This is a genomic window from Desulfosporosinus lacus DSM 15449 (assembly GCF_900129935.1).
In the GTDB taxonomy this organism is placed as follows: Bacteria; Bacillota; Desulfitobacteriia; order Desulfitobacteriales; family Desulfitobacteriaceae; genus Desulfosporosinus; species Desulfosporosinus lacus.
This window is the reverse complement of the sequence record NZ_FQXJ01000029.1, coordinates 1-47,971: the sequence shown is the minus strand read 5'-3', so window position 1 is coordinate 47,971 and position 47,971 is coordinate 1. Positions and strand designations below refer to the sequence as shown.

Annotated in this window: 50 protein-coding genes, 1 pseudogene and 1 riboswitch; of the genes and pseudogenes, 46 read left to right on the top strand and 5 right to left on the bottom strand. The window is 42.7% G+C overall.

Translation table 11 applies throughout. The features are described from left to right. From BUB11_RS24090 to BUB11_RS24035, 12 genes are all read left to right on the top strand, one after another. A partial coding sequence (locus BUB11_RS24090) for a complex I subunit 4 family protein (RefSeq protein WP_143187664.1) occupies positions 1–930 on the top strand: 930 nt, incomplete at its 5' end. Next, positions 930–2,366, top strand: a complete 1,437-nt coding sequence (locus BUB11_RS24085; RefSeq protein ID WP_073032915.1) for an NADH-quinone oxidoreductase subunit N — start codon at positions 930–932, stop codon at positions 2,364–2,366. The genes BUB11_RS24090 and BUB11_RS24085, both read left to right, overlap by 1 nt. A gap of 447 nt (positions 2,367–2,813) precedes the next feature. Continuing rightward, a complete protein-coding gene (locus tag BUB11_RS24080) occupies positions 2,814–3,170 on the top strand; it encodes a YraN family protein (RefSeq protein WP_073032913.1) in 357 nt (118 codons plus the stop codon). 103 nt (positions 3,171–3,273) lie between these two features. Further along, positions 3,274–3,963 (top strand): response regulator transcription factor, encoded by a 690-nt coding sequence (locus BUB11_RS24075; protein WP_073032911.1) that lies wholly within the window; start codon positions 3,274–3,276, stop codon positions 3,961–3,963. 36 nt (positions 3,964–3,999) lie between these two features. Beyond that, entirely contained in the window at positions 4,000–5,775 is a 1,776-nt protein-coding gene (locus BUB11_RS24070; protein ID WP_242947733.1) for an ATP-binding protein, read from the top strand. Between the two features lie 162 nt (positions 5,776–5,937). Beyond that, positions 5,938–7,446, top strand: a complete 1,509-nt coding sequence (locus BUB11_RS24065) for a YifB family Mg chelatase-like AAA ATPase (protein WP_073032910.1) — start codon at positions 5,938–5,940, stop codon at positions 7,444–7,446. Positions 7,447–7,835: 389 nt separating this feature from the next. Next, the gene (locus BUB11_RS24060; protein ID WP_073032908.1) at positions 7,836–8,024 is read left to right on the top strand and encodes a ferredoxin; all 189 of its coding nucleotides are present in this window, start codon (positions 7,836–7,838) and stop codon (positions 8,022–8,024) included. A gap of 141 nt (positions 8,025–8,165) precedes the next feature. After that, positions 8,166–8,438: a hypothetical protein gene (locus tag BUB11_RS28590; RefSeq protein ID WP_073032906.1), complete on the top strand. Its 273-nt coding sequence runs from the start codon at positions 8,166–8,168 to the stop codon at positions 8,436–8,438. Between the two features lie 199 nt (positions 8,439–8,637). Next, complete coding sequence (locus BUB11_RS28585) at positions 8,638–8,754, top strand: PAS domain S-box protein (RefSeq protein ID WP_242947732.1); 117 nt, start codon at positions 8,638–8,640, stop codon at positions 8,752–8,754. A 111-nt stretch (positions 8,755–8,865) separates the two neighbouring features. Then, positions 8,866–9,168: a hypothetical protein gene (locus BUB11_RS28580; protein ID WP_073032905.1), complete on the top strand. Its 303-nt coding sequence runs from the start codon at positions 8,866–8,868 to the stop codon at positions 9,166–9,168. Positions 9,169–9,380: 212 nt separating this feature from the next. After that, complete coding sequence (locus tag BUB11_RS24040) at positions 9,381–9,806, top strand: hypothetical protein (RefSeq protein ID WP_073032904.1); 426 nt, start codon at positions 9,381–9,383, stop codon at positions 9,804–9,806. A 212-nt stretch (positions 9,807–10,018) separates the two neighbouring features. Continuing rightward, positions 10,019–10,450 carry an Hsp20/alpha crystallin family protein gene (locus tag BUB11_RS24035; RefSeq protein WP_073032903.1) on the top strand — a complete coding sequence of 144 codons (432 nt, stop codon included), beginning with the start codon at positions 10,019–10,021 and terminating at the stop codon, positions 10,448–10,450. Positions 10,451–10,581: 131 nt separating this feature from the next. Here BUB11_RS24035 and BUB11_RS24030 read toward each other — a convergent pair whose 3' ends face one another. Continuing rightward, entirely contained in the window at positions 10,582–10,767 is a 186-nt protein-coding gene (locus tag BUB11_RS24030; protein ID WP_073032902.1) for an alpha/beta-type small acid-soluble spore protein, read from the bottom strand. Positions 10,768–10,983: 216 nt separating this feature from the next. On the opposite strand from BUB11_RS24030, the gene BUB11_RS24025 reads away from it, so the two are divergent. Next, a complete protein-coding gene (locus BUB11_RS24025; RefSeq protein ID WP_073032901.1) occupies positions 10,984–11,814 on the top strand; it encodes a TIM barrel protein in 831 nt (276 codons plus the stop codon). 204 nt (positions 11,815–12,018) lie between these two features. Next, positions 12,019–12,639: a DUF3786 domain-containing protein gene (locus BUB11_RS24020; RefSeq protein WP_073032900.1), complete on the top strand. Its 621-nt coding sequence runs from the start codon at positions 12,019–12,021 to the stop codon at positions 12,637–12,639. Between the two features lie 207 nt (positions 12,640–12,846). Here the strand turns inward: BUB11_RS24020 and BUB11_RS24015 are convergent, their stop codons facing one another. Next, positions 12,847–13,350, bottom strand: coding sequence for a DinB family protein (locus BUB11_RS24015; protein WP_073032899.1), 504 nt, complete (start codon positions 13,348–13,350; stop codon positions 12,847–12,849). A gap of 373 nt (positions 13,351–13,723) precedes the next feature. On the opposite strand from BUB11_RS24015, the gene ku reads away from it, so the two are divergent. The 22 genes from ku to BUB11_RS23905 all read left to right on the top strand — a co-directional run bounded on the left by ku (position 13,724) and on the right by BUB11_RS23905 (position 37,766). Continuing rightward, the gene (gene ku / locus BUB11_RS24010) at positions 13,724–14,725 is read left to right on the top strand and encodes a non-homologous end joining protein Ku (protein WP_073032898.1); all 1,002 of its coding nucleotides are present in this window, start codon (positions 13,724–13,726) and stop codon (positions 14,723–14,725) included. A 494-nt stretch (positions 14,726–15,219) separates the two neighbouring features. Further along, positions 15,220–16,350 carry a DNA-processing protein DprA gene (gene dprA, locus BUB11_RS24005; RefSeq protein ID WP_084110529.1) on the top strand — a complete coding sequence of 377 codons (1,131 nt, stop codon included), beginning with the start codon at positions 15,220–15,222 and terminating at the stop codon, positions 16,348–16,350. Positions 16,351–16,578: 228 nt separating this feature from the next. Beyond that, a complete protein-coding gene (gene topA / locus BUB11_RS24000; RefSeq protein WP_073032896.1) occupies positions 16,579–18,669 on the top strand; it encodes a type I DNA topoisomerase in 2,091 nt (696 codons plus the stop codon). Between the two features lie 40 nt (positions 18,670–18,709). Beyond that, positions 18,710–20,053: a methylenetetrahydrofolate--tRNA-(uracil(54)-C(5))-methyltransferase (FADH(2)-oxidizing) TrmFO gene (gene trmFO, locus BUB11_RS23995; protein WP_073032895.1), complete on the top strand. Its 1,344-nt coding sequence runs from the start codon at positions 18,710–18,712 to the stop codon at positions 20,051–20,053. Next, positions 20,032–20,946 (top strand): tyrosine recombinase XerC, encoded by a 915-nt coding sequence (xerC, locus tag BUB11_RS23990; protein WP_073032893.1) that lies wholly within the window; start codon positions 20,032–20,034, stop codon positions 20,944–20,946. The genes trmFO and xerC overlap by 22 nt, the downstream gene beginning before the upstream one ends. A gap of 86 nt (positions 20,947–21,032) precedes the next feature. Further along, positions 21,033–21,563 carry an ATP-dependent protease subunit HslV gene (gene hslV / locus BUB11_RS23985; protein WP_073032891.1) on the top strand — a complete coding sequence of 177 codons (531 nt, stop codon included), beginning with the start codon at positions 21,033–21,035 and terminating at the stop codon, positions 21,561–21,563. 11 nt (positions 21,564–21,574) lie between these two features. Next, positions 21,575–22,960, top strand: coding sequence for an ATP-dependent protease ATPase subunit HslU (gene hslU, locus BUB11_RS23980; RefSeq protein ID WP_073032889.1), 1,386 nt, complete (start codon positions 21,575–21,577; stop codon positions 22,958–22,960). A gap of 48 nt (positions 22,961–23,008) precedes the next feature. Then, positions 23,009–23,803: a GTP-sensing pleiotropic transcriptional regulator CodY gene (gene codY / locus BUB11_RS23975; protein WP_073032887.1), complete on the top strand. Its 795-nt coding sequence runs from the start codon at positions 23,009–23,011 to the stop codon at positions 23,801–23,803. A 24-nt stretch (positions 23,804–23,827) separates the two neighbouring features. Further along, positions 23,828–24,277: a hypothetical protein gene (locus BUB11_RS23970; RefSeq protein WP_073032886.1), complete on the top strand. Its 450-nt coding sequence runs from the start codon at positions 23,828–23,830 to the stop codon at positions 24,275–24,277. Between the two features lie 175 nt (positions 24,278–24,452). Beyond that, positions 24,453–25,178 carry a 30S ribosomal protein S2 gene (gene rpsB, locus BUB11_RS23965; protein WP_073032885.1) on the top strand — a complete coding sequence of 242 codons (726 nt, stop codon included), beginning with the start codon at positions 24,453–24,455 and terminating at the stop codon, positions 25,176–25,178. Between the two features lie 189 nt (positions 25,179–25,367). Beyond that, entirely contained in the window at positions 25,368–26,021 is a 654-nt protein-coding gene (tsf, locus tag BUB11_RS23960) for a translation elongation factor Ts (RefSeq protein ID WP_073032884.1), read from the top strand. Positions 26,022–26,122: 101 nt separating this feature from the next. Continuing rightward, positions 26,123–26,848 (top strand): UMP kinase, encoded by a 726-nt coding sequence (pyrH, locus tag BUB11_RS23955; protein WP_073032883.1) that lies wholly within the window; start codon positions 26,123–26,125, stop codon positions 26,846–26,848. Further along, positions 26,845–27,402 (top strand): ribosome recycling factor, encoded by a 558-nt coding sequence (frr, locus tag BUB11_RS23950; RefSeq protein WP_073032882.1) that lies wholly within the window; start codon positions 26,845–26,847, stop codon positions 27,400–27,402. The genes pyrH and frr overlap by 4 nt, the downstream gene beginning before the upstream one ends. Beyond that, positions 27,399–27,611, top strand: coding sequence for a hypothetical protein (locus tag BUB11_RS23945; protein ID WP_073032881.1), 213 nt, complete (start codon positions 27,399–27,401; stop codon positions 27,609–27,611). Before frr ends, BUB11_RS23945 begins: the two co-directional genes overlap by 4 nt. A gap of 198 nt (positions 27,612–27,809) precedes the next feature. Beyond that, positions 27,810–28,574, top strand: coding sequence for an undecaprenyl pyrophosphate synthase (gene uppS / locus BUB11_RS23940; RefSeq protein WP_073032880.1), 765 nt, complete (start codon positions 27,810–27,812; stop codon positions 28,572–28,574). A gap of 9 nt (positions 28,575–28,583) precedes the next feature. Continuing rightward, positions 28,584–29,366 (top strand): phosphatidate cytidylyltransferase, encoded by a 783-nt coding sequence (locus BUB11_RS23935; protein WP_073032879.1) that lies wholly within the window; start codon positions 28,584–28,586, stop codon positions 29,364–29,366. 10 nt (positions 29,367–29,376) lie between these two features. Further along, a complete protein-coding gene (ytvI, locus tag BUB11_RS23930) occupies positions 29,377–30,480 on the top strand; it encodes a sporulation integral membrane protein YtvI (protein WP_073032878.1) in 1,104 nt (367 codons plus the stop codon). 69 nt (positions 30,481–30,549) lie between these two features. Then, positions 30,550–31,719: a 1-deoxy-D-xylulose-5-phosphate reductoisomerase gene (locus tag BUB11_RS23925; protein WP_073032877.1), complete on the top strand. Its 1,170-nt coding sequence runs from the start codon at positions 30,550–30,552 to the stop codon at positions 31,717–31,719. 94 nt (positions 31,720–31,813) lie between these two features. Further along, a complete protein-coding gene (rseP, locus tag BUB11_RS23920) occupies positions 31,814–32,884 on the top strand; it encodes an RIP metalloprotease RseP (RefSeq protein ID WP_073032876.1) in 1,071 nt (356 codons plus the stop codon). A 23-nt stretch (positions 32,885–32,907) separates the two neighbouring features. After that, a complete protein-coding gene (gene ispG / locus BUB11_RS23915; protein ID WP_073032921.1) occupies positions 32,908–33,990 on the top strand; it encodes a flavodoxin-dependent (E)-4-hydroxy-3-methylbut-2-enyl-diphosphate synthase in 1,083 nt (360 codons plus the stop codon). Between the two features lie 144 nt (positions 33,991–34,134). Beyond that, positions 34,135–35,859, top strand: coding sequence for a proline--tRNA ligase (locus BUB11_RS23910; protein WP_073032874.1), 1,725 nt, complete (start codon positions 34,135–34,137; stop codon positions 35,857–35,859). A 268-nt stretch (positions 35,860–36,127) separates the two neighbouring features. Next, positions 36,128–36,222, top strand: a riboswitch (glycine riboswitch). 164 nt (positions 36,223–36,386) lie between these two features. Then, positions 36,387–37,766 carry an alanine/glycine:cation symporter family protein gene (locus BUB11_RS23905; RefSeq protein WP_073032873.1) on the top strand — a complete coding sequence of 460 codons (1,380 nt, stop codon included), beginning with the start codon at positions 36,387–36,389 and terminating at the stop codon, positions 37,764–37,766. A gap of 320 nt (positions 37,767–38,086) precedes the next feature. Here the strand turns inward: BUB11_RS23905 and BUB11_RS23895 are convergent, their stop codons facing one another. The 3 genes from BUB11_RS23895 to BUB11_RS23885 form a co-directional block, all read right to left on the bottom strand. Continuing rightward, on the bottom strand, positions 38,087–38,812 hold the full coding sequence (locus BUB11_RS23895; RefSeq protein WP_073032919.1) for an amino acid ABC transporter ATP-binding protein: 726 nt from the start codon (positions 38,810–38,812) through the stop codon (positions 38,087–38,089). Positions 38,813–38,876: 64 nt separating this feature from the next. After that, positions 38,877–39,545, bottom strand: a complete 669-nt coding sequence (locus tag BUB11_RS23890; protein ID WP_073032869.1) for an amino acid ABC transporter permease — start codon at positions 39,543–39,545, stop codon at positions 38,877–38,879. Between the two features lie 57 nt (positions 39,546–39,602). Further along, positions 39,603–40,391: an ABC transporter substrate-binding protein gene (locus BUB11_RS23885; protein ID WP_073032867.1), complete on the bottom strand. Its 789-nt coding sequence runs from the start codon at positions 40,389–40,391 to the stop codon at positions 39,603–39,605. A gap of 396 nt (positions 40,392–40,787) precedes the next feature. Between BUB11_RS23885 and kamA the strand changes: the two genes are divergently transcribed. From kamA to BUB11_RS23835, 10 genes and pseudogenes are all read left to right on the top strand, one after another. Continuing rightward, positions 40,788–42,074: a lysine 2,3-aminomutase gene (gene kamA / locus BUB11_RS23880; protein ID WP_073032865.1), complete on the top strand. Its 1,287-nt coding sequence runs from the start codon at positions 40,788–40,790 to the stop codon at positions 42,072–42,074. Next, positions 42,067–42,894: a putative beta-lysine N-acetyltransferase gene (gene ablB, locus BUB11_RS23875; RefSeq protein ID WP_073032863.1), complete on the top strand. Its 828-nt coding sequence runs from the start codon at positions 42,067–42,069 to the stop codon at positions 42,892–42,894. The genes kamA and ablB overlap by 8 nt, the downstream gene beginning before the upstream one ends. 273 nt (positions 42,895–43,167) lie before the next feature. Further along, positions 43,168–43,653 carry a ferritin-like domain-containing protein gene (locus tag BUB11_RS23870; protein WP_073032861.1) on the top strand — a complete coding sequence of 162 codons (486 nt, stop codon included), beginning with the start codon at positions 43,168–43,170 and terminating at the stop codon, positions 43,651–43,653. A 378-nt stretch (positions 43,654–44,031) separates the two neighbouring features. Next, positions 44,032–44,355: an ArsR/SmtB family transcription factor gene (locus BUB11_RS23865; RefSeq protein WP_282434047.1), complete on the top strand. Its 324-nt coding sequence runs from the start codon at positions 44,032–44,034 to the stop codon at positions 44,353–44,355. A 39-nt stretch (positions 44,356–44,394) separates the two neighbouring features. Beyond that, positions 44,395–44,738 (top strand): annotated as a pseudogene (locus tag BUB11_RS23860) (permease); the annotation flags it as partial. A 293-nt stretch (positions 44,739–45,031) separates the two neighbouring features. Next, positions 45,032–45,490 (top strand): ribosome maturation factor RimP, encoded by a 459-nt coding sequence (gene rimP / locus BUB11_RS23855; RefSeq protein ID WP_073032859.1) that lies wholly within the window; start codon positions 45,032–45,034, stop codon positions 45,488–45,490. A gap of 38 nt (positions 45,491–45,528) precedes the next feature. Beyond that, the gene (gene nusA, locus BUB11_RS23850) at positions 45,529–46,908 is read left to right on the top strand and encodes a transcription termination factor NusA (RefSeq protein ID WP_073032857.1); all 1,380 of its coding nucleotides are present in this window, start codon (positions 45,529–45,531) and stop codon (positions 46,906–46,908) included. Between the two features lie 4 nt (positions 46,909–46,912). Next, positions 46,913–47,176 carry an RNase P modulator RnpM gene (gene rnpM, locus BUB11_RS23845; protein ID WP_073032855.1) on the top strand — a complete coding sequence of 88 codons (264 nt, stop codon included), beginning with the start codon at positions 46,913–46,915 and terminating at the stop codon, positions 47,174–47,176. Next, the gene (locus BUB11_RS23840; protein ID WP_073032853.1) at positions 47,173–47,469 is read left to right on the top strand and encodes a L7Ae/L30e/S12e/Gadd45 family ribosomal protein; all 297 of its coding nucleotides are present in this window, start codon (positions 47,173–47,175) and stop codon (positions 47,467–47,469) included. Before rnpM ends, BUB11_RS23840 begins: the two co-directional genes overlap by 4 nt. Before the next feature lie 44 nt (positions 47,470–47,513). Beyond that, a partial coding sequence (locus BUB11_RS23835; protein ID WP_200797984.1) for a translation initiation factor IF-2 N-terminal domain-containing protein occupies positions 47,514–47,971 on the top strand: 458 nt, incomplete at its 3' end.

The following is a 47,971-nucleotide window of genomic DNA, read 5'->3' as shown; positions in this document are numbered from 1 at the left end:
ATGTTTGATCAGCTGTCAGCTCGGCAAGACCTCTACAGTCCGGCATTCCAAAAGGTTGCCTTTGCCTTGATGATCGTGGGTTTTGGATCCCTCATTTCCATGTTCCCCTTCCACTCCTGGTCTCCTGACGGTTATGCCGGTGCGCCGACCGCCGTGAGTATGATTCACGCCGGAGTCTTAAAGAAAATTGGGGGCTATGGATTAATCCGTTTAGGTGTTTATGTCCTCCCGGTAGGAGCGAGTTTTTGGGCACCGTACATTGCGACCCTCGCTGTGATTAGCGTACTCTATGCGGCCTTTATCGCTCTGGCCCAAAAGGATCTGAAATATGTCGTCGGATATTCCTCCGTCAGCCATATGGGATATGTTATTATCGCCATCGCTGCCTTGAACCCAACAGCGGCAACAGGTGCTGTGGCGATGATGTTTGCGCATGGGGTGATGGCAGCGCTCTTCTTCTCCATGATCGGTTTTATCTACGAGAAGACTCACACTCGCAACATTGCTGATCTGGGCGGACTGGCTCATCAAATGCCACGCTTGGCCATTGGTTTTATGATTGCAGGTATGGCCTCGCTGGGATTGCCTGGGACGGTTAATTTCATTGCAGAGTTCACCATTTTCATGGGTGCCATTAAAGCGTTGCCCGTACAAACGGTTCTGGGTATAGCCGGGATTATCTTTACAGCCGTTTATATCTTACGGACGATAGCCAACGTACTGTTCGGACCGCGCCGTTCGGAATGGGATCATCTCACCGATATTCGAGGACCTGAACTCGTTCCGCTCGTCTTATTCGGGTTTGTGATCTTTGTGGGAGGAATTTTCCCGAATATTTTACTGGGAATGATCGATACCGGAGTTACCTCCTCAGGCCTGGCCAAGGTACTTGAGATGGTGAGTCAGGCGAAGATGGGAGGGTTGTTCTAATGTTCAATATCGCTACAGTGCTCACGCCTGAAATTGCGCTGGCCGCGCTGGCCTTGATTCTGTTGGCCATTGGACTCCTGATTCCAGCTGGCGCTCGAAAAGGGATGATGCCACTCACTGTTTTCTCGTTATTAGGGGTTCTCAGTTATACTCTGTATGACTTTTTCTACGGACAGGAAGCGGCGTTCTTGGACGGACTCTATATGCATGATCAGTTCGCAGTCTATTTCAAAGTGCTCTTCCTGGCGGCTGCCCTGCTGGTTGTCCTCTCTTCAGGGGGATATGTGCAGAAATTACCGAAACATCGCGGAGAGTTCTATTCGTTACTGTTACTGGCAACGTTGGGTATGATGCTTATGGCTGGAGCAGGCGAACTGATTACGATGTATGTTGGTCTTGAGCTAATGACCATTTCCTTCTACATTCTGGTGGCCTATTTGGCAGATGATGCTCGTTCCTCGGAAGCTGGAATCAAGTACCTCGTGCTTGGTGCCACCTCATCGGCCATCTTACTCTACGGAATCAGTCTCATTTATGGATTAACTGGATCGACTGAGCTGGCCCAAATTGCGAGTTCACTGGGTGGAAACCTCACGCCGGCCTCGCTCTTGGCGACGGTCTTCATCTTGGCTGGATTGGGCTTTAAGATTTCCTTGGTGCCGTTTCACCTCTGGGCACCGGATATCTACGAAGGTGCTCCAACCCCTGTCACAGCGTTCTTGGCGATTGCCTCGAAAGCCGCAGCTTTTGCTGTGCTGATTCGTGTTTACCTCTTAACCATGAACAGCCAAGCTTTTTCAGCAACGGGACAAACCCTGTTGTTCGTCATGGCAGCGATTACGATGATTGTGGGTAACTTGATTGCCATACCCCAAACGAACCTAAAACGATTATTAGCATTTTCCAGCATTGCCCAAGCAGGATATTTGATGGTGGGTATTATTGCTGAATCCACAGCGGGGATCAAAGGTGTCCTCTTCTATGCGATGATTTACGTCTTCGCTAATATGGGATCCTTTGCGGTAGCAACGCTTGTGGCGGAGAAGCAAGGCAGTAGCGAGATCAAGGACTTAGCTGGATTCTGGCGCCGTTCCCCATTAGCAACGGTGGTTATGACAGCATCCTTGTTATCTCTAGCTGGAATACCACCCCTTGCAGGCTTCGTAGGGAAATTCTATCTCTTCTCTGCGGCGATGGATCAAGGGTATGTAGCGATTGCCTATATCGGGTTCGTCATGAGTATGATTTCCGTATACTATTATCTCTCAGTGATTAAGGTAATGTTCCTTGCCGAAGGGGAGGGCTTACCGGATGTTCCTGTCCATGGAGCGATGAAGTTTACGATGGTCTTTACCATGCTAATAACCATTGCAATCGGTCTTTACCCAACTCCTCTTGCTCAAATGGCGATTGCGGCAGCCCAGAGTTTATTTTGAGTTAAATGATTTTAGTTACGACTATGTCGAAAAGAGATTCTCAGTTGTTAACTGAGAATCTCTTTTGTAAAGCAGGAAAAAGCCCACACAGCGTGTCGCTGAAGGGATATATCAGATAGGCCAATTATAAAAATGGACCTATCTGATATATCCTGAGGTTTGGATTCAACTAATTGAGTGACGACCATAAAGGTATCATGTCACAGCAACTATAACTAGAACTAGAACTAGATGTTCGAGGCTAGACCGCCGGCCCAAGGATGGCCAAGTGTCCCTATAGCCAAGGACGGCGAGAAGGGACCGCCGGCGGATGGCCAAGGTGTCATGGTGACTGGATGTCATGAAATAAGGTGTTGAGAAGCGACATCTTAAGTATGTGAGCCTTCTGTAGGTAAGATTAAATAAATTTGTAAGGTTATAATTGGGCAAAGGAGCTGTCTAATCTTTGTGGAGAATAAACAATCTCTAGGTAAATCCGGCGAAGAATTAGCAGTACGTTTAGCAGTAGAATCCGGTTTAAATATTATCGCACGAAATTATCGATGTCCCAAAGGGGAAATGGATATTATTGCCCGTGATGGAGAAGTACTAGTATTTATAGAGGTACGCACCCGTCGATCAGCTTATAGAGGGTGGGGCGAAGAAAGCATTACGCATCATAAGGCACAACGATTACAGGCGATTGCATCTTATTATGTATTGCAACAGGGATATTTGAACTGGCCAAGCCTAAGGTTTGATGTAATTGCAATTCGTTGGGTTGGAAAGCAACCAGAAGTGAATTGGATTAAAGCTGCTTTATAAATACATAGTTTAATCACACAATATTCACGAATAGATGTTAAACTTTAATATAAAGACAATGAATTATAATTGTTAATCGGTAGCCAAAAGGAGCGTTTGTAAATTGGATCCGATTTTAATCGTTGATGATGAAGAGAAAATTAGAAGTTTGGTAAGGTTATATCTTGAACGAGAAGGCTTTACTGTTGAAGAGGCAGAGGACGGTCGCATCGCATTGGAAAAGTTTCGAGCAGGCCAATTTTCATTATTAATTGTAGACCTTATGATGCCAGATATTGACGGGTGGCGTGTTTGCCGTGAAGTTCGGGAGATTTCTGCACTCCCTATCATCATGCTGACTGCTCGCGGGGAAGAGTTTGACCGTGTCCTGGGCCTTGAACTGGGTGCAGATGATTATCTGGTCAAGCCATTCAGCACCAAAGAATTGGTTGCAAGGGTTAAAGCCCTCTTGCGTCGATCTAGAGGTCAACTCCAGCCTGTGTCTTCAGAAATAACAGTGGGTCTGCTTAGTATTAACAAAGAACGCCATAAGGTTAGCATTGGCGAGGATTCTATTAATCTAACCCCTCTAGAATTTGATTTACTTTATTTCTTAGCGAAAAATCGAGGGCGGGTTTTCTCACGTGAACAGCTTATGGAGACCGTATGGGGATATGATTTCTATGGAGATGCCCGTACAGTTGATACTCATGTCAAAAAACTGAGAGAGAAGCTGTCCCATCCCAGTGTCAAAGGGATGTTAGTTACAGTATGGGGTGTGGGATATAAATTTGATCCTGATCAGGTACATTAAATGGTTATAAAAACACATCGTTCATGGTCGATTTCTATGAAACTTTGGTTCGCTATGACTATTTTAATCCTTGCAGTACTAGGGGGATTAGGGTTTACACTTACATGGCTCTTTGGGGATTTTTACCTGCAACAGAAGTTAAATTCCCTTCGATCTGAAGCCATTGAGATTTCGGCGCAACTAGCCACTGAGCCTAGCTGGAGTGGACGGTTAAACCTGTTAGAATCTCTGAAATTAACTTCTGGAGCGCAATTGGTGCTGCTAGATCCACAAGGTAATCTGGTGGTCATGGCAGGATCGATTACTCAGCAAGGGTCACAAAACAGTATAGAATGGTTTCCTAAAGGATTATCAGGAAGCTCAATAAGCGGATGGTCTAGAGATTTACGACCTTCTGATTTTTTTACCGAGGGATATTTAGAACAGGTTTTGTCCGGTCAAACTATTTCGATTAAGGCCTTGCCAGTTAATGGAGGGGCGCAAGCAATGTTGCTGGCTGCTACCCCTGTAGGTACAAACCCTGTAAGAGGAGTTGTGTTATTGGGGAGTTCTCCAATCCCAATTCAGGAGAGCATTGCGACCTTTCGTCGCTTAATCCTCTATGCTTCTTTAATTGCTGTTTTTTTGGCCACAGTCATTAGTCTTATTTTTGCACAGCATGTAACTCGTCCTCTTGGTTTGATGCAACGGGGAGCAACGCGAATGGCTAAAGGCGACTTTTTGCCCATTCAAGGTGTGACCAGCAAAGATGAAATCGGAAAGCTAGCTGAGGGCTTGAATTCGATGGGTGAAAGCTTAAAGAACCATATGGCATGGCTTTCCCAAGAAAAAAACTTGCTTCAAGGAATTGTCGAAAGTATCAGTGATGCAGTAGTTATGATGAGTTGCAATGGCTCAATTCTTTACGCAAATGACTCAGCTAAAGCCCTATGGCAAGAAAATGACATAGAGGTTACCGAACGCAAGATCCAAATTGTAACCATCCTTCAAACTATGGCCCAACGGGAAGATCAGGTCGAAAATTTTGAAATGGCTACTATAGGAATTCAAGTGTTGCAGATCGTTATGGCTCCAATGGCAGAGAACGAGGGGATACGCGGGCATGTAGCTGTTTTGCGTGATGTCACTGCTTCTTTGCGGGCTGAAAAGTCTCGACGTGAGTTCTTGGCCAGCGTTACACATGAACTTAGGACTCCACTGCATTTAATCCAAGGGTATTTGGAGGCAATCCAAGATGAAGTTATACCAAAAGACCAGAACGAAGAATATATTGACTTAGTCTTGGAAGAAGCCAAACGTCTGGCCCGCTTAGTGCAAGAGTTACAAGAAATTAACTGGCTCGAACGGGGACAGGTTATTCAACCTGTTGCTATCGACCTGGAGAATTTTATGGTAGATATTGACCAGCGCTTTCAAGGCAGGGCGCAAGAGTTGGGCGTGAATCTGGAAATTTGTAAGGGATCTGGGCAACTTTTAGCAGACCCTGATCGTCTCTTACAAGTATTTATTAATCTTTTAGACAATGCTTTGGGTCATACCCCACGTGGAAAGACGGTTAGGGTATTAATGGTGGAGGAGCAAAATGAGATATCTTTGGCAGTTCAGGATGAAGGGGAAGGAATCCCCAAAGAAGCTTTACCCTATATCTTTGATCGCTTCTTTAGAGTGAATAAAGCACGGTCCCGAAAAGATGGGGGTATGGGATTAGGACTAGCGATTGTGCGCCAAATTGTGGAAGCACATGGAGGTAATGTTCGTGTAGAAAGCGACATGGGAAAAGGAACGACCTTTTGGATTTCCCTTCCGCGGTAGTAACTCATTATAAAAGGTTCATCGTCCCCTTCTGCTTAAAATGTGGGAGGGGACTTTTTCATTTAATAAACTAGAAAATGTTTAAATAACTAACAATTTTTGATTAATATGGAAGGAATATATAAAACTAACGCGAACTTTCTATCTTTAAGGAGGGATCGCATGTTCGCTGCAGTATATGGAATGACTGTCCTCGGCTTGCAAGCTCACTTAATTCGAGTGGAAGTTGACGTCGCAAATGGCTTGCCAAGTTTTGACATAGTTGGCCTTGCAACCACGTCTGTAAGAGAGGCACGAGATCGAGTAAGATCAGCAATACGAAATTCGGGCTATCAGTTTCCTTTACAAAGGGTCACGGTAAACTTAGCTCCTGCAGATTTACGTAAAGAAGGATCAGGTCTAGATCTGCCGATAGCGATAGGGATACTTGCTGCAACAGGACAATGCTTGTCATCATCACTTGAAGGATACGTTTTTTCTGGGGAATTGTCTTTGGAAGGTACACTTCGTCCAGTTCCAGGGATTCTTACGATGGCTATTTCATTAGAGCGAGAAAACCAATCCTTTATTCTAATCGTCCCACCGGAAAATTTCGCGGAAGCTCGTTTGGTGGCAGATTTAGAAACCCATAGTTCAGCTTCTCTGGATCAGATTATAAAGGCAATTTCAAAGATGGGTGACTTCGAAGATGCTGTTTTATCTAGAGTAACTCAACCTGAATTAAGCGGGACTAAGGTTGACTGGTCAGATATTCATGGGCAACAACAGGCTAAACGAGCTTTAGAGATTGCTGCAGCAGGCGGGCATAATGTAGTGTTGCAAGGGCCCCCAGGGTCTGGGAAAACTCTTCTGGCAAAAGCTTATTCGGGGATACTTCCCTTGTTGAGTGATCAAGAAAGCATTGAGGTCACACAACTTTACAGTGTTTCAGGTATGTTAAGTTGCAACGGATCATTAGTGCAAGAACGCCCCTTTCGAAATCCTCATCATACCGTGACCAAGGTTGGAATGATAGGCGGGGGGAGGAATTTACGCCCGGGTGAGCTTAGCTTTGCAAATCACGGTGTTCTATTCTTAGATGAATTTCCGGAGTTTGCACGCGAAGTCTTGGAGTGTTTGCGGCAACCACTGGAAGATCGAGAGTTGACAATTACGCGACAGGCAGGGAGTATTACCTATCCTGCCCAAGTAAGTGTCATAGCCAGTATGAATCCCTGTCCGTGCGGTTATTATGGTGATCAAGGCCGAGTGTGTTCGTGTACACCGATGCAAATCCAAAATTATCGCGGGAGGCTCTCCGGGCCACTGTTGGATAGGTTTGACATGCATGTTGAAGTACCAAGGCTGAATTACACTGAATTAAAGAATAACATTGATAATGAGTCTTCAATTGTGGTTAGGGAGCGAGTGATGGCAGTCCGTCAAATACAATGGGTCCGACTGGGGTCTGTAAAAACCAATGCGGAGATGACGGCAAAGGAAACTAAAGAATTTGGCAAGTTGACTCCGAGTGGGGAGTCTCTCTTACAAAAGGTTTTCGACAGTCAACATCTAAGTGCCCGCGCTCACGATCGGATTTTAAGGGTTGCTCGCACGATTGCTGACCTAGGTGGATCTTCAAATATTCTTCCGGAACATTTAGCTGAGGCAATACAGTTTCGTTCTTTATAAACAGTCGTGAACATGGAATTCATCTGCTTGATACAATAGCGCTTGGCCTTGTCTATTAATTCTCAACCCAGTTGAGTAAATGCGAAAGCCATATCTCTTTAACTAACCAAATTAAGCAGTGCACTAAGTTATATGGTTTTATAGTATTATGAAGTTGTAATAGTCGCTTTTCATCATTGTCTAAGTACGTTTTTTAGCTAGCTTTCTTTTTCAGGAAGTCTTTGAAGGTGCCGGGATTGCTCACCATAGGAATGTGGCCTTAAAATTTAGACTTGGGATAAACGGTTTTAGTAAAAAATTTCACTTGTAGATAAGGATAAGCTTATGATAAACTTATTGGTAATAGTTGGCTATATAAAAAGATAGAATATAGTGGAGGAGGAAAAATCATGATTGCTGAAGTAGACAAAGAAGAGTGCATTGGGTGTGAATCATGCCCTGAATTCTGCCCTGAGGTATTTAAGATGGAGGCCGATGGTCTAGCGGTAGCTTATACAAATCCCGTTCCCACTGAGTTTGAGGAAGCCGCTAAAGAAGCTGCCGAGGGTTGCCCGGCACATTGCATCAGCCTTACATAGATGATCGGATAAGCTTAAAAATGCAAGAAGAGGATGTAACGAGAGTTTTTCGTTACATCCTCTTCTTGCATTTTTAGTGAATAACAGGTTTCTACCAAATTGTAAGGGCTCATCGGTCATGTTCTGGATGAAGATTATCAAATGGATCAATTGCGTTACGAAGATGCAATTGGGTTAAGGCCCGATGTTTATGAAAGCGAATTGATGAGAGTGAATATGTCTAGATTACAATTCGAAAAAATATGTAATTTTCTGTTTCTAATTGTACAATTGATTTCGAAGTACGCTCTAAAAAATATTGCTTTAGGGCACAAAGTAAATAGAAGAATTCAAACTGAATTAGAAATTATGAATTTAAACAGAGAACTAGAGCAAAGGATAAGCAAAGAACCGCCCAACTTGAAGAAGAAATAAATAAACGTCAAAAGGCTGAACAGAAAATCAAGATACTAAATGAAGTACTAGAAAACAAAGTGATTGAGCGAACAAACCAGCTACAGGATATAAATTCTACGTTGGAAGAGGAGATTATTGAGAAAATTCGGTCAGAAAATGAGTTTGAATAAATAAATAAAGAGTATTTACCGATGCCTTATTTGATAGTGCTCACGGGATGATTTATCTCTACGATGATAATAGCAGGTTGGTGAGATGGAACAAGAAACATGAGAAAATGACTGGGTATACCTCAGAAGGAGCTGGCTCAAATAAATATATTAGATTGGTATGAAGGAGATGAAAAGAGTCAAAGGTCTGTACTGAAAGGAATCGAAATGATTACTCAGAATGGATTTGGGAACGCCGAGGCCAATTTACAAAAAAAGACAGTACAAAAATAACGATGTTTCTTTCTGCTAGTTCGGTAATTATTGATGAAAGACATTATTTTGCGGGAATAGGAATTGACATCACGGAGTGGAAACTGTTACATAAAAGGCTCCGCAAATATCAGGTTCTGGCTGAAAAGGCCAATGATGCTGCAGTAAGAATCTATGGATATACATATACCGAACTTTTATCAATGACAATCTTCAACTTAAGGAATAGTAGCACATCAACTAAAATAATTGAGCAAATGGATTTAGCCGATAAAGATGGAATTATTTTTGACACGGTTTATCCAACTAGGACTGTTTTTGGATAGCCGCTTTTTTCTTTGCTTTATGATTTTTTTTAAAAAGAAAACAGATAATGGTTTTTTCATATGACTGAATAGCTAAGGGCAAAGCTGACTTAAAAATATTTCCATATTACGGAATTCGACATGTCCAAATCTGTTGTCCTTTCATATATTAATAGTGAGAGTGAAGGGTAAATCTTTGTAACTCTACTCTAACTTAATTTAGGAGGATAAAAATGGCTCTCTTAAACTACAACAGAAGTATTCTAACAAATCAAGCGAACACGTCCGCTATTGTGCTTACTGGGATAGATCAACTAATTTTGGAATTCGGTCTGTTTGTATCTCAAGCAATAAACTTTGTCGAATTGCTAACAACGGTCGGGTGGATTGTGACGGGCACAAGTCCTTTGGAACCGAATCAACCAATTATTGAGCTTACGATTCAACAAGATGGTGTGGTAGTAGCATCAATCAACCAAGAGTCGATTCAAGATGGAGGAGATACACCTTTAGAGAATTTGTCTACGTTCCAAGCTGTACTGACCAATGTTCCTGCTGGTCATCACGTCTATCAATTGTTTGCTCGCAACCTTCAGACTGTTCAAGGGACTATAACTATCAATGGGCCAGCTAATATCTCTGGTAAAGTAATCAGTTAACCCAAACGAGAAGAAGCAAGGGGATTCTCTCTTGCTTCTTTATAATGTATAGAATGAATACCAGAACCGTTTCTAAGCCATGGGATATTCAAGAGATTTGTCTTTGTCTTAAGGATTAAATGCTAATGCATCAATTGTGCTTCATAATAGCAGGGATAATCCATAATCGAACAGCGTATCCTAAGCAGTAAACAAACGAAGAGGTGATAGAAATGTCATTAATCTCTAATGAGCCATACCGTATGTTAGATCCTTTTTGGAATGAGATGGATCGGGTTTTAAGGCGTGGAAAAGAAAGCTATACAGATGGGTTGTATCGTATAGATCTAGAAGAAACCCAGAAAAAGGTTATCGTGACTGTGGAAATTCCGGGCATCGAAAACCCTGAAGATCTCAGAATTACCTTAAATGAAAGTCAACTGATGATTCAGGGCGAAATTCGAAAAATAATACACGAAGAAGATGATGAAAGCGTCACGCGTCATACAGAAAGGTATTTCGGGAAATTCTCAAGAGTGCTGACACTCCCTGCTTTGGTTAAAACTGATGGAGCTCACGCAAGTTACCGGAATGGCTTGTTAAAACTTAGTTTTTTAAAAGACGCTCATCCAGCGGCACGTCGTATAGAAGTTGATTTTCACTAATTGTTTCTAGAATCAGAGGTACTTAATCTTTAGTAAAACTACAGTTTATAAAAAGTAGAGCCGAGCATTAAATGCGCTCGGCTCCGGGTATTACTAAGTTTAAACTGACAAAAGATTGGAGTCTCTAATTATTAAGTCATGTTCTTTCCGGGCAGATTACGTTCGGCCATTTCAATAGCCATTTTCACCATATTGCCGCAATTCCTTGAAGAAACTCCTCCAAATCCTTCTTGGTGAAGGGTTCCCGCAAAACCTAACTCTTGAGAAATTTGTTCTTTCAATGCGTCAGACATGATGCTGCTACGTCGTCTTGACATAAAGGAAACCTCCTTTCAAATTGGGGTCAGTTTCTTTCAACAACGATATGATGAAAGTGTTATTAGTATACCTTTTTATCAAGACAGTATGTAGTTAACTCTTAAATTATATTGGAAATTTAGGAATGCATTTGAATTTTGCTTCTTGAGAGTTCATTGGCTTTTTAGTAGAAAAAGGATATAATGTGAGAAAAAATAGCAATGGAGTGAACCTTATTGCCACTATTGTTTGGAACCGCTGGTGTCCCGCTTTCCTCGAAGGATCGTTCCAGTGAAGGAGGGGTACGCCGTATACGGGAGTTAAATCTCGGGGCCTTAGAAATAGAGTTTGTCCAAGGAGTTCGGATGGGTGAAGAGAAAGCAAGAAAAGTTGGTATGGTTGCCAAAGAGGATAGCATCGCTTTAAGTTGTCATGCCCCTTACTATATAAATCTCAACTCCCGTGAGCCAGAGAAAATTACGGCAAGCAGGGATCGAATAATACATACCGCACGTATTTCACAGATTCTTGGTGTTCGGAGCGTAATTTTTCATCCAGCCTTTAATCATGATAATCCGTCCGAGGTGGTCTTAGAACGGGTGGTCAGAGAACTGTCACTTGTACGGGAAACCCTCAATGCAGAGGGGAACGATGTCGTCCTTCGTCCAGAAACTACAGGTAAAGGGACTCAATTCGGGGATCTTACCGAAACTGTCAAAATTGCTAAAGAGGTTCCAGGGGTATTGCCCTGTATCGACTTTAGCCATCTTCACGCGCGAACTAATGGAAGGTATAATTCCTATGATGAATTTTGTGAGATATTAGATGTGACTGCTGAGAGTCTAGGGGATCGATGGGTGAAAAATGTTCATTTTCATATATCTGGAATCGAATATGGACTCAAAGGTGAGAAACGCCACCTTGTTTTGAAGGAATCTGATTTGCGCTTTGAAGAATTGATGAAAGCTTGTCATAGTTTTGGGGTGGAAGGATTAGCAATTTGCGAAAGCCCGAACTTGGAAGAAGATGCATTGCTCTTACAGCAGACCTATCGGGCACTTGGGTAGAATAGTGAAAAGTTCTGTTAGTCAAAGTATGGGTCTTTTGTTGTAGCTTAGTGACTTGCAAAGTGAACTCGTTCAGCTAAAGCTGAACATTGAGACTATCGTCACCGAAGTAGAATAAGGAATACCACTTGAAGAAGTGGGAGTCACGGAATTGATAAAACCTCATAAGAAGGAGTTAGGTGTAAAGGAGTAGGAGGAGATAGGATGAATTATTCTGCAGCTCATGAAGTGGCGCTTGAAAAGTTTCGTGCTTGTTCCTTAGAAGATATGGCACGGTGCTCTGGCTATTCTATTAAGGATAATGCCTTAATTATTGAATTTTTGGGACAGCATTTTAAGATAGACTATCCCAGCGGGAACTTTGTGCCTATTCAAGCTTCAGACAGTGAATTGCCGATTGCTGCTGAAATATTGATTCTGCATTACATTACAAATCTCGGTGAGCCCTTCGAAGTTGGGACACTCATTTCTTACAAAGAATTACCGGGGGGAGCCATTTATATAAAACCGTTTAACGGTCGGGCCATTGATCCGCTAGTCCGAACTTTTGGTTCTGATCCGGATAGCCTGCTTAAAGTAGTAACATATTTGGGTGGGCAATCTAATGGGCTTGGAGATGTAGGGGTCACATTTCGAGTGTTCCCGCGCATTCCTTTAGCCTTGATTCTCTGGAGAGCTGATGATGAATTTCCGGCGTCTGGCAACATTTTGTTCGATGCCTCTGCTCCCTCAATTCTGCCGACTGAAGATTTTGCCGTCTTAGCCAGTATGGTTGTTTTTGGACTTAAGAGGATTAAAGCGACGTTATCGGAGGGCATTGCCTAAGAGACTTTCTCTCAACGATTATTTAAACCTATTGCAAGCATTATTTCATATGGAAACTCAGAAATCCCCTAAAATCCGAGCAAGATTTTAGGGGATTTTTCTCCCGGATTATAAAATTATACTCTATCGAGATTCGGAGGCATGTCATGGATAAGATTGTTTTGGAAAAAGTCAAAGAAACATTGTTTATTTGACTAGCAATTCACTTTACACTGTAGGGGCTTCCATGCCAAGTTGACCCCAATCTTCTCGAGATGGTCCCATAATCCCAGGTGCCTTAAGGCCTGCCTGTCTCATTAGGACAGTCATTTGCCCTCGATGGTGGATTTGATGATTAATAAGTACATTTAATGTAGTTCCGATAGTCCATGATTCTCCATACATATCCCGTTCTTGTAAAAGAGTCTGATCATTCCAATGCTTTTTAATTTCCGTAAGCATGGCCTTATTGACTTCTCTGTACGAATCGGCAATTGTTTTTGCTGTATTCGGTACTGGGGCATTCTCTTTAATACCACCAAATAATAGACCAGTTTTCTCGAGCATCTCAGGGATTGTTGTCACAATATGCCAAGCGATGCGTCCTAATGTGCGATCATCTATGGTAACGGATTGATTAAGGGAGTCGTCGGTTAAACTATCTAGAATTTTTTCGGTTGATTCCGATTCCTTTTCCCAACTAAGCAAAAAAGTGGCTAAAGAAGTAAACATATACATATTCCTCCTAATATTAAATTGCCTTAATATTACCAGTATCCACCTAATACGTCAATAAATCTAAGTCTGTGTAATGACAGCAGGGCCAATAGTATGATAATTATCCTAACCTTACAAATGAAGGAAAATGGAATGATCTTGACGAATAGAACTCTTCGAGAAAGTTTCGCGAGGAGTGAAACAGTAAAGAAAAACTAAGTTTGATTTTGAACTTTGTCTATAAAAGACAAAGTTTTTTGTTTTAATAATCAATTTTTCAAGAAAGAGTTTTTCGCTTTCTTTTAGTTAAAATAGGGCAATCTTTTTAATACAGTGGTTGCATTAATACTTCCTTAGCTGTTCACACTAAGTCAGGGAGGAATGTTATATGCATACGTTATGGAAAGGATCCATTAGTTTCGGCTTAGTTAATGTTCCTGTAAAAATGCATGCAGCTACAGAATCACAAGAGTTTAAGTTTAATTATCTGCATGAAGACTGTAAGAATCGCATACGCTCGATCAAAAAATGCCCTGCCTGTGATATAGAGGTTGGTACAGACGATTTGGTAAAAGGATTTGAATATGAAAAGGATCGGTATGTTGTTTTAAGCGAGGATGACCTGGCATCGTTGGAACAACCTATGAGTCGTTCGATCGATATTCTAGATTTTATTAACCTTCCGGAGATTGATCCGATTTATTATCAAAAATCGTATTATCTTTCACCAGAAGAGACTGCCATGAAAGCCTATAAATTACTGTGTCAATCAATGGAGGAAAGCGGGAAGGTCGCTTTAGCTCGGGTAACTATGCGTTCCAAACAACATTTAGCCTGTTTGCGGGTTTTTGAAAAAGGTCTTGTTATGGAAACAATGCATTACCCGAAAGAAATTCGTCATATGGATGTTGTTTGGGACAGTGTGGTTCCGACAGAAGCAGAATTGACCATGGCAAGACAATTAATCGAGAACCTGGCGCGTCCGTTTGAACCAGAGAAATATCATGATGAATTGCATGAACAAATGGTTGAGCTAATTGAAAGCAAAATAGCGGGAGAAACCTATCAAGTAGATATGCCGGACAAGGGTGGAAAAGTTGTCGATCTTATGGAGGCTTTGCGAGCAAGTATTGCTCTGACAGAAAATGAAAAGGGTCAATTAAAGGCCGCGGACAACGAAGAAGGGCCTATTAAACCCCTTAAGTCTATAAAACGAGTTCAGGCTGAAAAACCAATAAAAGCAGTAGAATCCAAAGAGTTAGTTGCACGCGTTGAAAAAGGTGAAGAATCAGAGGGTGAAAAACTAACAGATCAAGATAAATCCACAGAAAAGCCAAAATCTACTTTGACCCCGCGAAAAAGGACAACTCGACGTGCGAAGGAAGCATAGAAATGGGAAATTAAATTTGCAGAATCGCTGCAAGAAAGGGCATCTAGCCCGTTTGAATAAGGGCTTGGTATTTTCCATAACCGAGATGAAACAATTCGTTGGGTTGAGCCCACCCTCTTCTTAAAACGCGGTTTTTAGAATGGACCGATGAAGGGAAATTGCGACATGCCTAAATTATTGAATAAGAGGAGTAAATCGGTCTCGGTTTCAGTTGAGGGAAAAACACTCTCTTTAAGCAATTTGGATAAGGTTTATTTTCCTGAGCCGGAAATCACCAAAGGAGAATTAATCCATTATTATATGGAGACTGCTCCGCTCATTTACCTCATTTGAAGCAGAGTCCTTTTGTAATTTTAAGCGCGTTGATGGCTAAGAATAATGATTTTTCTTCAATCTTGCATTATTTTGCATAAAGAAGGAAGATGCGACAATATTCTGCGCAGGAGAAGTATCCCTTTGTCCCGAAAAGGAGGCTAAGGGAGGATACAGGTACCATGGGGATAGAACAGGAAAAAACAGTTAGAGCAGCATTTCGTTCAATTACTGGCGTTGGAAGCCAGCGCTTGAGGGAACTTATAGCCTGCTTTGGCAGTGCGGTCAAGGCTTGGGAGGCTTCCACGAGCAAATATCTTCAATTGCCTAATCAGGAAAAATGGATTAAAGAAGTATTGAAGGCAAGGCAGTCAATCGATCCTCAGAGGATTGGAGAAACACTGCTAAAACAGGGGATTTTGATTATTACCCCAAATGAGCCTGAATATCCATGCTTACTAGCGGAGTTGTCTGATGCTCCGCCACTTCTTTATTACCGTGGGCAACTAAGAGGAAATATGGAGAGCCTGGCGATTGTAGGATCTCGAAAAGCAACAGCGTATGGTAAAGCAGTTGCTAAGATGCTTGCCCGGGATGCTGCTTCTAAAGGTATTGTCATTGCCAGCGGACTGGCTCGGGGAATTGATACTGCTGCGCATCAAGGGACCCTAGAAGCAGAAGGGATAACTTGGGCCTTTCTTGGATGCGGTCTTGACCAAATATATCCGCAAGAAAATAAAAGATTAGCGGAAGAAATATTAAAAAAGGGTGCATTAATAAGTGAATTTGAACCTGGCTCTCCGCCGATTGCAGCTCATTTTCCAGCTCGTAATCGCTTAATCAGCGGCTGTTCTCGAGGGGTTGTGGTCGTGGAAGCCGCGGAAAGAAGCGGGGCCCTGATTACGGTCGATTTCGCGTTGGAACAAGGAAGAGAAGTATTTGCAGTTCCGGGACCGATTTTTAGCGAGGTGAGCCGGGGGTCTCATCACCTAATTCGCCAAGGAGCAAAGATTGTTGAAGGTATCGAAGATATTTGTAATGAGCTGCCTGCATGGTCAAACTATGCGGGTCAAATTACGTTGTTCAAAGGAGCTTTGCCTCAGGGAGTTGATAGTTCTGACGCCGTGGAAAGGGTTTCAGAACATGAGACAATCTTGAGGCAGTTAAGTGATGTGCCCCTTCATATTGACCAAATTACAGTGAACTCTCCACTGACGGTATCGGCCATTTCACTGGCCTTATTAGAGCTTCAATTAGCTGGAAAAGTCACACAATTGCCGGGTCAACACTATGTATTAGCCAGAGAACGCTAGACATACTACTAAAAAGGCGTTAAGATAAGGCTTAGTTTTACCAAATGTTAACCAAAGTACTGAGAATAATCCAATCTGGATATAAGTGAAGTATAAGAATAATCTTAATGGTCCTAATTCTAGAGTTATTATTTGAGAAAACAATTCGAGTTCGAACTTCCGCGGCTTGTTTCGATTTTCGAAAAAATGATAATTAAGAGTTTTCTAAAGTTTATTTGAGGTGAAATAATGTCAAAAACGCTTGTAATTGTTGAGTCCCCCGCCAAGGCAAAGTCAATCAGCAAATTTTTAGGAAGCCGTTATACGGTCAAAGCCTCTATGGGGCATTTGCGTGATTTACCGAAAAGTCAATTGGGTGTGGATTTAGAAAATGACTTTGAACCAAAATATATTGCCATACGCGGACGAGGCGATTTAATTAAAGATCTGCGTGCTGCGGCTAAAGGGGCAGATAAAGTCTTCCTAGCTTCTGACCCTGATCGCGAGGGGGAAGCGATTGCCTGGCATCTTTCTCATTTGTTGGGACTTAACCAAAGTGATAAAAACAGGATTGAGTTTCATGAGATTACTAAACAAGCTATACAGTCTGCAATTAAACATTCTCGTCAGATCGACCAAGATCGAGTGGATGCCCAGCAAGCCCGCCGGGTATTGGATCGCTTAGTAGGCTATCAATTAAGCCCTTTGCTTTGGCGGAAAATCAAGAAAGGATTAAGCGCCGGTCGGGTCCAATCCGTGGCGGTCCGTTTGGTTGATGATCGGGAAGAGGAAATACGGGCATTTGTATCGGAAGAATACTGGAGTTTAATGGCAAATCTTCAATCTGCAGGAGGGAAATTTCTAGCAAAGCTGTTGAAGAAGTCGGGGAAAAAAATCTCCATTTCCAGCAAAGCTGAAATGGAGGCTATCTTAGCCGATTTAGCAAAGAAAGAGTTTCAAGTTTCCGATGTTCGTACGAAAGAGAAGAAAAGGCTTCCTGCGCCACCTTTTATTACGAGCAGCTTACAACAGGAAGCTCATCGTAAATTGGGCTTTTCACCAAAGCGTACGATGATGTTGGCACAGCAATTGTATGAGGGTCTTGACTTGGGCAAAGAAGGTACCGTTGGTTTGATTACATACATGCGTACAGACTCTGTCAAAATTGCTGAAGTAGCGCAAGAAGAGGCCAAAGAGTGGATTCTGACTAACTATGGAAACGAGTATTATCCTCCGGAACTGCGTCAGTTCGCCAATAAGGGGCGGGCTCAAGAAGCACATGAAGCAATCCGTCCCACTTTGCCATTGCGTACTCCAGATTTGTTGAAGGGGATTTTATCAAGAGATCAATTGCGTCTGTACCGCTTGATCTGGGAACGTTTTATGGCAAGTCAGATGAGTGTGGCCATTGTGGATACATTGACAGTCGAATCTCTTGTGGATGAATACTTATTTCGTGCTAATGCATCTACCGTTCGTTTTCCCGGATTTCTAGCGATCTATGAAGAAGGAAAAGATGAAGACGAGACAATGGATGAAGAGCAAAACTCTTTGACCCTTTCTGTTTCTCCGGGAGAAAAACTAAAACTGATTAAACTTCAAGAAAAGCAGCATTTTACAGAACCGCCGCCGCGTTACACCGAAGCCTCTCTCGTCCGTAAGATGGAGGAGGAAGGGATCGGAAGACCGAGTACTTATGCACCAACCATTGAAACTATTCAGACACGGGGCTATGTTGTTAAAGAGGAAAAACAGCTCCTTCCTACGGAACTTGGAGACATCGTGATAACCTTATTAAAGGAACATTTCCCGGATATCTTAAATTTGGAGTTTACGGCTAACTTAGAAGAAAAGCTCGACCTTATCGAAGAAGGAAAAGCTCCTTGGAAAGCTGTGGTCAAAGACTATTACACCCCGTTTTCCGTGACCTTGGCTGAGGCTGAAGAGAAGATCGGCAAGGTGAAGATTGAGGATCAGGTCTCAGATGAGATTTGTGAGAATTGTGGTCGAAATATGGTGATCAAGATGGGGCGTTACGGCAAATTCTTAGCATGTCCTGGTTTTCCAGAGTGCCGGAATACTAAACCTCTCTTTGAAGAAGTGGGCGCTAATTGCCCAACCTGTGCTAAACCCCTGGTAGTTCGCCGCTCAAAGAAAGGGCGTAAGTTCTACGGTTGCCTTGGCTATCCAGAGTGCGATTTTGTTTCTTGGGAAATGCCGGCTCCCGACCCTTGTCCGGAGTGTCAGCAATTGATGGTGATTAAATCATCAAAACGCCAAAAGAAGCACGTATGCACTAATCCGGAATGTCGCCATACAATAGTGCTTGAAGAAAGCTAGTATTACGAATGTTTAAGAACGTATAGGAGCGAATAATTAAATGCATAAGTCTATAACTGTCATCGGAGCAGGTCTTGCAGGTTCGGAGGCTGCCTGGCAACTTGCCGAACGAGGGGTTAGGGTCGATCTATTTGAAATGCGTCCGACCAAAATGACCCCCGCTCATCAAACGGATCAATTTGCGGAACTTGTCTGCAGTAATTCGCTTCGAGGGGCTGCAATCGAGAATGCGGTAGGGTTATTAAAAGAAGAAATGCGCCGTTTAGGGTCCTTGACCATGAGTTCGGCGGATCATAACGCGGTTCCCGCTGGCGGCGCTTTGGCTGTCGATCGGGAACTGTTTTCGAATGAAATTACTAAACGGTTGGAACAACATCCCAACGTAAGTATTCATCGTGAGGAAGTGCGTACGATTCCGCAAACTGGAATTACAGTAGTAGCTAGCGGCCCATTGACCTCAGATGACTTAGCAGAAGATATCCTAAGGCTGACAGGCGAGCAAGCCTTAGCCTTTTACGATGCCGCTGCGCCAATCGTTACCCTCGAATCCATTGATTTGGACAAGGCCTTTTGGGCTTCGCGTTATGATAAAGGAGAAGCGGACTACCTAAATTGTCCCATGACCCGAGAAGAGTATGATTCCTTTTATAAGGCGTTAATAGAGGCAGAGATGGCTGAGGTTCAAGGATTTGAACAAGGTAAGGTCTTCGAAGGTTGTCTGCCGGTAGAAGTAATGGCTAAGCGCGGTCCCCAGACGCTGACGTTTGGCCCTTTAAAACCTGTGGGGTTGGTGGATCCGAGAACTGGAAAAAGGTCTTATGCCGTCGTCCAGTTGCGCAAAGAAAACCAAGCGGGAACCCTGTTTAATTTGGTTGGGTTTCAAACTCATTTAAAATGGGGAGAACAAAAGCGAGTGTTTTCTTTAATTCCCGGTTTAGAGAAGGCCGAGTTTGTGCGTTATGGTGTGATGCATCGCAATACGTTCCTCAATGCTCCAAAAGTTCTTAAGGCAGACTTTAGTCTGCATCTTAAACCGGATCTTTTCTTTGCCGGTCAAATGACTGGGGTCGAAGGATATGTAGAATCTGCTGCCAGCGGGTTTCTGGCAGGCCTTAATGCGTGGCGAAGGCTTAGTCAGATGAACACCTTGGTATTTCCGCCTGAAACGACTTTAGGGGGCTTAGCACGTCATCTGGAGGGCTCTCCAAGTCAAAGTTTTCAGCCAATGAACATTAACTTTGGTCTATTACCTCCTTTAGCTGAACGGATAAGAGACAAGCGTGAAAAGAATACCAAGATTTCCGAACGGGCTTTGGAGGCTTTAGATGAGTTTTGTGCTCGAGAGGATATGGGGAGGCAAGTATGCTCGTCGATGAAGCTTTAAGTTTATTTGTGGGCCATCAATATTCGCAGAATCGATCGGAGTATACCGTTGTTGCTTATCAAACGGATCTGAACCAGTTTTTTAAGTTTGCAGCGCTTGAACTGGGTCAAGAGCCCGAAACCCTTACAGTGGACCAAGTCGATATCTATATTGTTCGTAGTTTTCTAGGTGCTTTGTCAGAACATGGATTGGCTAGAAAAAGCATGGCTCGCAAGCTCGCTGCGTTGCGCTCATTTTTCAAGTTCTTATGCTATAAGGAAATACTTCAAAATAATCCGGTACAGCGGGTGGCGAGTCCGAAATTAGGACGCAAACTCCCGCATTTTCTATATCTGGATCAGGTAGAGGGGCTCCTCGGCGCACCGGATGGGACAGATTTGTTGGGTTGTCGGGACAAAGTAATTCTTGAGCTTCTCTACGGTTCGGGACTGAGAGTAAGTGAACTGGTTGGTTTAGATCGAAATAATCTTGACCTGGACAGCGGATTGATTCGGGTTCTCGGAAAAGGAAGCAAGGAGAGAGTGGTTCCGGTAACCAACTACTCTATTGCGGCCATCAAAGCCTATTTAGGAATGCGCGCAGATCAAGATCAAGCGCTTTTGCTTAATTACCAAGGAACGCGTTTAACTGAGAGGTCTGTCCGCAGGATCTTGGATAAACTGGTCGCTAAGATCAGTTTGGAACAACACGTACACCCTCATATGCTTCGGCATTCCTTTGCTACCCATCTCTTAGATGGCGGGGCCGATCTAAGAAGTGTTCAAGAGTTACTCGGACACAAGAAACTCTCATCCACCCAAATTTACACTCATTTAACCCGTGAACGACTCAAAGAAGTTTTTAGTCAAGCTCATCCCCGTGCAAAAGTACCGAATAAAGATAAAAAAACGTAAGTTTTCTCAAAAAAATGTAAATTTACTACAATTCAACTTGACATGCTGAAATAGCCCTAGTAAACTTTATATAAGGGGGGTTTATTATGTTTCATGCAACAACTATTGTCGCTGTGAAGAAAGGGGAACACATAGCTATAGCGGGTGACGGTCAAGTAACTATGGGGCAGGCGACCATTATGAAACATACGGCCCGTAAAGTTCGTCGCTTATTTCATGGAAAAGTCATTGCAGGGTTTGCCGGATCCGTTGCGGATGCGTTTACTCTTTTTGATAAGTTTGAACAAAAACTTGAAGAATATCATGGAAATCTTCAACGTTCAGCTGTAGAATTGGCGAAGGAATGGCGAACAGACAAAATGCTGAGGAATCTTGAAGCCTTGCTTATAGTTGCCGACACGCAAAACCTTTTAATTGTGTCTGGTTCGGGAGAAGTGATTGAACCGGATGATGGAATCGCGGCCATCGGATCCGGTGGAAACTATGCTTTAGCAGCGGCGCGTGCCTTAACCAAGCACTCGGATCTATCAACATCAGAGATTGTACGGGAAGCGATGCTGGTAGCTGCCTCAATATGTGTCTATACAAATGAGCAAATTATCGTCGAAGAGTTATAGGGGGTGTGATTATGGATCACTTGACTCCGCGTCAAATTGTCCTTGAATTGGACCAGTACATTATCGGACAAAATACAGCAAAGCGGGCTGTTGCGGTTGCTTTACGCAATCGGTATCGACGTTCTTGTTTACCGGAACAGTTGCAAGAAGAGGTTATACCTAAAAACATTTTGATGATAGGTCCAACAGGCGTAGGTAAAACAGAGATAGCACGACGGCTGGCAAAGCTCGTACGAGCCCCCTTTATTAAGATCGAGGCAACAAAGTTTACTGAAGTTGGTTACGTAGGGCGGGATGTGGAATCAATTATTCGCGATTTAATTGAAATATCCTTGCGCATGGTGAAGGCAGAGCGTATGGACCAAGTTCAGGCTCAGGCTGCGGTCAATGCCGAAAAACATTTACTTGAATTGCTCGTTCCAGAAAAACGCACAGAGAGTTCATCAAACAACCCCTTTCAAATGTTATTCGGACAGTCATCAAATCAAGAAAAAGAACCTGACCTAAATCCTGAAATCGAAAAGGAGCGTAAGCTTGTAAGAGAACTCTTGCAACGTGGAGAGCTTGAAGAGAAGGTTATTGATATTTCAGTTGAAGAAAGTATGCCTCTTTCCGATATGCTGGGCAACAATAACATGATGGAAATGGGTTTGAATATTCAGGATATGATGTCTGGTATGCTCCCGAAACGCCACAAAAAGAGAAAAGTCACTGTGCGCGAAGCTCGAAAGATCTTGATCCAGGAAGAAGCTCAGAACTTGATTGATCATGACGAAGCTGTGCAGGAAGCAATTCGGAGAACTGAACAAGAAGGAATTGTATTCTTAGATGAGATCGATAAAATTGCTGGGCGTGAAGGTACAAGCGGTGCGGATGTTTCCAGAGGAGGAGTCCAACGTGACATTCTGCCGATTGTTGAAGGATCAACCGTTGTAACGAAGTATGGTCCGGTTAAAACTGACCACATCTTATTTATTGCTGCGGGAGCCTTCCATGTTAGTAAGCCATCCGATCTTATCCCAGAACTTCAAGGCAGGTTCCCGATTCGGGTAGAACTCGAGTCGTTAAGCGTCGCTGATTTTAAACGCATTCTAACAGAACCTCAATCCTCGCTTATTAAACAATACAGCGCTTTATTAGGAACTGAAGGGATAAACGTAGATTTTACAGAGAATGCTATTGATGAATTGGCAGAAGTAGCTTATAAAGTTAATTCTACGACGGAAAACATTGGAGCTCGCCGACTTCATACAATTGTTGAAAAAGTGCTTGAAGAATTATCATTTGAAGCTTCTGAACTGCCGGAAGACTACACGGTGACCATTAATAAGGAGTATGTTGAACACCGCTTGGGTAATGTGGTAAGAAACCAAGACTTAGCACGCTATATATTGTAGAAACACGTGAATAAAACTAAGAGGTAAATTAAAGGAGGATATATACTTATGGAAACAACATTATTAGAAAAAACAAGAACCATAAATAAGTTAATTCAACGGGCTGCTGGTAATCCTGTAGATTTTGAGGAGATGGCGAAAGTTCTCCGACAAGCAGTAACTGCTAACTGTTACATCGTGGGACGACGTGGAAAAATCCTTGGGTACAGTTTTATGGAGGGTTTTGCTTGCGGAATTATGGAAGACATTGTTGTGCACACCGAGCGGTTTCCGGAAAGTTATAATGAGGGTCTGATGAAAGTTACCGGAACTACTACGAATACGACACAAGTTGCCAATGGCTGTATCTTTAATAGTAACGAACCCTGTGGATTCACCAATAAACTGACAACCACTGTACCAATTTTAGGTGGAGGAGAACGAGTTGGGACGCTTGTGCTCGCTAAGTATGATGTGGAATTTAATGAGGATGATCTTGTGCTTGCCGAATATGGTGCAACCGTTGTAGGTATGGAAATTTTGCGTGTTAAGGCAGAACGTGCAGAAGAAGAAGCTCGTAAAAAGGCTGCAGTTCAAATTGCGGTAGGAACACTATCGTATTCTGAACTCGAAGCTGTTGAGCATATCTTTGCCGAGTTAGGCGGCGGGGAAGGACTTTTGGTTGCCAGCAAAATTGCTGATCGAGTGGGAATTACGCGATCCGTAATCGTCAATGCCTTGAGGAAATTTGAGTCTGCCGGAGTGATCGAGTCAAAGTCATTAGGGATGAAAGGAACTTATATCCGAGTCCTGAACGATTATTTGCTCGATGAACTGGAAAAGCATACTAAACACATGAAATAGGCCTTTTAAAGAGGAGGTATTTCGATGGAAGAACATGATTATGTTTACCAAATGAGACCCCTTATCATTCCAGGCCTCGTGTTTCTTATTCTATACCCCCTGATTATTGGGGGAGTGCATGTTTTCAGCAAGTTGCCAACCTTGGAACTAAGGGTACTCATAGGAATATATGTAATTTCCGGACTTGGAATAATCATCTTGTGGGTCGTTGGAAAGAGCAAACGTATTATTATGAATGGCGGGCAAATTGTCTTTAGTTCGTTGCTGGGCGAGCACATCCTTGAGCCGAAAGATATTCGACGGGTTGCCTTTTATTTTGATGATAAAGGGCAGGAGATCGCCCAGATTCGGACGAGCCAAGAGTTATATTATGTAAGTGAATTCTATTTCCCTTTTCCAGAGCTTATGAGTGATTTGGAGATCTTTATTCAACAGTACGACATACGTTCAAATCTCACGAGGTTTGCTAATTAAGCATAGCACTTTGAGGTGAATTTCGTTGCAAAGCCAATAAGAATATGCTAATCTAGTAACAGTGTGATTTAATGACACACGCAGTGGGATCAAGGTGCCAGTTCCTTGTCGGGAGGCAAGGGGTACTTTGAGATGAACCTGCGGTGGAAAAAACAAAAAGAGAGTAGGTATATCAATGGCTGTCATTTCTATGAAACAATTACTTGAAGCGGGTGTTCACTTTGGACATCAAACACGTCGGTGGAACCCAAAAATGGCGCGCTATATTTTTACGGAGCGCAATGGAATCTACATTATTGATTTGCAAAAGACTGTCAAAAAAGTAGATGAGGCTTATAATTTTGTTCGGAATCTTGCTACTGAAGGAGGTACCATGCTGTTTGTTGGTACCAAGAAGCAAGCGCAAGAATCAGTCAAAGACGAAGCTGCGAGATGCGGTATGTACTTTGTCAATGAGCGTTGGCTTGGAGGGATGCTGACCAACTTCCAAACAATCCAAAAACGAGTTGATCGTTTACGTGTTTTGGAGCGCATGGAAGCTGAAGGCGTTTTTGAAGTGCTTACAAAAAAAGAGGTTTCTGCACTGCGTCATGAGATGGAAAAACTGGAGCGCTTCTTGGGTGGTATTAAGAACATGAAAAAGCTTCCGGATGCTCTGTTTATCGTTGATCCGCGCAAAGAGCGCATTGCTGTTGCAGAAGCACGTCGTTTGCATATTCCGATTGTTGCAATCGTAGATACTAACTGTGATCCAGATGAAATTGATGTTGTTATTCCGGCTAATGATGACGCCATTCGTGCTGTCAAGTTGTTAACTGCGAAAATGGCTGATGCTATTATCGAAGGCCAACAAGGTAACGAGGAAGAAGCTGAGGAAGCCGGAGAAGCAGTCGAAGCGTAAGCAAAAAAGTAAAAGGCGAAGCGCGAGGTTCGAATTTCGAACCTCGCACGTTTCGTAACTTACTATTACTAATAAATACTTATAACAAATTTACTTATGGTTATCCTTTAATCATCACATATTGATACTATGCGTCGAACCTTGGCGCATTACGTATCGCTTTTATGATATCGAATAGGAGGGTTTAACATGGCAGAGGTTACTGCAGCTCAAGTTAAAGAGCTTAGAGAGCGAACCGGAGCAGGCATGATGGATTGCAAAAAGGCACTTACGGAATGCGGTTGTGAAATGGAGAAGGCCTGTGATTATCTCCGTGAGAAAGGACTGGCTGCTGCTGCGAAAAAAGGTGCGCGTGTTGCTGCAGAAGGTCTCATAGAGGCCTATATTCACGGTGGCGGACGGATCGGTGTACTGATTGAAGTTAACTGTGAAACAGACTTTGTTGCACGAGGGGATGAATTCAAGACATTGGTTCGTGATCTTGGTCTGCATATTGCAGCGGCAAATCCACAATATTTGAACAAGGAAGAAGTTCCTGCCGATGTACTCCAACATGAGAGAGATATTTTGAAGGCGCAAGCTCTTAATGAAGGAAAGCCTGAAAAAATCATTGAAAAGATGGTAGAAGGCCGAATCGAAAAATTCTATAAAGAAGTATGTTTATTAGAACAAGCTTTTGTCAAAGATCCTGATAAGAGCATTAGTGAGCTTGTTCTAGACAAGGTAGCTAAAATTGGTGAACGCATCGTCATTCGTCGCTTCACTCGTTACGAGTTAGGTGCTGGTATTGAAAAAAGACAAGATGATTTTGCTGCAGAGGTTATGAAAGAACTAAATCGATAAGTGACCTGACAATCAATCTAGAGAACACCCAGGTGTTCTCTTTTTGAAATGTGAAAGGTTTTCTCTCAAACGAATATAATTAGATTGATGGAGGTTAATCCATGGAAAAGCCACGGTATAAACGAGTTGTCCTTAAAATAAGTGGGGAAGCCCTTGCAGGTAATCAAGGTTTTGGCCTTCAACATGATATGCTGGTTTCCGTTGCGGAGCAAGTGGCTGAAATTCGAGATATGGGGGTTGAAGTTAGCCTGGTTGTTGGCGGGGGGAACTTATGGCGTGGTATTACGGGTAGTGCTCAAGGAATGGATCGTTCCCAAGCCGATTACATGGGTATGTTAGCTACCGTGATGAATGCCTTGGCTTTACAGGACGCTTTGGAAAAAGCAGGGTCAGACACCAGGGTCTTATCGGCAATCGAAATGCGACAAGTTGCAGAACCATATATTCGTCGGCGGGCCATTCGCCACATGGAAAAAGGGCGGATTGTAATTTTTGCTGCTGGAACCGGTAACCCTTACTTCTCTACGGATACTACGGCAGCTTTAAGAGCGGCGGAAATCGAAGCGGAAGTTATCTTAATGGCTAAACGGGTGGATGGGGTTTACGATTCAGATCCGTTTGTTAATCCTTCAGCTCAGAGATTTGAGCGTTTAAGCTATCTGGATGTCCTTAGTCGAGGTCTTGGAGTAATGGATTCCACAGCGACTTCACTTTGTATGGATAATAATATTCCGGTAATAGTTTTTGACCTTACGAAACAGGGTAATATTCGGCGTGTACTTATGGGAGAATCGATTGGAACTTATGTTGGGAGGGATAATCAATGATTTCAGAAGTGATTAAAGATGCGGATGAGCGTATGCATAAGGGAGTTGATGCATTGCGCAGAGAATACTCTACGATTCGCGCGGGTCGTGCCAATCCGAGTGTTCTAGACAAGGTCATGGTTGAATATTATGGATCGCCTACCCCTATTAATCAACTGGCTAATGTTTCTGCTCCTGAGGCTAGAATGTTGCTCATTCAGCCATGGGATAGAACCGTTCTTCCTTCTATCGAAAAGGCAATTATGAAATCAGATCTAGGGCTTAATCCGTCAAGTGATGGGAATGTAATACGTCTCATGATTCCGCAGCTCACGTCAGAGCGCAGAACGGAATTAGTAAAGACGGTTAAAAAGAAGGCTGAAGAAGCACGTGTTGCGGTACGTAACGTGCGTCGAGACGTCAATGATCAGTTGAAGAAGCTGGAGAAAGATCACGACGCTTCTGAAGACGAGGTTAAAAGGGCCCAAGAAGAAGTACAGAAAATGACGGATAAGATAATCAAAGAAATTGAACGCGTAATGGAAACCAAGGAAAGCGAAATCATAGAAGTATGATTCAGGCTTGGCTCGGTCGCAATTGGAATCAGATTAAGCCCGAAATTGAAAGGTTGGATAAACCTTACGCTTTCCAAACCACACGTCCTCATGGTAATATAGAATCGTGGGGAAACTGCCGAGTTGTTCGCGTCAGAGAGTTTGCTGACCGTGTGGAAATTGTATTAGCGCACGAAAAATTTTCGCAGAAACAGACATTGACCCCCTAACTTATAAGGGGGTCAATGTCGTAATTCGAGGTTCGCGACTCGTGGTCCGATAATCGAAGATCGTAGTTCGAACGCAAATTTCGAGTATGCCTTAGAGTGAGCAAGATTATGATAACTAGTAGTATAAAGTATAACGACTAAAAATCGAACAGCGAACAACGAATATAGACCATCGAACATCGAGTTGGGGGTGTAATGATGTGGCCTAAGGCTTGGAAACTAAATAAGGTGGATTCAAAGGATCAGATTGCACTGGAACGCCTTCCTCGCCATATTGCCATTATCATGGATGGGAATGGGCGATGGGCTAAAAAACGAGCACTTCCCCGTTCAATGGGACATCGGGCTGGAGTTGAGGCTCTACGAAAAGTAGTTAAGACCTGTTCTAATTTAGGAATTGAGGTATTAACGGTGTATGCGTTTTCTACGGAAAACTGGAGCAGGCCTAAGGACGAAGTGGGTGTGCTCATGACTTTGCTTACGGAGTACTTGAGAAAAGAACTTCAAGAACTTCATGAAAACAATGTAGTCATTCGTGCTATAGGCGGAATTAATGACCTGCCTCAAGAAGCCCAGCGTGAATTGGACAATTCGATAAAACGTACTCGAAATAATACAGGCCTTATTCTTAACCTTGCTTTAAATTATGGTGGGCGATCCGAGATTATTGACGCTGTCAAGAAAATAAGTAAAGATGTTTTGAATGGGAAACAGCAAATCGAAGATATTGATGAAGGACGCTTTAGTAATGCGCTCTTTACAAGAGGGTTGCCGGATCCCGACTTAATGATTCGGACCTCAGGAGAGATGAGGCTAAGCAACTTTTTGCTCTGGCAACTAGCGTATACTGAAATTGTAGTAATTGAAGAACTGTGGCCTGATTTTGGGGAAAAGGCTTTACTTGCTGCGATTATAACGTACCAGAAACGGGATCGCCGATTTGGTGGAATACATACAGATTGAGGATAGCACATGTTTATTAGAACAATGAGTGCACTGATTGGTGCCCCGATTTTACTAACATTAATCTATTTAGGGGGACCTTATACAGCTTTCTTGGTCGCTATATTAACCTTGCTGGCCTTGCGAGAATTTTTGCAAATTGGGGTTCAAATGGGTGTGAACCCTTGGTATATACAAACTACAGCAGCCACCGCTGTTTGGTTGACTAGTTTGTTCACTGGCAGGGAAGAATGGATAATGGCGGCTCTTCTCTTCTGGTTTTTGATATGTCTTGGTCGTATTGCCCTAACATATCCTAAGTCGCCGCTTTCGGAAGCAAACTTTAATTTATTGGCTGTCGTTTACGCAGTTGTCTTACTTTCCCATCTTTATTTACTTCGTCAGGTTCCGCGAGGAATCGAGTGGACTTTTCTTACAATCTTTTTGGTATGGGCAACGGATACCGGTGCATATCTTATAGGAAGACAATATGGACGCCGTCCTTTGGCACCTAACGTAAGTCCAAAGAAAACTGTGGAAGGTTCCGCAGGCGGATTGCTGTTCAGTGTAGTTGTAGCCATTGGAGCCTGGCACCTCATCGGTGGAGCTTCTTTGATTATATATGTCGTTTTGGGAGTAATTATCGGAATTAGCGCTCAAGTGGGGGATCTATTTGAGTCAGCGTTGAAACGTGGCGCAGGAGTTAAAGATTCTGGGAACCTCATTCCAGGGCATGGCGGGATTTTAGACCGCTTTGACAGTCTGATATTTGCCCTGCCATTGGTATACTATGGAATAATTCTATTATCTTGAGGTGAAGGTATTGAGTATCCAGAAACACCCTCTGTGGGCAAATATCAACAGGCTGGCAATTGTGACAAGTCTCCTTGTAATACTGAAGGTTTTTACATACTTTTTTCAAGACTTTTTGCCAGTTTTCGGAGAGGTTATCAGTAAGCTGTTTAGCGCTTTTTTGCCGTTTATCATTGCTCTCGTTATTGCCTTTTTACTCGAACCGCTCCTTGTTAGGTTAATGCGAGGGATACGAATTCGTCGGCCATATGCAGCAGTTCTTTCTTTATTATTAACGATTGCAGGATTAAGCCTTTTTGTTTTTGTAATTGTTGCCCGTCTTTATACAGAATTATCCGAGTTGGCCATTAATTTACCTAATTATGGGTATCTGGTGGATCTTGTCTCGAAGCAAGTAGAGACTGCGGAAAGGTTTGTGGAGGTAAACCCCCAAATCCAAGACACCTTGTTTACGGCGACACAAACTCTGGCAAGCACTCTTCAAGCATGGGCTAAATCGGCAAGTTCATTCTTACTTTCTTTTCTGACCGCTTTGCCGCGTGTATTCATTATTTTAGTCGTGTCTGTTGTGGCAACATTACTGATAAGTTCAAGTTATCCGAATGTAAAACAATTTATTTCAAACTTGTTTCCCAGCCGTTGGCATTTAAGAGCTCAGGCGATTAGCGAGGATTTGGGTGCAGCTGTTGTAGGGTATTTGCGGTCACAAGCAATCTTAGTTTCTGTAACTTCGCTGGCAACCATAGGCGGTTTACTGTTGATGGGAAACCGCTATGCAGTTACGCTTGGAGTTATGGCCGGATTGCTGGATATTGTCCCGATTGTAGGGACAGGAATGTTATTCGTGCCTTGGGCTGTCGCACTTTTTATTATGGGATCCTTCGGAGAAGGGCTAAAGTTGTTGCTGATGTGGATTGTTATCATGGTTGTGCGGCAGTTTCTTGAGCCAAAAGTTTTATCCAAAGCAATTGGAATTCACCCGCTTCCAACGCTTATTTCAATGTATGTTGGGCTACAATTAATAGGCGGATTCGGTCTTGTTGTAGGACCTGCATTTGTAATATGTTATGAAGCTGTGCGGAGAGTCAGCGTTTTTGGACCTCCAAAAGTGTAGATGATTAGTTGCCAGGATGACTTTACAATGAAAAATAAGCTTTTATTGAGCAGGAAGAGATGATTCGCGTTGAAAACGCTGACTATATTGGGATCCACAGGGTCAATTGGGCGCCAAACTCTAGATGTCGTCAGTCATGCCGAGGGACGCCTTAAGATTCATGCCTTGGTGGCTGAAAAAAGTGTCCAGCTTATGGAAGAGCAGGCCCGGTTATATCGCCCTGAAGTGGTCGTGATGATGGAAGAGACTGCTGCGCGTGAACTTCGTGGAAGGTTGAGAGATTTACCAATCAGAGTAGACCAGGGAATGGAGGGGATTATCAACTCTGTCATCGCTCAACAGGTCGATACAGTGGTTACTGCTCTGTCTGGCAGGGTTGGCTTGGAACCTACCCTAGCTGCGATTGATGCTGGTAAAACGATTGCTTTAGCTAATAAAGAAACCTTGGTGGCAGGCGGAGACTTAGTAATGTCTTCGGCTCGGAAAGTGAATTGCAAAATTCTTCCCGTGGATAGTGAACATTCTGCCATTTTTCAGTGTTTAGAGGAAAGTTCAGAAACTATTGAGAAAATTATTTTAACCGCATCTGGGGGACCTTTCTTTGGCTGGAACAAAGAAAAGTTAGCGACTGTCACTCTAGAGAAAGCGCTCTGCCATCCCAATTGGGATATGGGGGCTAAGATCACGATTGATTCTTCAACAATGATGAATAAGGGGCTTGAAGTGATCGAGGCGCATTATTTGTTTAATATGGAGTATGATGGGATAGAGGTGCTGATTCATCCTCAGAGTGTAATCCACTCTATGGTGGAATATCATGACGGCTCAGTGCTTGCTCAGTTAGGCAGACCTGATATGCGCTTACCAATACAATATGCCTTAAGTTATCCAACGCGTTGGAAGAATCCATTTGAACGGCTTAATCTTCGAGGGAAAACTTTAACGTTCCATGAGCCTGATTTAGATGCATTCCCTGCCTTAGCCTTAGCTTACCATGTTGGACGACGAGGAGGGACTCTTCCAGCCGTTATGAATGCTGCTAACGAAATTGCTGTTTCAGCATTCCTGCATGAGCAGGTCTCATACCTGGGAATTCAAGAAATTGTTGAAAAAGTATGCTCCGAGCACCATGTTTTAGATAACATGGATTTGGGAAGTATACTCGATGCAGACACTTGGGCTCGCAGGCGGGCAGAAGAACTTATTTCGATATTCCAAGACCACAAATTCGATATTTGATGACCATGAGAATGGAACAAATTACTCAAGATTTTGTATATGATGTTCGAACCACGAACTTTGAACCACGAACATCGCTAAAGGGGGGGTTAAAGTGTTAACGACACTCGCCATCGTTTTTGTTTTTGGAAGCATGGTCATGATTCATGAATTTGGACACTATATTGTCGCGAAATGGATTGGAGTCAAAGTAATTGAGTTCAGCTTTGGTTTTGGTCCGAAAATCGTGGGTTATCAAGGGAAAGAAACGCTTTACGCTCTGCGTGTTGTTCCTCTGGGGGGGTTCGTCAAACTTCATGGTATGGATGCAGAAATCGATGAAAAAGGCCAAGCGGTTATAGCCTCGAACAAAGATGCAAGAAGTTTTATGAATAAGCCCGTTTGGCAACGCATGGCTGTAATTGCGGCCGGACCTGTAATGAATTTTGTTCTGGCGATTATCATGTTTGTAAGTGTCTTTGCTTATATGGGGATTCCAGCACCAGACAGCAGTAATATGATCGGCACGTTGGTTAAAGATAAACCTGCTGCTGCTTCAGGGATTCAACCGGGTGACAGAATTATTGCGGTGAACCAAGAACTAACGCCGGATTGGGCTAGTTTGACAGAAGCCATTCATTCTAAGCCGGATCAAGTGCTAAGCTTAACGATAGAACGAGGCGCAGATAAGCAACGTCGAACTATATCTGTAAAGACGGAAAAGGATGCACAAACAGGGTTCTGGATTATTGGGATTGGGCCGGAGGTAACTTATGTGCATGCTTCAATTCTCGAGTCAACCCGCGTGGGGATTGGACGGTCAGTGGATTTCACAAAACTGATTATCGTTACCTTAACGCAAATGATCACAGGGAAGATTCCAGCAGACGTAGGCGGCCCGGTTATGATTGCTCAAGTCATTGGAGAAGGAGCTAAAGAAGGTTTTTCTAACTTATTAGGTTTGACGGGAATCTTAAGCATCCAATTGGGCCTTATTAACTTATTCCCTATCCCTGCCTTGGATGGAAGCAGGCTTGTATTCCTTTTGATTGAAGGATTAAGAGGTAAACCGCTTAATCCAGAAAAGGAAAATATGATACACTTGGTGGGCTTTGTATTACTTATGGGATTAATGCTTGCCGTAACTTACAAAGATGTCTTGCGCCTATTTGTCAAAGCCGGCTAATCTACAGGGGGAACTGAGTCATGATACAGAGAAAGATGACCAAACCAGTACAGGTTGGGTCTGTGACAATCGGCGGTGGGAGTCCGATTGTCGTACAATCAATGACCAATACGGATACCCGTGATATTTCCAGCACCTTGGCACAGATTCACACCTTAGCTGAAGCCGGGTGTGAAATTGTGCGTCTTGCTGTTTTAGATGCAGATGCGGCGAAGGCCTTAAAAGTAATCGCCGCAACAAGTCCACTCCCGGTAATTGCAGATATTCACTTCGATTACCGTCTTGCTATTCAGGCAGTTGAACAAGGGATTCATGGATTAAGATTAAATCCTGGCAACATAGGTGCTCGCTGGAAGGTACAAGAGGTAGTGAGTGCGGTGAGGGAACAACAGATTCCTATCCGGATCGGAGTTAATGCTGGATCACTGGAGAGGGAAATTCTTGAAAAGTACGGAGGGCCTACTGCGGCAGGAATGGTCGAAAGTGCTTTAGGGCATATTCGGATACTTGAAGATGAAGGTTATAATAAACTAAAAGTTTCTCTCAAAGCCTCTTCTGTCCCCCTAATGCTTGAGGCTTATCGCAAGATACATGAGGTTATTGATTACCCCTTACATTTAGGGGTCACCGAAGCAGGAACTGTACGCTCAGGGGTAGTGAAATCAGCCATAGGAATTGGGACACTGCTTGCCGAAGGGATCGGGGATACGATTCGAGTGTCCCTAACCGGAGACCCCGTGCGAGAAATTCCAGTGGCCTTAGAAATTTTGCGTGTTCTAGACCTGCGCCAGCGCAGCGTGGAGTTAATCAGTTGTCCGACTTGTGGTCGGACACAAGTTGATCTGGCCGCCTTGGCAGAGAAAGTAGAGGACCGGTTATTACTGCTTCCTTCGTTGGACAGGCCCTTAAAAGTTGCTGTTATGGGATGTGCAGTCAACGGGCCGGGAGAGGCTCGTGAAGCTGATTTCGGAATTGCCTGCGGAAAAGGTACAGGGCTTTTATTTCGCAAGGGAGAGATAGTAGCCCGTTTGCCAGAACACGAATTGTTAGCAGCCCTGCTCCGCGAAATTGAGGATTATGTTCGAGATCATATGAAACTTCAGTAGTCGTATTTAGTTTTACTTGTTAATTTATAGGAGCGTCAATTGACCAATGAAAAGGTAATTGATAAAAATTAGGTCGCGTTAAGTTAGTATTAGATCATAGGAAAAGTAGTAACATTAAGATGATTTTGGAAAGGAATGGACAACATGCTCGTCAGCCAACTATTAAATCCTACACTCCGCGAGGTTCCAGCTGAAGCTGAAGTCATCAGCCACCAATTGATGGTCAGAGCAGGTTTGATTCGCAAGTCTGCGTCTGGATTATACACCTTTTTGCCTTTGGGGTTAAGAGTATTGAGAAAGATTGAAACCATTATAAGAGAAGAAATGGATGCTAAAGGGGGACAAGAAGTCCTTATGCCAATTATGCAACCAGCTGAATTATGGAAAGAGAGCGGACGCTGGGATGTATATGGCGCAGAGTTGTTTCGTCTGAAGGATCGTCACAATCGTGAGTTTTGTCTTGGACCGACCCACGAAGAAATTATCACAGACCTTGTTCGGGGTGAAATCCGATCTTATAAACAACTGCCGATGCTCCTTTATCAAATTCAAAATAAATATCGCGATGAGCGACGCCCTCGTTTCGGTTTAATGCGCGGCCGTGAATTTGTCATGAAAGACCTTTATTCGTTTGATCGTGATGAAGCAGGCCTTCATGAGAGTTATCAAAAAATGTACGATGCTTATTGCCGGATTTATTCCCGTTGCGGTTTAACCTATCGTCCGGTCGAAGCGGACCCTGGTGCTATTGGAGGGACCGGTGGATCACATGAGTTTATGGTTTTGGCAGATTCTGGGGAAAATTCAGTGGTGTATTGTTCAGGGTGTGATTATGCCGCCAATACGGAAAAATCCGAGTGCCGTCCCCAAATTATCGAGGATGTATCTCCTGAAGGACAGCGGAAGTTAGTGCCAACACCGGGAGTCAAGACCATTGAGGACATCAGTAGGTTTTTAGCTGTACCGAAAAGCACCTTAGTTAAGTCGTTGCTTTATCAAGGGGACGAGAAGATATTTTTAGTGTTGATACGCGGAGACCGTACACTAAATGAAATAAAAGTAAATAATGCCTTAGGCGGGTTTGTATCCCTTCAACTGGCCTCAACCGAGTCGGTAGAGAAGATTATGGGTTGTGAGCCGGGTTCTGTAGGCCCTGTTGGAGTGCCTGATGGGCTTATGGTCATTGCGGACGAAGAGGTTCCCCTCATGAAAAAGGTTGTGTGCGGAGCGAATAAGGCGGATCATCACTATGTGGATGTTGTCCCCGGTCAAGACTTCCGTATAGATCAGGTTCTTGATTTACGAATGGTTGAGCCGGGTGAAGCTTGTCTTAGATGCGGTGCTCCACTCAAAGAGGCCAGAGGAATCGAAGTAGGCCAAGTTTTCAAACTGGGAACCAAGTATAGCAAAGCATTAGGAGCAAACTTTTTAGATGAAAACGGTGTGGAGAAAAGTTGTGTGATGGGTTGTTACGGTGTTGGAGTAAGCAGGACGATTGCTGCTTCCATCGAACAAAATCATGATGACTTTGGAATTATCTGGCCCATGCCGATTGCTCCTTACCAATGTATAATTGTACCAGCGAGTACCAAAGACACCTTAGTCGTTGAGACAGCTGATAAACTTTATCAAGAGCTCAAGGGTCTTGGAGTGGAAGTTGTTCTCGATGATCGAGATGAACGTGCTGGTGTGAAATTTAAAGATGCGGATTTGGTTGGATATCCGATAAGGGTGACCTTAGGAAGCAAAACCTTGGCCAATGGTCAGGTTGAACTCAGAGAGCGTAAATCTGGTGAGACTCATTTGGTGAAAGTAGAAGACCTCACTCAAACGGTGAAGGCAATTGTTGAGAAGGCCTTACTGTATTAACAAAACAGGGAGACACCTACTTACAGAAGCAGGTGTCTCGAACGTTGATTAATCTTGGAGGGTGAGATATGAACAGGAACACTCCAGTTTGGCGCCTTTAGAATCGTTTGTCCTTTAATTTTTTCTTGTATAAAGTTATATATAAAACTATAATGTTAATTAACTCCAATAAACTGAATATTGCTGGATGATATTTGCGGGAGAGTGGCTAATAGCCTGCCGAAGAGGTTGTGCTTTCAGGAGCTTGAATTCAAGCAGGACCGTAAATTGACAGGACTCTGGAGAGACCCAAATGATGGGCGCCGAAGGGGCAACGCAATGACGCTTTGCTAATCTCTCAGGCAAAAGGACAGAGTATTTTTTATGTTTTTTTTTAAAAGTCTCATTTTCAGGTGACTTCTAAAATAGACTAATAATGCTAATAATATCCAGAGTCAAATCGCTAAGATTTGGCTCTTTTTATATATAAAGTTGCAACTTTATAAGTTGCTAGGGCATTAGAAAGATAAATTAAGGAGGAACAAAAAATGCAATCATTTCACAACGCTATTATTTGGTTGAATGATTATCTCTGGGGACCCCCAATGCTGGTTCTGCTTTTCGGTACGCACTTATTCCTAACCTTTCGTACCCGATTTATCCAAAGACACATTTTCAAAGCCATCAAACTTTCTGTAACTAAGGACCCGACTGCTGAAGGGGATGTAAGTCAATTTGGTGCCCTCACTACTGCATTAGCAGCTACTATTGGTACAGGTAACATCGTTGGAGTATCTACAGCCATTGCCCTTGGCGGTCCAGGTGCAGTGCTTTGGTGCTGGCTAACTGGAGTATTCGGCATCTCAACAAAGTACTCTGAGGCATTATTGTCCGTAAAATATCGGGTTAAGACCTCCAATGGTACAATGCTCGGAGGTCCAATGTATGCACTGGAAAACGGTTTAGGACAAAAGTGGTTAGCTGTGTTATTCTGTATCTTCACTGCGATTGCCGCCTTTGGTATTGGGAACACAGTTCAAGCCAATTCGATTTCCTCAATGGTAAATGAGACCTTTAACATCCCTCATTATATCACCGGTTTCATTATGGCGGCTCTCACGGGTGTTGTCATTATCGGCGGAGTAAAATCCATTGCTCGAGTGTGTGAGAAACTTGTACCGTTCATGGCAATTTTCTACGTCCTTGGTTGCATCGCTATCTTAGCTTTGAATTCTTCGTACGTATTACCTGCTATTTCCTTAATCTTTGAATCTGCCTTTACCCCTCAGGCGGCTGGCGGTGGCTTCATCGGGGCATCCATTATGATGGCAGCTCGTTACGGTATCGCACGAGGTTTGTTCTCCAACGAGTCGGGATTAGGATCTGCGCCAATCGTGGCAGCAGCGGCTCAAACTAGAAACCCTGTTCGTCAGGCCCTAGTCTCTGCCAGCGGAACTTTCTGGGATACTGTGGTAGTCTGTGCAATGACCGGTATCGTCGTAGTGAGCAGTATATTGAGCAACCCAGCTGCAGCGGAAGGGTTAAAAGGTGCTGCTTTGACAAAAATGGCCTTTGCTCAAATCCCTGTAATTGGTCCGATTGTTCTAACCTTTGGACTTTTAACCTTCGTATTTTCAACCATTTTAGGTTGGTCTTATTATGGGGAGAGAGCCATTGAGTACTTATTTGGAAAGATAGCAATCATTCCGTACCGTGTAATCTGGGTGCTTGCCGTATTCTTTGGCTCCATAATGACTCTTCAACTTGTTTGGGATATGGCGGATGCTATGAATGCACTGATGGCCATTCCGAACCTTATCTCTCTGCTTCTCTTAAGTGGAGTTATCGTAGCAGAAACGAAAAAGTATCTTTGGGAAGACAATTTGGATGGCATTTCAACAGATCCTATTCCAACCATCAAAAAGTAAGTATTAAACCACAAAAAGGGGCCGTAACGAAACTTGAGATTTTTTCAAGCTGGTGGTGGGTTATCCCAAGAAAGAGGACTGTACACCTTTGAAGTGGTGAACAGTCCTCTATTATATAAGGGGATTAACAAATATAGTGGGGATGAAATAAACCGGAAAACAAGTTTCGTTACATCCCCTTTTTGTATAAAGCAAAGGGCAATTATATTACTTCCTTTTTCGTTGAGAGATACTGTAAATGAATAGTGATGTAAATGTCGCATTATGCGAGGAAATAAGCATACCAAGAAATCCTCTGAAAAATAAGCAGGTTAAGTCATTTAATGACTTAACCTGCCGAGGAAGGTCTGGGTTCGTTTTTCTTGGGGGTTACTAAAAATCTGAATAGGTGAGCCCTCTTCAACAATACGGCCTTCGTCTATGAAGATCACCCTGTCTGCTACTTCTCTGGCAAAGCCCATTTCATGAGTGACAACAACCATTGTCATTCCGTCCTCTGCCAATTGCTTCATTACGGTGAGAACTTCTCCAACCAGCTCAGGATCAAGAGCTGAAGTAGGCTCATCAAAGAGCATAATTTTTGGATGCATAGCCAATGCTCTGGCAATGGCCACTCTTTGGCCTTGTCCCCCAGACAGCGTCCCAGGGTAGCAGTTTTGTTTATCCAAAAGGCCAACCTTCGTGAGCAGCTCCCGGGCTGCTTTGACAGCAATATCTTTCTTCTGATTAAGCACGTGAACGGGAGCTTCGATGACATTCTCCAACACAGTCAGGTGAGGGAAGAGATTGAATTGCTGGAACACCATTCCCACCTGACGGCGAATTTGCTTGAGACTGCTTGATTTACTTTCCAGACGTACGTTATCTATCAAGATTTCTCCCGCGGTAAGTGTTTCCAGTCCGTTTAAACAGCGCAGAAAAGTGCTCTTTCCCGAACCACTCGCTCCGATCAGGACCACAACCTCACCTGCAGATACTGTCGCATTGATACCATCGATAACTCTATTCTTGCCGAAATCTTTAACTAGACCCTTAACATTTATCATTGACTTCTCTGGAAGACTAAGATTATCGACCTTTGACTTTTCCGGCATGAATGCCAAATTCATATCAATTCCCCCTTGTCCGGCTTTCTCTAGATAATCGCCACTCCAGACTGCGTAAAAGCGCTGATATCACTGTGGTCATCAGTAAATAGAGTACGGCGGCGGTGGTGTAGAATTCCAATGAGGCAAACGTCCTACTGGCAAAGCGCTGGGACGTTTGAAGGAGATCCGACATCGTAATGACTGAACATAGTGATGAATCTTTTAAAGTAATGATAAACTGATTGCCCAATGACGGTATTGAAATCCGCAAAGCTTGGGGGAAGATAATCCTGCGCATGGTTAAGAATTTGCCCATACCAAGGGAGAGAGAAGCTTCAGTTTGCCCTTCAGGAATTGCTTCAATTCCCCCCCGAAAGACTTCGGCAAGGTACGCCCCGCTGTTGATTCCCAGTCCTATTACAGAAGATGCAAAAGCACTTAATGTAATACCAAGCTGTGGTAAACCGAAATAAATGAGAAAGAGCTGAACAAGCAAAGGGGTTCCCCGAATCAGCCAAATGTAAAAATGGGCAATATAGCGCAGGGGGGTGTGAGATATCTTCATGAGAGCGGCAACGAGACCTAGAAGGATGCCAAATGCAATTCCCAGTACAGCAAGTTCTACAGTTAAACCTGCACCCTGCAACAAAAAAGGCAGATATTTAGGGATGATACTAAAGTCAAGATTCAAAGCAACATTCCTCCAGTCTGATCAGATCGGAAACCCCTTGCTGATTGACCTTCGGCGCTAACGAATATCCGCACTGAAATATTTTTCGCTAATTTTTCGATAGGTTCCGTCATCCATCATTTCAGCTAATGCACTGTTCACAGCCTCCAGTAATTTGGGACTGTCTTTGCGAATCGCAATGCCCATCTTCTCTGCATATAACAAATCGCCCACCAGTTTATAAGGGTAATTATTCTCTTTAATCGCGTTTAAACCTACAATCTTATCAGTAATAACAGCATCCAGTCTTTTGTTAGCCATATCATTAAAGGCATCCGGGTCACCTTTATAAGTCTTTACAGCGGCTCCCAGTTCTCGAGCTTTCGTTTCAAATGTTGTCCCCAGAACAACCCCTACTGTTTTGCCTTTGAGATCTGCCCCTCCACTGATTTTCGAGTCCGAGGGCACAATAACTTGGGCTCCTGAACGGTAATAAGGGGTACTGAAATCTACTTTTTCCAATCTCTCGTCCGTTATCGCCATACTACCTATGATCATGTCGAATTTGCTGGTTGTCAAGCCAGCAATGAGTCCATCCCATTCGGTTGCGATCGGTGCTGAGTTCACGTTAATTCTTTTGGCAATCTCTTGGCCTATTTCGACATCAAATCCAGTAAGCTCATTCTGTTCGTTAAAATAGTTGAAGGGCGGGTACTGACCACTCATAGCATAGGTCAATTTTCCGTCGACCTTAATCCGGTCCAAGGTTGTTTTAGTGGGCGTGTCAGAATTGCTACTTGATGCACCACAGCCGGTTATTATCAGCAAGATTAGGGTAATCAGGATTAGAACATTAAATTTTTTCATTTTCTCTTCTACCTCCTATGTACCTTTATTCATTTAATAGAGCAAAACTTCAAACCTCCTTCTAGACAAGCATAGAACCACCTCCAAAGAAGGTAAAAATCCTATTACAAACAACTTTGTCAATGTGTATAAGTTGTTTGTTCTTGAAGTATACCATATTTTAATCCGTAAAACCATTTGTATCCTGAAAATATCCTATTTAGAGGGTTTTATTACTTTAATAGACATATTAGAAAGTTTGTAAGACATATTTATATAAAAGTTTTTGTTGACATATATTTACCGACAACTTATCATGTTTAATAAAGTTGTCTGTTGCATTGGGATATTCTCACAAGAAAAGATAAGAGCTCGAGGCTATCCTGAAAATAAGGGTAACTGACGAGGAGGTAACAAATGAATGAACAAAGACGACGAACCTTATGGACTGATATAAATGATGAGCAATGGAATGATTGGCGCTGGCAGATGTCTAACCGGATTACAAACCACAAGGGATTACTGCAGGCTATGTCTGTTTCCTCCGAGGAAGCCGATCAGATTGAGAAGTGCCTGGAAAATTTCCGAATGGCAATCACTCCATACTATTTTTCTCTGATGGATCCTCAGAATCTAGAGTGCCCTATTAGAAAACAAGCAATTCCTTCACTTCACGAATTGAGCAAATCCTCATGTGATTTAGAAGATCCGTTGCATGAAGAAGCTGATTCTCCGGTGCCAGGATTGACACACCGTTATCCAGATCGAGTGTTACTCCTGGTAACTGATCAGTGCTCAATGTACTGCAGACATTGCACCAGAAGGAGAATGGCTGGACAAACAGACAAGGCTTTACCATTGAATCATTTTAAGCTCGCCCTGGACTATATTCGTTCTAACCCACAGATTCGTGATGTCCTGATCTCCGGAGGGGATCCGTTGACCCTTTCTGATGATCGGTTGGATTATATCTTATCCAACCTTCGTTCGATTCCTAATATTGAGATTATCCGCATCGGGACAAGAACACCAGTAGTTTTGCCGATGCGAATTACGGATAAGCTCATTCAAGTTTTGCAAAAATACCATCCAATCTGGATCAACACACACTTTAATCACCCCAAGGAGCTCACGATTGAAGCACGCAATGCCCTGAACAAACTGGCTAATATGGGTATTCCACTTGGGAATCAATCTGTATTGCTTAGAGGAATCAATGACTGTCCTGTGATTATGAAAAAACTGGTTCATGAACTTGTAAAATGCCGGGTAAGGCCCTATTACTTATACCAATGCGACTTATCCAGTGGGATTGAGCACTTTCGGACTTCTGTCAGTACTGGTTTGGAAATCATTGAAATGCTTAGAGGACATACCTCTGGCTTTGCTGTGCCTACTTTTGTTGTCGATGCCCCGGGAGGTGGGGGAAAAATTCCCCTTCAACCTAACTATTTGATTTCCCAATCAAATGACAAAGTAATCCTTCGTAATTATGAAGGAGTCATCAGCGTATATCAAGAACCAGAAGATAAAACAAGCCGTTGCAAGACATGTAAAAACACCTGCAGCAGTTCCAAAACTCGGAAAATTGGTCTTGCTAAATTGCTGAAAGGTGGACTGATTAGTCTAACACCCCAAGAAAACATGCGGCAGGAGAGGAGAAAAAAAGTATCCGGCGGATGCGGGGGTGGAGCAAATGCTTAATACTAGGGGCGAAGTAAGTTCCTCAAGTCTCATTTCTGTGGATGAGAGGAATAAACGCCTAGTCGTCAACGGATACACACAAGGAACTAAGCCTTCTCTATTTAGTCGGGAGCTTATTGATCTGGCAATAACAAAGGAACTGGAGAAAATTTGGCTCTGGGCCTTGCCTAGAGATGTACCTGAATTTTTAAGATGCGGTTTTCATATTGAAGGAAACATCTTTTGTTATAACTATGAGGAATTTGCGGTTAGCCTTGCCTATTACGTTTTTAAGGCAAGAGGACTTTCGGATAAGATACAAACAGAGAATGATATTGTGTATACGGTTAGGACGGAACCAATTAAACAGTCACAAAGTTTGCCAATCGGAATGGAATTGAAGATTTTAGATGAAACCTTTGCCCGGCAAATATCGCAAGTATTAACAAAAGTCTTTGTAAGCTATCCATCCCCGGTGGAAAGTTCTCAGTATATCCGTTCTTTGATGCATAATGGAAATATTTTTGCTGGAGCGTTTTCACAAGAAAAACTGATTGGCCTAGCAGCTGCTTATCCTGACTATCTTTTTAACCGTTGCGAAATGACGGATTGTGCAACGATTGCAGAGTACCGTGGACATTCACTGTCCGAACGTTTACTAGGTATTTTAGAGGATGAAGTTCAAAAGCAGGGCTCATTTATACTATATACATTAGCTCGCGCTCAGTCTTATGGGATGAATAGAGTATTCTATAAACTTGGATACAGATATCAAGGGCGACTGATTAATAATTGCCATATTGCAGGTTCTTTTGAAGACATGAATTTATGGGTTAGATAGGCCGGATTTCCAATCCATTGGGGAGCACAGACTTCCTTTTCTTAGGCTATGGTTATGGAAACGCGTGATATTTACGTTGAACAAAGTATTAAATCCCGTATTTTTGAGGTCTTTTTTAGGAACAATAAGTATCTAATTAAATTTTAAATTATTTTATTAATAAATAGTATAAATTTATAGTAATTTTAAATAATAAGCATTATAATGTAATCAGTTGTTTGTTCCATTTCCAGTTGAAAAGGGCATACTAATATTAATTGGGGAGGTTAGTTTATGGACGTTTTAGAGTTTGCAATCAAAATGGAACTTGAAGGAGAGAAATATTACACCGAGCAAGCTAAAATCAATAAGGACAATAGTTTAAGCACTGTCTTTCTTTTGTTAGCGAAAGAGGAAAATATACATGCTAAGATTTTAGAAAATAAGGTTAGTAAATTATCCTTCGATTTAGAACAAAGTGAAAGGTTATCTGAAGTTAAAAACGTGTTTAATGACCTGGGGACTCTTAAAAATGAACTTAAACAAGTTCCTAACCAACTTGATGTGTACAGGTCAGCTTTAGAAAATGAAAAAGAAAGTATAAACCTATATCGCAAGTACTTATCTGAAGCAACGGATAATGAGTCGAAAAAGGTTTTTGAATACTTGATAAAACAAGAAGAGGATCATTATGCAATAATTGATCAGATAGTTACCCTCATTAACCACTCAGAAGAATGGGTAGAATCTGCTGAATTCGGTAAAAGAGAAGAATATTAATAACCATAATAATGCGTTGTTTCAAAAAACCATCGAAATACTAACTTAAGCCGATTGAAGAATGAGATATCCTTAGATGCCACAGTCTTAAAGATAATAAACTGTCTTACTCACTGAAGAATCCGATGTGTCCTAATGCTAGTCGGCTAATCTTTGTTGATTTAAAACATCATACTGTAAAATGGCATATATCCGTTGCCTCAAAGTATCAAGGCAACGGATATATGCCATTTTACGTTATTGCCGTATGGACGTCAAAAGTCACATAGAAGTGAAGTTTAAACAACATACACATTGACATCTCTCTATATGGTCGTATAATAGACATAGAGAAGTGTCAATATATGTTGCGCAATTCTAATCGCCGAGGTGAGAATTTTGAAAGAGTGTTATAGGGTATATGCCATGTATTTGAAAGCCCTGTCAGATGAAACGAGGCTTAAAATATTTGACATGCTTTCCAATGGAGAACTGTGTGCTTGCGATATTTTAGAGGAATTCAACATCACCCAGCCTACCCTTTCGTACCATATGAAAATCTTAAGCGAAAGTGGTTTGGTAGACAGCAGGCGTGATGGAGTTTGGATGAAATACTCTATTAATAGAAAGAGCCTTGAAGCATTAAAACAGTTGTTTGATAACATTGGTCTAAACATGGATAATACATCGAGTCATCTGTATAAGGGGATGGATTTTTGTTGATATTTGAGTGGTTCAATAACCAAGTACTTCAAATGGAACGTTGGAGCTGCTATTCATAACTGGATTTCTGAAAACGTATAACTGCTCTTTCTTGTCCAAGATAAATGGTATTCAGTTTTGGTAGCAACCTTCGTAGGAGTCCCTATGTATGCGGATATTTTTGGTTAATTGCCGATCGCTGAGGCTTTAGTTGCAAAAGGTGTCGGTATTGGTACTGCCCTTGCTTTGATGATGGGGGTAATGGCTCTTTCACATCCATCAATGATATTGCTTAAACAAGTGGTCAAGACTAAGCTTCTCGTTGTGTTTTTGCCGGACTTGTGACAGTTGGAATAATTTTCATTAGTTATACCTTTAATAATTTGGGCTATTTGCTTATTTAACAACATCAAGTAATAACTTTTCATTTGCAATTTTTGATTCTGGAGTAATTTTAGAGATTCGCTGTGTTTTTAAATTACAACATGATTTAATTGGTCAAACATAGCAGCAGGTTGCACAGTTCTAACGAATATGCTATATTAGTATAAGGAAATTTGTAGTCTTGATGGTAAGGAGTGGGTTCTAGCCCGCTCCTTCGTTTGTCCAATTCGTAGCGTAAGTATAACATGAGGACATCTTCGTAAGACTATGAGGAGAATGTCCATTACGTTACGTTTTAAAGGAGCGAATTCATATGAATGAAGCAATAGAACAACAAATCGCGTCTATGGTTGAACCACTCGTAAGAGAAAATGGCCTCGAATTAGTCAATGTAGAGTACTTAAAGGAAGGTGCGCATTGGTATTTGCGCCTTTACATAGATAAAGATGGTGGCGTCGATATGGATGATTGTTCAACTATCAGCCACATTGTAAGTGAAATGCTTGATCAAAAAAATCCAATTCCGCAAGCCTATATGTTGGAAGTGTCTTCTCCTGGACTTGAACGTCCTCTCAAAAAGGAAGAGGACTTTGTTCGTTTTCAGGGAAGTTTGGTTAATGTCCACACCACTTCCCAGTTTCAAGGGTACAAGAAGTTTTCTGGAAATCTTGTTGGACTAATCAACGATGAGATCGTTTTAGAATACAATGATGAGCGTGTCGCCATTCCACGCACGTTGGTAAAGAAAACTCATTTGGCACTGGATTTTTAGGCTATTTTTTACAATAGAATAAGGAGGAAAAAGGAAAAATGAATATGGAGTTCATCGAGGCCCTTCACGAGTTAGAAAAAGGACGGGGAATTTCTGCAGAAATTCTATTTGAGGCGATTGAGGCTGCACTGATTTCCGCATACAAGAAGAATTTCGGATCATTACAAAATGTACGAGTTCTTATTGATCGTTTAACCGGTGAGTTTAAAGTTTATGCCCGTAAAACCGTTGTCGATCTTGTGGAGGATGCTCGGACTCAGGTTAGCTTGGTGGAGGCGCGTAATCTGGATCCTAATTATCAACTTGAAGACATTGTGGAATACGAAGTAACTCCTCGTGAGTTTGGGCGAATTGCTGCGCAAACTGCGAAGCAAGTTGTCGTACAACGCATTAGAGAAGCAGAACGCGGCATGATATATGATGAGTTTGTCAATCGTGAAGGGGATATCGTCACCGGAGTTGTCCAGCGGTATGAACAGAAGAATGTCATTGTTGATTTAGGGAAAGTAGAAGCTGTACTTCCTGCACAGGAACAAATACCAGGAGAAGGATATCAATCGTTTGAGCGTATCAAAACCTATGTTGTAGAGGTTAAGAAAACGACGAAGGGCCCACAGATTATGCTTTCACGAACACATCCAGGCTTAATAAAACGTTTATTTGAGCTTGAAGTTCCTGAGATACATGACGGGATCGTAGAAATAAAGGGAGTTTCTCGTGAAGCTGGAGCTCGCTCCAAAATCGCAGTTTATTCACGTGATCCAAACGTTGACCCTGTAGGAGCATGTGTTGGCCCTAAGGGAGTTCGCGTACAGACTATTGTCACAGAATTAAAAGGAGAAAAGATTGATATTGTAAACTTCTCAATCGATCCCCAAGAATTTGTGGCTAATTCCCTATCTCCCGCAAAAGTCTTACAAGTATATCCTAAACTCAATGAAAAGGTTGCTATTGTTGTGGTTCCGGATTATCAGCTTTCTTTGGCGATTGGAAAAGAGGGACAAAACGCACGATTAGCGGCCAAGCTTACGGGTTGGAAGATTGATATAAAAAGTGAATCTCAAGCCATCGCTCATAATATCATTCCCCAAGGACAAGAAGAGTATGAAAATTATGATGAGTATGGCGAATATGAGGAATACTCTGAATATGATGAGTACGCAGAATCCGATGGCTATCAAGAGTATCAAGAAGAACAAGAGTATCAAGAAGACACGGTTACACAAGGGCTAAAGCTTACCGAAAACACTGAATATAATGAGAATGAAACATATGCCGGATATGCAGAGGAGCTGGAGCCCCTTGAAAATGATGTTGATCCGATAGTTACTGAAGCAGTCCCGGATAAAATAGTTGAGGATTTATTAACTGGCATCAACGAGCGTCCTAAAGAGAAAAAAAAGAAAGGAAAGGGGTGATGGTATGAAGACACGAAAAGTTCCTATGCGGATGTGCTTAGGGTGCCAAGAAATGAAGCCCAAAAAAGAGCTTTTGCGAATCGTTAGAACTCCAGAAGGAATTGTAGAGCTCGATCCCACTGGAAAACGGAATGGTCGTGGCGCATACCTTTGCTCTAATTCTGTCTGTTTTCAAACCGCCGTCAAAGAGCGTCGCTTCAGGAAAGCTTTTGGAGTGGATGTAGATCCAGCAGTTTTTACTCACTTGGAAGGAAAAATATCTTTGTGAATACACGTACCCAATCTTTAATTGGAATTGCTCGGCGGGCCGGAAAAGTTGCTTCTGGAGATGCTCAAATTGAGGCCATGGTTAAAAAGAGAAAAGGGTTTCTTCTTATCATAGCGGAGGATGCTCACGGAGCACAAAAAAAGTATACTCTGTGGGCTAATGATATAAAATTACCAGTGTATATAACTGGTACAAAGCTAGAACTAGGACGTTCTATAGGACTTTCGCCGCGTTCAGCAGTGCTTATTTTGGATCAAGGGTTTGCTAAGGCTATATTACTAGCAAGGAGCTGATGCTTGGAGCGTAATGTGGGAGCCGATTATGTGGGGGTGGTTAAATGAGTATTCGTGTTCATGAATTAGCAAAAGAATTGAATTTTAGCAGTAAAGAAGTGATGACAAGACTCGTGGCTATGGGAACTGATGTGAAAAACCATTTAAGTACGGTCGATCAAAATGACGCAGATCGATTAAGGAACCAACTGAAAGGAAAGGAGATAAATTTGGAGCATTCTGAACACAAAAATACTGAGGAAAAAAGGCCTATAGTATCTGAATCAGCACAAGAAGGTAAGCTGAAAGAACCCCGTTCGGCAATAGAACGACAGTCACAAGGTCCTCGTCAGGGTACAGAAGGGCAGTCTCAAAATAATTCGGAATTAGAAGGACGTCCGCAAGGTCCGCGACCAGGATATCAAGGTCAGTCGCAGGGTCCGCGACCAGGATATCAAGGTCAGCCGCAAGGTCCGCGACCAGGATATCAAGGTCAGCCGCAAGGTCCGCGACCAGGATATCA

Coding starts and splice junctions, on each gene's coding strand:
- BUB11_RS24085 (WP_073032915.1), top strand. CDS start 930: ATGTTCAATATCGCTACAGTGCTCACGCCTGAAATTGCGCTGGCCGCG.
- BUB11_RS24070 (WP_242947733.1), top strand. CDS start 4,000: ATGAAACTTTGGTTCGCTATGACTATTTTAATCCTTGCAGTACTAGGG.
- BUB11_RS24065 (WP_073032910.1), top strand. CDS start 5,938: ATGTTCGCTGCAGTATATGGAATGACTGTCCTCGGCTTGCAAGCTCAC.
- BUB11_RS24060 (WP_073032908.1), top strand. CDS start 7,836: ATGATTGCTGAAGTAGACAAAGAAGAGTGCATTGGGTGTGAATCATGC.
- BUB11_RS28590 (WP_073032906.1), top strand. CDS start 8,166: ATGGATCAATTGCGTTACGAAGATGCAATTGGGTTAAGGCCCGATGTT.
- BUB11_RS28585 (WP_242947732.1), top strand. CDS start 8,638: ATGATTTATCTCTACGATGATAATAGCAGGTTGGTGAGATGGAACAAG.
- BUB11_RS28580 (WP_073032905.1), top strand. CDS start 8,866: ATGTTTCTTTCTGCTAGTTCGGTAATTATTGATGAAAGACATTATTTT.
- BUB11_RS24040 (WP_073032904.1), top strand. CDS start 9,381: ATGGCTCTCTTAAACTACAACAGAAGTATTCTAACAAATCAAGCGAAC.
- BUB11_RS24035 (WP_073032903.1), top strand. CDS start 10,019: ATGTCATTAATCTCTAATGAGCCATACCGTATGTTAGATCCTTTTTGG.
- BUB11_RS24030 (WP_073032902.1), bottom strand. CDS start 10,767: ATGTCAAGACGACGTAGCAGCATCATGTCTGACGCATTGAAAGAACAA.
- BUB11_RS24020 (WP_073032900.1), top strand. CDS start 12,019: ATGAATTATTCTGCAGCTCATGAAGTGGCGCTTGAAAAGTTTCGTGCT.
- BUB11_RS24015 (WP_073032899.1), bottom strand. CDS start 13,350: ATGTTTACTTCTTTAGCCACTTTTTTGCTTAGTTGGGAAAAGGAATCG.
- ku (WP_073032898.1), top strand. CDS start 13,724: ATGCATACGTTATGGAAAGGATCCATTAGTTTCGGCTTAGTTAATGTT.
- dprA (WP_084110529.1), top strand. CDS start 15,220: ATGGGGATAGAACAGGAAAAAACAGTTAGAGCAGCATTTCGTTCAATT.
- topA (WP_073032896.1), top strand. CDS start 16,579: ATGTCAAAAACGCTTGTAATTGTTGAGTCCCCCGCCAAGGCAAAGTCA.
- trmFO (WP_073032895.1), top strand. CDS start 18,710: ATGCATAAGTCTATAACTGTCATCGGAGCAGGTCTTGCAGGTTCGGAG.
- xerC (WP_073032893.1), top strand. CDS start 20,032: ATGCTCGTCGATGAAGCTTTAAGTTTATTTGTGGGCCATCAATATTCG.
- hslV (WP_073032891.1), top strand. CDS start 21,033: ATGTTTCATGCAACAACTATTGTCGCTGTGAAGAAAGGGGAACACATA.
- hslU (WP_073032889.1), top strand. CDS start 21,575: ATGGATCACTTGACTCCGCGTCAAATTGTCCTTGAATTGGACCAGTAC.
- codY (WP_073032887.1), top strand. CDS start 23,009: ATGGAAACAACATTATTAGAAAAAACAAGAACCATAAATAAGTTAATT.
- BUB11_RS23970 (WP_073032886.1), top strand. CDS start 23,828: ATGGAAGAACATGATTATGTTTACCAAATGAGACCCCTTATCATTCCA.
- rpsB (WP_073032885.1), top strand. CDS start 24,453: ATGGCTGTCATTTCTATGAAACAATTACTTGAAGCGGGTGTTCACTTT.
- tsf (WP_073032884.1), top strand. CDS start 25,368: ATGGCAGAGGTTACTGCAGCTCAAGTTAAAGAGCTTAGAGAGCGAACC.
- pyrH (WP_073032883.1), top strand. CDS start 26,123: ATGGAAAAGCCACGGTATAAACGAGTTGTCCTTAAAATAAGTGGGGAA.
- frr (WP_073032882.1), top strand. CDS start 26,845: ATGATTTCAGAAGTGATTAAAGATGCGGATGAGCGTATGCATAAGGGA.
- BUB11_RS23945 (WP_073032881.1), top strand. CDS start 27,399: ATGATTCAGGCTTGGCTCGGTCGCAATTGGAATCAGATTAAGCCCGAA.
- uppS (WP_073032880.1), top strand. CDS start 27,810: ATGTGGCCTAAGGCTTGGAAACTAAATAAGGTGGATTCAAAGGATCAG.
- BUB11_RS23935 (WP_073032879.1), top strand. CDS start 28,584: ATGTTTATTAGAACAATGAGTGCACTGATTGGTGCCCCGATTTTACTA.
- BUB11_RS23910 (WP_073032874.1), top strand. CDS start 34,135: ATGCTCGTCAGCCAACTATTAAATCCTACACTCCGCGAGGTTCCAGCT.
- BUB11_RS23905 (WP_073032873.1), top strand. CDS start 36,387: ATGCAATCATTTCACAACGCTATTATTTGGTTGAATGATTATCTCTGG.
- BUB11_RS23895 (WP_073032919.1), bottom strand. CDS start 38,812: ATGATAAATGTTAAGGGTCTAGTTAAAGATTTCGGCAAGAATAGAGTT.
- BUB11_RS23885 (WP_073032867.1), bottom strand. CDS start 40,391: ATGAAAAAATTTAATGTTCTAATCCTGATTACCCTAATCTTGCTGATA.
- kamA (WP_073032865.1), top strand. CDS start 40,788: ATGAATGAACAAAGACGACGAACCTTATGGACTGATATAAATGATGAG.
- ablB (WP_073032863.1), top strand. CDS start 42,067: ATGCTTAATACTAGGGGCGAAGTAAGTTCCTCAAGTCTCATTTCTGTG.
- BUB11_RS23870 (WP_073032861.1), top strand. CDS start 43,168: ATGGACGTTTTAGAGTTTGCAATCAAAATGGAACTTGAAGGAGAGAAA.
- rimP (WP_073032859.1), top strand. CDS start 45,032: ATGAATGAAGCAATAGAACAACAAATCGCGTCTATGGTTGAACCACTC.
- nusA (WP_073032857.1), top strand. CDS start 45,529: ATGAATATGGAGTTCATCGAGGCCCTTCACGAGTTAGAAAAAGGACGG.
- rnpM (WP_073032855.1), top strand. CDS start 46,913: ATGAAGACACGAAAAGTTCCTATGCGGATGTGCTTAGGGTGCCAAGAA.